We start from the raw sequence: 57,302 nt of genomic DNA on the forward strand, positions 1-57,302 counted from the left end.
TCAAATCCTCCCAGCCCCCCAGACCCGTGTCAAATTGACCCGAACCAGTCTGACCAGCAGAAATCGAACACCACCCCGTTCCCAGGGCAACCCCTCTAACTTACTCCAGCACTCGCCCCGTGTCAACCGGGCTGGTCGCGGACATGATGATCCGCTCACTGGTCAGGCTAGGAAGGTGGCCCTCGGCAGGACCGACGATCACGTCGTCCTCGCGGGCTTGGTGAACTCTATGCAGAGCCTCGGGAACCGTCAAATCAATGGATTGCCCGTTCCAGACAGGTGTTCTCGACCCGGCCAGGGTAGGTAGAGGCCGTGCTCGATCAACCCGTGCCCAGAGCGGTCATCGTCCTGCTGGGGATCGCCGCCGCGGTGATCGTCCTGTTCGGGATGCGCGAGGTGTCGTCCATTCTCGGCCCGATCATCCTGGCTCTCGTGCTGGTCATCGCCGTCGCGCCGGTGCGTGACTGGCTGGGCCGCCTTGGCGCTCCCACCTGGCTCCAGGTGGCGGTGCCGTTCCTGATCGTGTTGCTCGTGCTGCTGGCCATGGTCGCGGTGCTGACGATCTCGGCCGTGCAACTCGCCTCTCTGCTCCCGACGTACACCGATCAGTTTCAGCAGTTGCTGATCGACGCCCGGGACTTCGCCACCAGCCATGGCATCAGCAACGAGCAGATCAACAAGTCCCTGGAGACGCTCGACCCCAGCCGGATCCTGGGGATCGCGCAGACCCTGTTGTCGAGCACGCTGGGCGTGGTGTCCAGTCTCTTCCTGATCGTGGTGCTGCTGCTCGCGATGTGCCTGGACGCGCCCTCGACGTCCAGGATCCTGTCGACCGGCCAAGGCAGGAAGCCGCAGCTGGTGACCGCGCTCGCCACGTTCGCGCACAAGACGCGGCGCTATCTGATCGTCTCCACGATCTTCGGTCTGATCTGCTCAGCGCTGGACGTGGTGGCCCTGTCGTTTCTGAACGTGCCGCTGCCGCTGCTCTGGGGTGTCCTCGCCCTGATCACCAACTACATCCCCAACATCGGCTTCGTTCTCGGACTCATCCCGCCCGCGATGCTCGCCCTGCTCGACCACGGCCCCAAGCAGATGCTGCTGGTGATCGCCGCGTACGTCATCATCAATGTCGTGATCCAGTCGTTCATCCAGCCGAAGTTCCTCGGTGACGCGGTGGGGCTGTCGACCACGATGACGTTCATCTCACTGATCGTCTGGGCGTTCGTCCTCGGCCCGCTCGGCGCTCTGCTGGCGATCCCGCTGAGCCTGCTCACCCGCGCGTTGCTGATCGACAGCGACCCCCGCGCGAAGTGGGCGGCCGCTCTCATATCCGGCGGCCCGCCCGCGGACGCTAGGCCGTCAGACGGCGCGGCGACACCCCACTCAGCCTCCTGACCTCGTGAGACAGGTGCGCCTGATCGGTGTAACCCGAGATCAACGCCACCTCGGTGAGAGGGACCCCGGATCGGGCGAGCCGCAGAGCACGCTGGAACCGGACGATCCGCTGCAACGTCTTCGGTGAGTAGCCGAAGCCGGCCACGCTCCGGCGATGGAGCTGCCGCTCGCTGTAGCCGAGCCGCCGGGCGACCTCGTGGACCGGCGACCCCGAGCGCAGCGCGGCCACGATGGCCGGAGCCGCCGGGTCGGATGGTGAGGTCTGCCGGAGCCGGACGGTGATCGCCGCCCGCATGGCACGCAGACGTTCCTCCGGGATCTCCGCCGCGAGCTCGGGGAACGCGTCGAGGTCGGCCAGGGGGACCCGCTGGTCGCGCAGCCAGTGGACCGGCACACCGAACACCTCGCCGGCGGCGCCCGGCTTGAAGCGGATGCCGCTGAACGTGTCTCCCGCGCGCATCGAGGTGGGCATCGGGCCGGTGTCGGGGCCGGCCACGAAGGGCCCGTCAGGCCCCCAGATGAGGTCGACGCATCCGTCGGGAACCACCAGCTGGGTCATGTCGGTCTCGGCGACCTGGTGCCACTCACAGGCGACGCGCTCGGCGAGCCACGGCGCGGGTGGCCGTTCCTCGTACATGCCTCCACGCTATGCGAGCCCACCGACAGAACCGCGGCGGGCCCGCTCAGCCTGACAGGCGGCCGTAGTCGCGCAAGGTCTTCAGCCGCTCCACCGTCACGTGGCCGCCCCACTCGTGCTCGACCAGCGGGGTCCACATCGGCCAGTTGCCGGTCCAGCCGCCCTCCGGGGACTGGGTGGCCAGGAGCGCGTCCAGGTGCCGGTCCAGGGTCTCGGCCTCGAACAGCGGCAGCCGGAGCGGCGACGGCGCGAAGTCCAGCGGGAAGTGCGCATCGCCGGGGGTGTCGGGGTCGAACGCCACGGTCGCCAGGATGGCGTCGCGGAGCCTGCCGAACTCCGCCTCGGCCCGGCCGCGGTCCGGGACCCGGTCCAGGAACGCGACGATCGCCCGCGCCTCGTACGGGCTGGTCTGGCGCACGTTCGCGATGGCCGTCCAGCAGAACTCGGTCGCGGGGCCGAGCCACGGGTGGACGATGCCGTGCTCGTGCAGCAGCCCCGCGATCGAGGCGGTCGGGATCAGGTTGCCCGGCGGGTCGTCGGCGGTCTCCCACCAGGGGGCTCGGAGGGTGTCGCGCACGCTGGGCAGCACGAACGGCACGCCGCCGTCGTCAGCGGTCACCGACCGCAGGTAGTCGCAGGCCGCCGGCACCATGGGGTCGGAGAAGGCGTCGAGCTCGTCCAGGATCCAGAACGCCATCTCGACCGGCTCGGGCTGGCTGCCGACGCCGCGCAGGTCGGGTTCGAGGGCGTTGCCGAACCCGCCGTCGGAGTTCTGGTAGCAGCGCAGCGCGGCCAGCACCCGCTCCCGTGACCCGCCGGCGAACAGCGCCTCGAATCGGAGCCTGTCGAGCAGCCGCCCGTGCGCCTGCAGGTATCTCTCGGCTCGGTCTCGTGTGTCCATGGCCGCGAAGGTAGCCGACGAGGGGCGGAGATCTCTTGTCGGAATCGGACACGCGGCTCGCCGTCGAGAGGGTCTGTCCGGAGAGTTCGGCGCCGCCTCGTTCGCTGGGCGCCGGTCCAGGCGATGTCGCGAGGGCCGCGGTTTAATGCGTTGCCCGGTGTCCTCGCCGCTGCCTAGCCTGTCCGGCATGTACCACCATCAAATGACCTACTTCATGCGTCTGCGGCACAGCCGGGCTCTGGCCCGCTAGCGGACGCGTTCAAGAGGTAAGGCGTCCGCAGGCGCGCCCAGGGCCCTTCGAGAGCTCCATTCATCTCGAGGACCCGGAAGGGCAGCTGTGGCGCAGAATTTCGCGCACGGAAACTATTCGCACACCCAGGGCAAGGCCGCCAGGAACAGCGGCGCCCGCACATCCCGTGATCAAGCCAGGCGCGTCCTGTCGCAGAACTTCCTGGTCGACGGGCGGGCCCTGGACCTGGTGGTCAAGGCGGCGGCCCCGGACGGGCTGGTGCTCGAGCCAGGTTCGGGTGAGGGCGCGCTGACCAGGGCGCTGGCCGAGGCCGGAGCGCGGGTCGTCGGCTACGAGATCGACCCGAGACTGGCCGGACGGCTCGCCTCACAGACCCGCGACGATCCCCGGATCGACGTGGTCAGGGGCGATTTCGCGGCCGCCCGGCCACCGCGTGAGCCGTTCGCGGTGGTCGGCAACATCCCCTACTCGGCGACGTCGAAGATCGTGCGCTGGTGTCTGCGGGCTCCGGCGCTCACCTCGGCGACGCTGGTGACGCAGGTGGAGTACGCCCGCAAGCGCACCGGCGACTACGGCCGCTGGAGCCTGGTGACGGTGGAGTCGTGGCCGTGGTTCGACTGGCGGCTGGGCGACCGGATCGGCAGGGAGAGCTTCCGGCCGGTGCCGTCGGTCGACTCGGCGATCCTGCGGATCGAGCGCCGCCCGGAGCCGCTGGTCGGCTCGCGCCGTGACTACCAGCGGCTGGTCGAGCTGGGGTTCGGCGGGGTGGGCGGGTCGCTGCGCGCCTCGCTCAGGACCAGGTACGAGGGAGTGGACGCGGCCCTGGCCGCCGCCGGCATCGCTCGCGGGGCCGTGGTGGGCCACGTCCATCCCGACCAGTGGCTCGTCCTGTCGGACCGGCTACTTCGCTGACGGCTCGGGCGTCTGGACGGGCGGGGCGAGGCGTGGGGCCGCCGGATCGCGGCGGCCCCACGGCATGGCCAGCACCAGCAACGGCAGCAGCACGATCGACGCGCGGGACCAGTCGGCGTGCAGCGCCCACCAGGTATCGGTGTCGAACTGCGTCATGTAGATGTAGCCGTACGCCGCCCAGAACGAGACGCCGATGATCGCCGGCCAGGCGAACCTGGTGGGCCGGGCGATCAGGAACGGCATGAACCACAGGAGGTACTGGGCGCCGAGCCGTGGGGTGACGACCATGAAGACCAGCAGGATGGCCGTGGTCATGTCGATCGGGTCGGCGCGCCGCCAGATCAGCACCACGGCTATGACGCAGAGGTAGATGAGGTTGGTGCCGAACGACGCCAGGTCGGCCCGCAAGGCCCAGTCGCCGCCGGTGAAGTGGGGAGTCCAGCCCCATTCGCCGACGATCGGCCGGATGTCGCGGATGGTGTCGATGACGTCGGGGATCTGGTCGATCCGGGTGCCCGCGAAGATCGGCAGCGTGGCCAGGAAGAACAGGGGCACCAGGCCGGTGGTGAAGAGCGCCACGATCCTGGACCGCAGGTGTGGCAGGAGCAGCAGCATGCCGGGGATCAGCCAGATCGGCCAGCTCTTCGCGCACAGGGCCAGGCCCATGAGCAGACCGGCCAGCGCGGCGCGCTTCAGGTCGGCCCGGTCGGTGGGGCCGGGCAGCAGGGCCCGGTGCAGCATGCCGCCGGGGCCGACCACCCGGTGCAGCGCGGTGCGCCAGCCGTAGGCCGCCATGCCCCGCCGCACCTTGGCGACGACGTCGGTCGTGACGCCGACGCGGTCGGGTGAGCCGGGGCCGCGCGCCACCACGAAGGCGGCCACGCCGAAGACCAGCGCGACGGGCTCGACCTGGCCGTGGATGGAGGCGACGAGCAGGGCGAGCGGGTTGAGGGCGTACTGCAGGGCGCGCAGTGACGCCTTGGGGCCGCCGGCCAGTTTGGCCACCAGCGGGATCAGCAGGATGTCGGCGACCACGGTGACCAGCCGGCCGGCGTATTCCCAGGGGATGCCGAACCAGAGCAGGATCCCGTAGACGTAGGGGATCGTCGGCAGGAAGTGCCAGCCGCCCTCGCTGGCCAGCACGGGGTCCTCGCCGTTGAGCACGGCCTCGCCCGCCGGCCGGAAGCTCTCGACGAAGTCGACGGGCTGCCAGGAGTCGTTGGCCGCGGTGAACAGCAACAACACGCGTACGGCCACCCCCACCAGGATGGCGACGAGGAGAGGTGGTCTCCAGTCGCGCCACTGGGCAATCAGGGCGAATACGACTCCGGCAACGAGGACAATCCCCGTGAGAACTGCGTAATCCATGGCGGGACTAGCCTGCCGTACTCCTCTGGATGCTGCGACTTCGCCTGGTGATTCTTATCCCCGACATGGCGGGTCGTACCGCGATAGACCATCACCCTCTGTGCTGAACTTTTCCCATGGGGGGATCGCACGTCAACCAGGCACTGGTCAGGCTCTATTTCGAGGTGAAAGTCGGGCTACGCGACCCGGTCGCCGCCTGGGCGAAACTCACAGGAAACTCGCAGTTGTACCAGCGGGCTCGCGGGGAACGCCGGGTCCCGCTCGACGACGGCACGGCGGCCGAGCTGACCGCCGCCGCGATCGTGCACACGGCCGCCGAGCACGGCGCCGACCGGGTGGCGGCGCTGGCCACGTCGCCGCTGGCCGGGCTGGTCGGTGACCTCGGCGGCGCGGTGCTCACCGAGCAGCCGAGCGCCCCGCTGCAGATGCTGGGGCGGGACTTCAGCGGGCCGAAGGCCGACGACTGGGCGCGCGCCGCGCACGTGATGCTGTGGGGCGAGAACAACCGGCTCTCCCGCACGCCCGACACGCCCTGGGTGATCGCGGGGCGCTACAAGGGCCAGAAGGTGGTCGCGATCGGCCCGCATCCGACGCGGTTGTCCGACGAGACGCTGGTGGTGCGGCCCGGTACGGACGGCGCGCTGGCGATGGCCATGGGCCACGTGCTGCTCAAGGAGTTCTTCCTGGACCGGCCGGCGTTCGCCTCGCACGCGATGCGGCGCACCGACCTGCCGTTGCTGGTGCGGCTGCGCGAGCGCGGCGGCGGCTTCGTGGCCGACGGCGTGGTGGGGCGGCCCGCGGAGCGGCTGAGCGTGTACGGCGGCGACGCGGTCGAGGTGCTGCTGCCCCGCTTCGACGACGGCCCTGGGGTGCTTAACCGGGGCGTGCCGGTGGTGCGCGACGGCGAACACCTGGCCACGACGGTGTACGACCTGCTGCTCGCGGCGTACGGGGTGGTCCGCGACGGGCTTCCCGGCTGCTGGCCCGGCGACTACGACGACCGGCGCGAGCCGTACACGCCGGCCTGGCAGGAGGCGCTGACGGGGGTGCCGGCCGGGCGCACGATCAAGGCGGCGCGGGAGCTGGGGGCCACCGCCGAGCAGACCGGCGGGCGATGCGTGATCGTGCCCGGACGGCTGGAGACGGCGCACGCCGACACCGCCTACCGGGCGATGCTGGCGCTGCTGGTGCTGACCGGCTGCGGGAACGGCTGGGCGCAGCCGGGCGGCGGGACCGGCGTGCCGCTGGTGCCGTACCTGTGCCTGCACGCGGGCGGCGAGGACGAGGCGAACGTGGGCCGGCTGTGCTGGCCGCTGGCCGACGGGGTGCTCAGCGGGCGCACGCCGCGGTCGGTGCTGCTGGAGGCGGTGCGCGACGGGCTGCCGATGGCGCCCTCGCCGCGGGTGCTGGCGATCCCCCGGCCGATCTATCCGATGCCGCCCGAGGTCGAGCTGCTGATCGGCCCGGACGACCTGTGCGATCTGGCCCCGCCGGACGCCCGGCTGGTGGCCGACGCGGTGGCCAAGCTGGCGGTGGACCACGTGGAGTGCGCCCCGGCGGAGACCGGCGGGCCGTCCGCCGAGGCGCTGCCCGCCGAGAGGCGGATGCGGCTGCTGGTGGATCACGCGTGGACGCACGAGTACGGGGAGGCCCTGCCGACGTACCGGCCGCCGGGCCCGGGCCTCCCCGTCAAACCGACTCAGCTGGTCGTGCTGAGGTAGTCCGCGCGGTCATCGTCCGGCTAGAAGCCGGCGGTGATCCTGGTGAACTCCCACTCGCCCTGGGAGATGCCGCTGCAGTTGGAGACCACGCCCCCGCCGGGGCAGGAGCGGTCGCGGTTGACGGACCAGTAGGCGAGCCTGGTCAGGCCTCTGGCCTTGGCCCAGTCCCTGATCTGGGTCCAGGTGGCCGGGGTGGTCAGCTCCTGCTGGTCGGACAGGCCGTTCATGCCGGAGATGCCCATCCGGGCGTACGCCTGGGCGTCCGTCCAGCCGAAGGCGTTCTTCAGGGCGTTCTTCAGGCCCTCCGAGGCGTTGACGGTGTCCTGGTAGATGTTGGAGCTGCCGAAGTCGAACGGCATGATCGTGTAGTTGTCGATCGGCACGCCGAGCGCCTTCGACTGGTTGATCAGCCGGATGCCGTGCGCGTTGGGGCCGCTCGTGGTGGTGCCGAAGGTGACGACGACCTTCACGTTCGGGTTGTTCTGCTTGACGATCTTGAGGCCGTTGAGGATGCGGTCCTGGACGGTGTAGTTCTCGAACTCGTCGGTGTTCTCGATGTCGAAGTCGACCACGGCGGGGCCGACGGCGTTGATGACCTGCTGGACGGCGCCGGCGAAGGCCGCCGGAGTGGCGCAGTTGGGGCCGAGCTTGTTGCCCTGCCAGCCGCCGAACGAGATCTGCACGCTGCCGCCCGCGTTCTTGATCGCGGAGATGGCCTGCGCGTCGGCGCCGCCGGTCAGCGGTCGCTGGCCGTCCCAGGCGGGGGTGCAGCCGCCGCTGGACAGGATGAACGCCATGGTGAACGACTTCACGCCGGTCGCGCTCATCACGCTCGCGGGCGCGGGCGGGTTGCCCCAGCCCATGTAGAGGTAGGGCGCGCCGGGCATCTTGTCGCCTCCGCCGCCCGTGCACCCGCTGGTCGTGCCGGTCACCTGCCCGCTGGCCGCCGACTCGCCCGCCGAGTTGTACGCCCTGACGGTGTAGGTGTGCGTGGTGCAGGTGCCCAGTGAGCCGATCGACGCCGAGGTGCCGGTGACGGTGGCCCGCACGGTGCCGCCCTCGTAGACGCGGTAGCCGGTGACGGTGCCCGACGAGCCGCCCCACGACAGGGAGATCGAGCTGTTGGTGGTGCCCGTCACGGTGGGAGTGCCGGGTGTGGAGGGGACACCGGGGTTCTGGCCGCCGCTGACGACCTTCCACAGGGCGGGCACGTTGGGCGGCTCCCAGCCGGGCTGGGAGGTGTGGCTCTGGACGCACTCGTAGTCGACGCCGTTGTAGGTGACGCGGGTGCCGGCCGTGTAGGAGGTCCAGGCCTGCCACTGGGGCGCGGCGAAGACCACCGCGCTGTGCGCGACCGGTGCGCCGGTGACGAGTCCGGCTCCGATCATGGCCAGGGCGGCGGCCAAGGCGAGGAACATGCGACGAAATCTCATGGCATTCCCTGGGGGGTGCGGGGTCCGGGATGATGGCGTGCCGCACGGCCCGCGCCGGGGGGTGAGAACGCGGGCCGTGCCGGCCCGCTTCCCGGGGAGCGGGCCGTCCGAGGGCAGCCGGTGGGCTTTTCTTTAGGAAAGTTTCCTAAGAGTTGTTGCGATGGTAGCCCTGACAGCGAATCCTGACAAGACCCAAACAGACGCCAGGAGGCCGCCCGCCGGATGCGGCGGACGGCCTCCTTCGTCGTTTCGTCGTGCGGAAGGGATCTACTGGGTGATGCGCACGTCGTCGACGCCCGCCTCCACCAGGGAGGCGCCCGACGCGTCGGCGGCGTCGATCAGGATGCGGATCGTCTGACCCGCGTAGGCGCTCAGGCTCGCCGTGGCCACGCTCCAGGCGCCGTTGCGGTTGGACGCCGCCCCGGCCTGCTGGAACACGGTCGTCGTGGTGTTGCCCACCACCCTGACCCTGAGGTAGTCGGCGCTGGAGGAGTTGGAGCCGTGCGCGAGATACCACGACAGCGACAGGCTCGGCGACCCTCCGGCGGGCAGCGTGATGGGCGGCGACTGGATCGAGGTGACGCCGCCGTCGATGTCGTACGTCCCGGCCGAGGAGCCCGCCAGGCGGCCCGTCACCAGGTCGTTGCTGCCGCTGACCGTGGTGCCGAGCTGCTTGGCCCCGGAAGAGGTGGTCGCCTCGGGGTCACCGCGCTCCCACTGCCCGGAGGTCGCGGTGTCGGTGCCGCTCGGGTTGACGGTCCAGCCTGTGGCGGTCTCGAAGGTGTCGGAGTAGACGGTCACGGGCGGGGTGCCGGTGCCGCAGTACTGCGACTCCTTGCCGATGATCCGGTAGACGCAGTCGGAGTATTCGAGGAAGCGGAGCACGGCCTCCCTGTTGCGCGTGGTCTGCGGGGCGATCTGCTCGTCGGGCGGGTAGAAGCCCGGACTGGCGCCCACCGGGTACATCTCGAACGTGAAGCTGAAGATCTTGTACGCGCCCCACAGCCAGTCGTCGATGGTGCCGTCGGTGATGTAGAGGTCGCTGGCCTGCTCGGGCGTGTAGTTGTTGGTCGACGCCATGTTCTGGCCCAGGGTGGCGTGCGCGTCCCGGTCGTCCTGGGTCAGGCCCGGCGCGGTGTCGTTGAACGTGTAGCCGTACGGCCACAGGATCAGCTCGCTGTAGGTGTGCCAGTCGATGTGCGACTTGAGCTGCTGGACGCCGCCGACCACCCGGCCGCGCACCCAGTTGGCCACGGCCTTGACCTCGGGCGCCGACTCGGCCGACGCGCCGCGGTAGGTCTCGCTCGACGTCGACCCCGAGGAGCCGCCGCAGCAGCCCCAGTTGTAGGCCCAGTTGCGGTTGAGGTCGGTGCCGACCGCGGACGAGCCGCTGTTGGGCTGGCGGTTCTTGCGCCAGGAGCGGTAGCTGCCGGTGGCGATGTCGTACTCGCCGCCGTCGGGGTTGAGGTCCGGCATGATCCAGATCTCCCGGCTGTTGACCAGGTTGGTGATCCGGGTGTCGGTGCCGTAGTTGTCGGCCAGCAGGTGCATGATGTACAGCGCCATCTCGACCGTGAGGTGCTCGCGGGCGTGCTGGTGCGCCGTGAAGAGGACCTCGGGCTCCGCCTCGTCGGTGCCCACGTTGTCGCTGATCTTGACGCCGATCAGCTGCCTGCCCTCGTACGACGTGCCGTACACGAACTTGCTCGCGATGGAGGGACGGGCGGCGACGAGCGCGTTGATGTTCGCCGTCATCTCCGCGTAGTTGTGGTAGGCCGAGTCCGCCGGCGGGAAGTCAAAGGTCCCGACACCGGACGGGGGTAACGGGCGCGGCACCTCCGAGACCCGGTAGCCGAGCTTCTTGATCGCGGAGACCTCGGCTTCCGTGGCGGTGACGAGGACCGAGCCCTGCGCCACCTCGTCGATCGCGGCGCCCGTCGCGGCCACGGCGCTGCGTTGCTGGGCGTTGGCCGGCCCCTCCACCCGATACGACTTGTTCGGCGGTGGTTCGGCAGAGGCTCCCGCCCCGGTGATGCCGGTCAGGCTGATCAGCCCCAGGACGGCCAGCAGGATGACCCATCGATGTCGCACCCTGTCCTCCTCAGGCACGTGGGCTAGATGTTGACACGTGCCTGAACCGAGAGTGAGGACCTTCCTGGTGCCGGGAAAGACCCAATTCTCCCCTCGGTCTTCCTGTCCAGGTCGGGACCTTTCGTCCGATTTAGCCCCAGGCCGGAACCACGGATTTCCGGACGACCAAGGTCGCGGTCATCGGCTCCCGGGAGAGCGGCGGGCAGGCGCTCCCGGCTATCGTGACTTGTCATCACTTCTCCGGGAGCTACCAGCATGTTCTTCGGTATCACCGACGTCTGGACGTACATCGCCGGCGCGTTCTTCATCATCCTGCTGCCGGGCCCGAATTCGGTGTACGTGCTCAGCCTCGCCGCGCAGCAGGGCGTCCGCCAGGGCTACCGGGCCGCCGCGGGCGTGTTCGTCGGTGACACCGTGCTCATGGCGCTCGCCGCGGCGGGGGCGGCCTCGCTGCTGCGGTCGAACCCGGTGCTGTTCACGATCGTGAAGTACGCGGGCGCCGGGTATCTGGCGTGGATCGGCTTCCAGATGATCCGCGGCGCCTGGCGGGCGTGGCGCGCCGAGCCGCCGGCCGGCGAGACCTCCGGGCCGCCGGTCGTCTCCCGGCATCCGCGGCCGTTCCGCAAGGCGCTCACGATCAGTCTGCTCAATCCGAAGGCGATCCTGTTCTTCGTCTCGTTCTTCATCCAGTTCGTCGACCCGGGCTACGCCACGCCGGCGCTGTCGTTCCTCATCCTGGGGGCGATCATCCAGATCTTCAGCGCTCTCTACCTGACGGCTCTGATCTTCGGCGGCACCTTCCTGGCCCGCCAGTTCCGCTCGCGCCGCCGCCTGAGCGCCGGGCTCACCTCGGGGGTGGGCGCGGTGTTCCTCGGCTTCGGGGCCAAGCTCGCCACCACGTCGCTGAGCTGAGCCGGAGCCGCGGGTCGCGGAGGCCAAGGATCGCCCGGTGCGGAAGTCGTACGGGATGTGTGGTGATTTGTCCGGGTATACCGACTCTGTTGGAGCGTGCCGAAAGAGACAGTGGCCCCGCGATCCGTCAGGTACGGTAAGCCAGCGGTGCACCGCCACCCGCGCCGGGGTGACCTTGAGGTAACCCCGAGCGGTCCATCCGGCAAGCCTGGTCCTCCGAAGCCCGGGTAGTCGCCGGTCATCGACCTATCTGCGGAGTAGCCTTGAACCATTCCCCGGTGACCCTGCCACGCCTCAGCACGCTCGCGCGTCAGGCGATCCCTCGGCTGCTCGAAGGAGTGGTGGCGCCGCTCGCCGTCTTCTACGCGGCCCTCGCGGTGCTGGGGCTCACCGGCGCGCTGATCGCGGCCGTCTCCTGGGTCTACCTGGGGGTGGCGTGGCGGCTGATCAGAGGAATCCGGGTGCCGGCCACGATGATCCTGGCCGCGATCGCGATCACCGCCCGGGCGGCCGTGGGGTTCTGGACCGGGAGCTGGGTGGTCTACTTCATCCAGCCCGAGCTCGGCACGATCTGCATCAGCATGGCCTTCCTGGCCTCGGTGCGGCTGAACCGGCCGCTCGTGCAGAAGCTCACGCTCGACTACATCCACCTGCCCTCGGCCGTGCTCCGGCACGAGCGGGTGCGCAGGTTCTTCGCCAGGATCACGCTGCTGTGGGCGTTCGTGCTGCTGGCCAACTCGACGGTGAGCATCTGGCTGGCTCTGCACCAGTCGCTCGGCACCTTCATGCTGCTGCGGACGTCGGCCGTGGCCGTGATCAGCGGGCTGGCGATCACCTTCTCGATCTTCGCCTTCAAGCGGCTGCTGCGCCGCCTGCACGTGGCCCACGCCTGAGCGCTTCACCGGCCGCGCGTCTCCTCCATCACGCGTCTCCTCCGCGCGTCTCCTCTGCCGTCTCCTCTGCGCGGTGGAGGTAGGGCACAATCCCCCGCCACGGTAGGGCCAGCCCCACCGCGAATGCGGATACGTGCACTCCTGTGCTCGGCCTGTCCGTCCGGTTTGATCGAACATGTCACCGGCGGTCGAGGTGCGGACCCTGACGAGGTTCTGGGGGTGCGATCAGCGGGATTCCCCGGGGTCACAGGGTGCGAGCCCTGATCCCTCTCGGGGATGGCTCCGCGTTCGACCGGGGGTGTCCCCGATGTCGTACGGCATCGCGCGCCTACAGGCTGTGCAGTGCGCCCCCAACGATCGGAGTTCCCTCTTATGTCGCACGCCGTCCTGGACCTGGTCCAGCAGGCGATGTCGTCGCCCTGGCTGTACGTGGCGTTGTTCGCGCTGGCCCTGCTCGACGGGTTCTTTCCGATCGTGCCCGCCGAGACGGCCGTGATCACCGCCGGGGTGTTCGCCGCCTCCGGGGAGACGAACCTGGCGCTGGTGATGCTCGTGTCCGCCCTCGGCGCGTTCGCGGGTGACCACGTCTCCTATCTGATCGGCGACAGGTCGGCGGGCAGGCTGCGCGAGCGCGGGCCGTTCGTCTGGGCGCGGAACACGCTGGCCGTACGGGGCGGGCAGATCCTCGTGGTGGCCCGCTACATCCCGGGCGGGCGCACCGCCACCACCATGACCATGGGCGCCGTGCGGTATCCGCTGCGCTCGTTCACCTTCTTCGACGCGATCGCCGCCTCCTCGTGGGCGGTGTACTCCGGCCTGATCGGGTTCTTCGGCGGGATGGCCTTCGAGAACGACCCCCTCAAGGGGCTGCTGCTCGGCCTCGGTGTCGCGCTGTCCGTCACGGGGGTCGTCGAGGCCGTGCGCTGGATCCGGCGGCGACGCGGCGCCACGCAGGCTTCTCCTGAGCGCCTCCCAGCGGACACGTCCATTTGACCCCGCCCGGGCACCATCCAGCTGAGAGGAGTCGGAATGACCGCGCTGGCCGCGCTGATCGCACTGGTCGGATCGCTGTTCTTCGCGCTCGGGGCCGCCCTGCAGCAGCACGAGGCGGCCGGCACCACGGCGGGGCTGCGTGCGCTGCTGCGCAGGCCGCGCTGGCTGGTCGGGGGGGCGTCCATCCTGGCCGGCGGCGGCCTGCACATCGTCGCTCTCGGGCTGGGCCCGCTGACCGTCGTGCAGCCCATGGGCGTGGCCAGCCTCCTCTTCGCGCTGCCCATCGCTGCCGCGCTGCACGACCGCAGGCCCTCGCGCGGTGAGCTGGCCGCGGCCGGCGTGGTGGCGGCCGGGCTGATCGGCCTGGTGCTGCTGGTGCCGGAGTCGGACGGGCCGACCCACCTCGCTCCGGCGGGGGTGGTCACGCTGCTGGCCGTCTCCGGCGCCGCGGCGGTGCTGCTGTGGGCGGGCTCGAAGGTCGCCTCGGCTACCGGCCGGGCCGCGCTGCTCGCCACCGGCTCGGGCGTGCTGTACGGCGCCACCGCCACGCTCGTGCGGGTGCTGGTGGACGGCACCTGGAACTGGTGGTACCTGCTGGCCCTGCCGGTGCCCGCGCTGCTGGCGCTGGCGATGCTGCAGCGGGCCTACGCCGTCGGCCACTTCGGCGTCTCGTTCGCCTCGCTGCAGATCGCCGACCCGCTCACCGCGGTCGCGTTCGGCGCGCTGCTGCTCGGCGAGCCGCTGCCGACGGGGGTCGTCCCGATCGCCGCCGCGGCGCTGGCCGCGGCGGGGACCGTCGCGCTGGCCAGGACCACCCCGCTGGAGGCTCGCCACTGACCTGCCCCGCCCGCCCCCGATCCCCTTCCTGACCGCGTCCCGGCCCTTCGGCCGACGCCCCCGAACTTGGAGTCCTCCCCATGGCCATGCCGCTGCACAGCACCGTCGCCGACGTCCCGGACCTCGCGCCCGTCCCCTCGCGTCCGCGCCGGGTGCTGATCTCCACCGACACCTACCCGCCCGACGTGAACGGCGCCGCCTACTTCACCCACCGCCTGGCCACGGGCCTGGCCGGCCGGGGCAACGAGGTGCACGTCATCTGCCAGTCGGACGAGGGACCCGCTGCCGCCGAGGTGGTCGAAGGCGTGATCGTGCACCGGCTGCGCTCGGCGCCGCTGCTCGTCCACCCCACCATGCGGGTCGCGGTCCCGGCCCGGCTGGACCGCCTGGTCTCGGCCATCGCCCCCGACGTGCTGCACGCCCAGGGCCACTTCGTGGTCGGCCGGGCCGCCATCGCCGCCGCCCGGCGGCGCGGGGTGCCGGTGGTGGCGACCAACCACTTCATGCCGGACAACCTCTTCCAGTTCGGCCACATCCCCGACCGGCTGAGGGCACGGGCCGGCCGGCTGGCCTGGCGCGACTTCAACCGGATCTTCAGCCGCGCGGACCGTGTCACCACGCCCACGCCGCTGGCCGCCGAACTGCTCCGCCACCAGGGCTTCACCCGCGAGGTGGAGCCGGTCTCGTGCGGCATCGACCTGGCCAGGTTCCGCCCGCACGCCGAGCCCAAGGCGTGGGCGCGCAAGCTGTTCGGGCTGCCCGACCGTCCCACCGTGCTGTTCGTCGGCCGCCTCGACGAGGAGAAGCGCCTCACGGAGCTGCTGCGGGCGCTGCCGTACGTGCTCAACGACACCGACGCCCAGGTCGCGATCGTCGGGCAGGGCAGTCAGCGGGCCGAACTGGAACGACTGGCCACGCGGATCGGGATCGGCGAGCGGGTGTCCTTCCTCGGTTTCGTGGCCGACGAGAACATGCCCCAGGCGTTCGCCGCCGCCGACGTCTTCGCCATGCCGGGCGTGGCCGAGCTGCAGAGCATCGCCACCCTGGAGGCGATGGCCAGCGGCCTGCCGGTGGTCGCGGCCGACGCGATGGCGCTGCCGCACCTGGTGGACGGCAACGGCTATCTGTTCGAGCCCGGCGACGTGATGGGGCTGGCCGGCCACCTCACCGCCATCCTGACCGACGACGAGCTGCGCGCCCGTCTCGGCCGGGCCAGCCGCGAGCTCGCCCTGACGCACGACCACCAGACCTCTCTCGCCCGGTTCGAGCGGATCTACGATGAGGTGACGCGATGACCCCCAGAAGCACCGGCTGGGCCACCGTACTCAGCGCCCTGGCCGCCGTGGCCTGCCTCACCTACACGGAGGTGACGCTGCCCGGGCAGACGCTGATCAGCGATTACGCCCTCCTTCCCGGTGGCATGGTCCCCGTGCTGATCGGCATGCTGGCCCTCGCGGCCGCCTGCCTGTTCCTCGCCTACGGCTTGGCGGCCCGTGAGCCCGCCCGCACCGCCGCCACGCGGGTGCTGCTGCTGGCCACCGCCGCGGGTCTGATGCTGAGCGCGCTCTTCCCCACCGACCCCGCCTTCTCGGAGGTCAACTCGCTGGGCGGCGAGATCCACCGGTGGTCGGCCGCCGTCGTCTTCACCGCGCTGCCCGTCGCCGGGTGGACCCTGGCCAGGGCGCGCGAGGTCATGCCGCGCTGGAACCTGGTCAGGGCCGTCAGCCTGACGTCCGCGCTGACGCTGGCCGCCTATCTGGCCGCGCATCCGGCCTCGTTCGTCTCGTCCCTGATCAACGGCGGCGCCTACTACGGGCTGCTCGAACGCGGACTCGTGCTGGCGGAGATCGGGCTGATCGTGGTCATGGCGCTGACCTCCGCGCGGGCCCGCCCGGCCGCCCCCGTCGCCGCCGCGCCCGAGCGCCGGACCGAGCGGTCTGAACGTTCTCTCGCCGCCTGACATGCTTCGACGGGGGACGAAGGGATTCCGTCCTAGCGTGGGCCACATGGTCATCACACGTCACGACGAGGCCGTCGCGGTCCTCTCCGACCCCCGTTACGTGCCGCCGCCCGTGCGGCGGGGGGCGGCGCCGTACACGCTGGGCTGGCTGCGGGAGCGGGTCTCCAGGTTCAGCAGCGGGCAGGTGCACGCGGAACGGCGGCGGACGCTGGCCGAACGGCTGGCCGCGATCGACCCGGCCGCGCTGCGACGGGCCGCCCGTGACGCGACCGTGGCGCGCGGCGGATCCTGGGAGGGGGTTCCCACGGCCGTGCTCGGCGCGGCGCTCGGGGCTTCCGTCCCCGTGCCGCTGGTCGAGGCGGTGGCGGCCGGCTACCTGTCCGGCGAGGAGAGCCCTGACGCGGACGCCGCGGTCACCTCGCTGCTCTCCCTCCTGACCGGCGACCGCCTCAGCGCCGGCCACCACACCACCGACCACCCCGTCACCTGCGTCCTCGGCGCAGGCCGCCTCAGCGCCGAGGACGCAGGTCAGGACCACGGCGGTGGGGACGGCGACGTTGGGAACGGGGACGTTGGGAACGGGGACTTTGGGGACGCGGTTGCCGTGCTGACGCTCCTGCTCCAGGCGCACGCCGCCACGGAGGGCCTGATCCGCAACGCCCTGGCCCACGCCTCCGCCGGAAACCGCGCGACCGGTCACCCTGGTGGAGATCACCGGCACCAGGAGTCCGCTTCCGGGCCGACGGACCGGGGCGTCGATGGGCTGCTGCACGAGACGTTGCGGCACGATCCTCCGCTCCAGGTCACGCGCAGGATCGACCGGGTGACCGGGGACGAGGTGGTGATCGACCTGGTGGCCGCGAACCGGGATCCCGGGGTGTTCGCCGATCCCGGGCGGTTCGACGGCTCGCGGGGGCCGACGCCGCATCTGACGTTCGGCGCCGGGGTGCGGCCCTGCCCTGGCTCGGCGCACGCCTTCGCACTGGCGGCCGGGGTGCTCGACGCCCGACTGGGGGCCGGGGCTGATACAGCCGGGTTGGATGCGGCGGGGATCGATGCGACCAGGATCGATGCGGCCGGGATCGATGCGACCGGGATCGGTGGATCGGAATCAATGCGGCCGGGATCGGTGCGGTCGGGTTCGAGGGATCGGTGATGGTGTGAGATTTCGTGATCTGCATCGGCCAGGCGACCCGTTGCTGCTGCCCAACGCCTGGGACTACGGCTCGGCGGCGATGCTGGCGGCCCACGGGTTCGCGGCGATCGGGACCACGAGTCTCGGCGTGGCCGCCGCGCACGGCAAGCCCGACGCGGCGGGCGCCACGAAGGCCGAGACGATCGAGCTGGCCGGAAAACTCACGGGCCTCGGCGTGCCGATCACCGTGGACGTCGAGGGCGGCTTCAGCGACGACCCGGCCGAGGTGTCCGATCTGGTCGCGGCGCTGGCCGCGCTGGGTGTGGCGGGCGTCAACCTGGAGGACGGCCGTCCCGACGGGACGTTGCGCCCGATCGAGACGCAGCGCGAGATCATCGAGGCCGCGCTGGGCCACGGCGTGTTCGTCAACGCCCGCACGGACACGTGCTGGCTGGGGACCGGCGACACGCGGGAGCGGGTGAGCGCGTACGGGCACGCCGACGGCGTCTTCGTGCCCGGTCTGACCGAGCTGAAGGAGATCGCCGGGGTGGTGGAGAGCACGTCGCTGCCGGTCAACGTGCTGTACCAGCCGGATGGGCCGACGCTGGCGGAGCTGGCCGGGGCCGGGGTGGCCAGGGTGAGCACCGGGTCGCTGTTGTACCGGGCCTCGCTGCGGGGCGCGCTGACCGCCGTGCTCGCCGTACGGGGTGGGGATGCGCCACCGATACCGACCTATGGCGAGATCGCCGCGATCCTGCCTCAGCCACGATAATCGGGGCATGCGCTTCGAAATCCTTGGCCCGGCCAAGGTCGTGGGCGACGACGGAGCGCCGGTCTCGCTCGGCGGCCCTCGGGTGCGCGGACTGCTCACCCTGCTGGCGCTCGACGCGGGGCGCGTCGTCGGCGCCGAGCACCTCGTCGACCACCTGTACGGCGAGCGGCCGCCCGAGGGCGTGGCCAACGCGCTGCAGTCGCAGGTGTCGCGGCTGCGCCGGGCACTGGGCCGGGACCGGATCGAGTTCCACCCGGCGGGCTACCGGCTGGCGGCCGACCCGGAGGACGTCGACGCGCGGCGGTTCGAACGGCTGGCCGGCGAGGGCCGGCGAGCGCTGGCCGCGGGCGACGCCCGGCAGGCGGCCAGGCTGCTGCGCGAAGCGCTGGAGCTGTGGCGCGGCCGTCCGCTGGCCGACGTCCCGCGTGCCGAGGCGGCCGCGGCGGGGCTGGCGGAGCTGCGGCTGGCGGCCGTCGAGGACCGCGTCCAGGCCGAGCTGGAGCTGGGGCGCCATCGCGAGCTGGCTGCCGAGCTGCGGCAGCTGACCGCCGCCCACCCGCTGCGCGAGCGGCTGCACGCTCAGTTGATGCGCGCCCTCTACGGCAGCGGCCGCCAGGCCGAGGCGCTGGCCGTCTACCAGGAGGCCAGGCGTCTGCTGGGCGAGGAGCTGGGCGTCGAGCCGGGCGCCGAGCTGTCGGCCGCCCAGCTGGCGGTGCTCAGGGCCGAACCGGCGCTGGGCCCCGCGGCCGGCGTGTCCAGACAGGGCGTGCGCGCGCAGCTCACCAGCTTCGTGGGTCGCTCCGAGGAGCTGAGCCAGGTCGGCACCCGCCTGCGCGCGAACAGGCTGGTCACGCTGATCGGCACGGGCGGCGCCGGCAAGACGCGGCTGGCCATGGAGACGGCCGAGCGGGCCGGCGGCGACGTGTGCGTGGTGGAGCTGGCGCCGGTGACCGACGGGGCGGACGTGCCGAAGGCGGCGCTGGCCGCGCTCGACCTGCACGACGCGCTGCTCTCGGGACCGGAGCGGCCGATGGTCGATCCGGTCGCGCGCCTGACGGCCGCGCTCGCCGGCCGGGAGCTGCTGCTGGTCCTGGACAACTGCGAGCACCTCGTCGCCGCCGTCGCCGAGCTGGCCGACCGGTTGCTGGCCGCCTGCCCGGGGCTGCGGGTGCTGGCCACCAGCCGCGAGGCGCTCGGCATCACCGGCGAGTCGATCCTGCCGGTGGCGCCGCTGCGGTTGCCGCCGTCCGGCGCCCCGAACCCGCTCGACTACCCGGCCGTGCGGTTGTTCGCCGATCGGGCCGCCGCGGTGCGTCCGGGGTTCGTGGTCGGCGAGGACGACTTGGCGCGGGTGGTGAGCGTCTGCCGGGCGCTCGACGGGCTGCCGCTGGCCATCGAGCTGGCCGCGGCCCGGCTGCGCACGCTGTCCGTGGCCGACGTGGCCGACCGGCTGGACGACAGGTTCCGGCTGCTGGCCCGTGGCAGCCGCACCGCGCTCCCCCGTCACCAGACGCTGCGGGCGGTCGTGGCGTGGAGCTGGGACCTGCTCGACGAGAGCGAGCAGCTGCTGGCCGCCCGGCTGACCGTGTTCGTCAACGGCGCGACGCCCGCCGCGGCGGAGCGGGTCTGCGGGCTGCCGGAGGAGACCCTGTTCGCGCTGGCGGAGAAGTCGCTGGTCGAGGTGGTCGACGGCCGCTACCGGATGCTGGAGACGATCCGCGCCTACTGCGCCGAACGGCTGGCCGAGGCGGGCGAGACCGAGGCGATGCGCGAGGCTCACGCCGTCCACTACGCGGAGCTGGTGGCCGAGGCCGATCCTCACCTGCGCCGGAGCGAGCAGCTGGAGTGGCTGGCCCTGCTCGACGACGAGAGCGACGACATGATCGCGGCCGTGCGGTGGGCGGCGCAGTCGGGCCGCGGCGAGCTCGGCCTGCGGCTGCTGGCCAACGCCGCCTGCTACTGGTGGATGCGGGGACACCGGCAGGCCAGTGCCCGTCTGGCCCACGAGCTGCTGGCCACGATGCCGCTCGGCGCCCCCGACGGTCTGGAGGAGGAGTACACGCTGTCCGTGCTGGTCGCCGCCTGGAGCGGCGAGCCGGACGACGCGCTGCGCGGCCCGCTGGACGGCCTGCGGCATTCCTTTGTCTCGGACTACATGCCCGCGAAGTTGGAGTTTCTGACGATGATGCGGTCGATGTTCACCGGGCCGCCCGGTGACGTCGATGTCGTGCTGGCGCTGCTCAAGAGCTCGAGCGGGTCCCTGCCACCGTGGCAGCGGGCGCTGACCACGTGCGGAGTGGCCTTCATGCTGCAGGATGCCGGCGAGCCCGAGGAGGCCAGAGCCGAGTTCGAGCGGGCGCTGGCCATCTTCAGGGAGCTCGGCGAGCGGTGGGGCATCACGCTGGTGCTGGCGGGGCTCGGTGACCTGGCCTTCGAGCAGGGCGATCACGCCACCGCGCACGCTCTGGCCGAGCAGACGCTGCAGGTGTCGCGGGAGCTCGGCTCGCTGCCGGACATGGCGGAGAGCCTGTGCCGTGGCGCCGACGCGGTGAGCCGCATGGGTGACCTGGCGGCCGCGCGGGCCGGCTACCTGCGGGCCGCGGAGCTGTCGCGACGGGCAGGCTCGGGCGACACGATGGCGTGGGCGCAGCTGGGGTTAGGAGAGGTGGCGATGCTCCACGGTGAGGTCGACCAGGCGCGTGCCTGCCTGGCGCAGGCCGAGGACGCCTGTCCCGACGGCTGGTACAGCATGCACACCATCCGCGAGCGCATCCGCGACGGGCGGGAGGCGCTCGCCCGGCTCGTCAGCGAACGGTAGGCGATCGGTCAGCGGCCTCGCCGATGGTGGCGGCATGAAGAACAAATGGGCCAGCCTGGTCATCGTCTGCCTGGCCACGCTGCTGCTCTCCCTCGATCTGACCGTCCTGCACCTCGCGCTGCCGATGCTGGTGGGCGACCTCGGCGCCAGCGCCACGCAGCTGCTCTGGATCGGCGACGTGTACGGCTTCGCGGTCGCGGGCCTGCTCATCACGATGGGCAACCTCGGCGACCGGATCGGCCGCAAGCGCCTGCTGCTCATCGGCGCGGCCGCGTTCAGCGCCGCCTCGGTGGTGACCGCGTACGCCCCGAGCCCCGAGCTGCTCATCGCCGCCCGGGTGCTGCTGGGCGTCGCCGGCGCGATGATCATGCCGTCGACCCTGTCGATCCTGCGCAACGTCTTCACCGATCCCGGCGAACGGACGGCCGCGATCGGCATCTGGAGCGGGATGAACGCCGCCGGGTTCGCCATGGGCCCGGTCGTCGGCGGCCTGTTGCTCGACCGCTTCTGGTGGGGTTCGGTCTTCCTGATCAACCTGCCGATCATGGCTCTGGTCCTGGTCGGCGGCATCCTGGTGCTGCCGGAGTCGCGCAACCCCGACGCGGGCCGCATCGACCTGCCGAGCGTGGCGCTCTCCTTCACCGGCGTCGTGGCGGTCATCTACGCGATCAAGGAGGCCGCGCACGACGGGCTGGGGCGGGGCGACGTGCAGGTGGCGGGCGTGCTGGGCGTGGCCTGCCTGGCGTACTTCCTGTGGCGGCAGACCCGGCTCGCCGATCCGCTCATCGACGTGCGGCTCTTCCGGCGCAGGGCGTTCAGCGCGTCGATCGGCACCAACCTGCTGGCGATCTTCACGATGATGGCCATGTCGCTGATCTTCGCGTGGTACTTCCAGCTGGTGCTCGGCTGGTCGCCGCTGCAGGCCGGGCTCGCGGGCCTGCCGGGCGGCCTCAGCGGGGCGGTCGGCGGGTTCGTGGCGGCCAAGCTGATCCACTTTCTCGGCCGGAACGGCGTCGTGGCGCTCGGCCTGACCATGAACGCCGGCTCGTTCCTCTGGTACAGCACCCTCGGGCTGGAGGTCGACTATCTCGTCCTGCTCATCCCCATGATCATCGGCGGTATGGGGATCGGCTTCGCCTTCACCGTCAACAACGACAACGTCCTCGCCACGGTGCCGAAGGAGCGCGCGGGCGCGGCCGCCGCGGTGTCGGAGACCTCGTTCGAGCTGGGCGGCTCGCTCGGCATCGCGATCCTGGGCACGGTGCTGAACAGCACCTACAGCGCCGGTCTGCGGCTGCCGGCCGATGTCCCCGGCGAGGCGGCGCGGGAGTCCATCGCCGGGGCGATGCACGTGGCCGCGAGTCTGCCTCCCGAGCAGGGCGCGCGGCTCATCCACGCGGCACGGGTGGCGTTCGTCGAGGGAGTGCACGTCACCGGGCTCAGCGCGGCGGCGATGCTGGTCGTGGTGGCGGTGCTCGCGTTCGTCGGGCTGCGCGGCGTGCCCAAGGTCATCCCGGAAGAGGTGCCGGCTCGGGCGCGTTCGTGACGGCGCGCGGCGCGGCCCGCAGGCTGCGCCGCCGGGCCAGCACCAGCAGCGCCGCCAGGCCGGTGAGCAGGGGCGGCACCACGAAGGCCAGGGACGGCCCGAACCGGTCGACCAGTTGCCCGGCGACCGAGGCGCCGGTGGCGATGCCCAGGCCGATGGCGCCGCCCAGCCAGGTGAACGACTCGGTGCGGACCTCGTCGGGGACGAGGCCGTCGATGATGGTGTAGCCGGTGATCACCACGGGCGCGATGATCAGGCCGGCCAGCGCGGCCGTGCCGTACAGGAGGGGGATGGTCCCGGCGACGGTGAGGGTGCTGGTGGCCGCCGCGAGCAGGGCGAGGCCCGCCGCGAGCCTGGCCGTGGCGGAGACGCGCCAGCGGATGGCGCCGTACAGCAGGCCGCCGAGCACGCTGGCGCCCGAGAAGGTGCCGTAGATCGCGCCCGCCGAGGCGGGCGCGCCGAGCCCGGCGGTCAGCGAGGTGACGCCCACCTGGAGGCTGCCGAAGACCGAGCCCATCGCCAGGAAGGCGGTCGCCAGCGGCGTCACGCCGGGCAGCCGCAGCACTCCCCCCGCCGAGCCGGCGCGGACCGGCATCGGCTCGGGCCTGCCGGTCCGGACGCCCGCGAAGACGGCGGTGCCCACGACGACCAGCACCAGGGCCACGAGCAGGGCGACGACCGGCGAGTATCCGGTGGACAGCAGCACCAGCAGCACCGGGGCCAGGGTGAACATCAGCTCATCGGTGATGGACTCGACCGCGAAGGCGGTGTTCAGCCGGGCCGTGCCGCCCAGCCGGTGCGCCCAGCGGGCTCTGACCATCGCCCCCACCTGCGGTACCGAGGCTCCGGCCAGGGCGGCGGTGACCACGAGCAGCGGGGTGGGCGCCTGGGCCGTGGCGAGCGCCAGCAGGGCGCCGAGGGCGAGGCCGTGCAGCACGAGTTGCGGCACCAGCAGTCTGGCCTGGCCGTGCCGGTCGGCCAGGCGTCCGGTGCGCGGGCCGACGATCGCCTGCGACACCGCGGCCGCCGCGGAGGCCACGCCGGCCGCGCCGTAGGAGCCGGTGGCCCACTCCACCAGCAGCAGGATGCCGAGCTGCAGCATCGCGAACGGCAGTCGCGCCACGAGCGCGGGCAGCAGGAAGCGCCACGCGCCGGGGGTGGCCAGCACGTTCAGGTAGGACTTCAAGGGTCTCCGTCCAGGTCAAGACGGAGCCTTCCCGGAGGAGCGCACCCGTCAGGTGGGCTTCGACCGGGGTGATACCGACACAGGTCGGCCGCCGAGCGGTCTATCAATGCGTTCAAGCCATCAAACGCGACAAACACCGATCTTATTGCAGAAAACGACCAGCCAGATCAAGGCCGGCCGTCGCACCCCCCGGCGCGGTCAGAGGTGCTCGCGCAGGAAGCCGGCGGTCGCCTCGACCGCCTGGGTGACGTACGGCTCCGCGTCGTAGAGGTCGATGTGCCGCTTGGCGTCGATCCAGACGATCCGCTTCGGCTCGTCCAGCCGCCGGTACGCCTCCTCGGCGCCCTCCGGGGAGCAGAACCGGTCGATCACGCCGTGCACGATCAGCGCCGGTCTGGGTGACAGGAAGTCGGCGCCCATCATGTTGTCCACGGTGATCAGCTCGCGCAGGCTGGCGCGGGTGACCTCGTTCGCCCAGTGCGGGGAGGCGCCGCGCTCGGTGCCGTAGTAGGAGTACGGCTCGTCGCCCGGCATGGCGGCCTCCCCCTCCGCGGCCACGGCGGGGAGGTACTCGACCGGGCCGCCCCGGTCCTGGCGCTCCAGCACCTCGCCAAGATCGGCCAGCGCGGCCTGGTAGTCCATGCCGGACCGCATCGTGTAGGGGTTGTTGTAGGCGCCGGCGATGCCGGCGAACACCTTCACCCGAGGCTCGAAAGCCGCGAACTTCAGGGCGTATCCGCCGCCCAGGCAGATCCCGACGACCCCGATCCGCTCCCCGTCGGCCTCCGGCCGCGACCGCAGGAACGACACCGCGGCCCGCAGGTCGTGCAGCTTGCCCTGCGGATCCTCGTGCCGCCGCGGCTCGCCGCCCGACTCGCCCCAGTTGCGATGGTCGAAGGCCAGCGTGACGTAACCCTCCCTGGTCAGCCGCTCGGCGTACAGCCCGCAGACCTGGTCACGCACTCCCGTGAACGGCCCGGTGAAGACCAGCGCCGGGTGCGGCCCCGCGCCCTGGGGCAGGCGCAGGTCGCCGGCCAGCGTGACCCCGCCGGCCTCGAAGTCGATTCTCATGCCATCAGTCTGAGGGGCGCGGCGGCCGGGCGTGCCCCGGCCGCCGTGCCCGTCAGGAGTCGAACCCCAGCCCCATCCGGTCGAGCGTGCGCAGCCAGAGGTTGCGCCGGCCCTGGTGCCGATCGGCCTGCGCGATCGACCAGCGGGTGAACTGGATCACCCCGGACCGCACCGGCTCCGGCGGGAACGGGACCGGCTTCTCCTTCACCATGCGCAGCTCGGTGCGCTCCGTGCGCTCACCCGCGAGCAGGTCGAGCATCACGTTGGCGCCGAACCGGGTGGCGCCCACCCCCATGCCGGTGTAGCCGACCGCGTAGGCGAGGCGCCCACCGTGCGCCTGGCCGTAGAAGGCGCTGAACCGGCTGCAGGTGTCGATCACACCGCCCCAGCGGTGCGTGAAACGCACCTCCGCCAGCTGCGGGAACGTGGTGGCGAAGTGCTCGGCCAGCTTGACGAAGGTCTCGTCGCGCTGGTCGTACTCGGGCTTGACCAGGCCGCCGTTGTAGTAGACGGCGTCGTAGCCGCCCCACAGCACGCGGTTGTCGTCGGTCAGCCGGTAGTAGTGGAACTGGTTGGCCGCGTCGCCGACGCCCTGCCGGTTGCGCCAGCCCACCTCGTCGAGCTGCCCCTGCGACAGCGGCTCCGTCATCAGGGCGTAGTCGTACACCGGCACCACGAAGTGCTTGAGCCGGCGCAGCAGCGGCGGGAACACGCCGGTGGCCAGGGCGACCCGGCGGCCGGTGGTCACGCCGTGCGGGGTGCGCAGGCTGATCGTCGTGCCGTCGTCGGTCATCGAGCGGACCGGGCTGCGCTCGTAGACCCGGACGCCGAGCCGCAGGCACACCTCGCGCAGCCCCCACGCCAGGCGGGCCGGGTCGACCATGGCGCAGCCGTCGCGATCCCAGAACCCGCCGAGGTAGGTCGGCGAGTCGATCTCGGCCCGGATCTGGTCGCGGTCCAGCGGCACGTGGCCAAGACCCAGCTCGGAGGCGACGTCGAGGTGCTCGCGCTGCGCCTCCAGCTGCCAGGGCTCGGTGGCGACGTTGAGCTCGCCGGTGCGCTCGAACGAGCAGTCGACGCCGTAGCGCTGGAGGGTCCGCTCGATCTCGTCGAGGTTCTCGACACCCATGCGTTCGAGCCGGTCGATCTCGTCCGGCCAGCGCTCCAGCCCGTTCGGCAGGCCGTGCGTGAGGGTCGCCATGCAGAACCCGCCGTTGCGGCCGGAGGCCGCCCAGCCGATGCGGCGTCCTTCGAGCAGGACGACGTCCTGCGAGGGGTCACGTTCCTTGGCCATCAGGGCGGTCCACAGCCCCGAGAAGCCTCCGCCGACGACGACCAGGTCGGCGTCGGTGTCGCCGTCGAGCCGCGGTCGCGGCTCGGGCCTGGCCGGACTGTCCAGCCAGTACGGCTTGCGCTCCGCGTCAGCAAGAGCCTTCAGCGGATCCACAAATCCCACTTCCCTACGAAATATATGATCTTAAAATTGCGGGATCTTCTCAGAATGGTGATCACGCGCGGGTTCCCCCCGCCGAGCTCCGATCTCGCCTCCCTGTTCTTTGCCGGAGAATCCGTCCGTGCCGGAAAGCTGTTTCCGTGCCGGAGAACGCCGATCCCCCCGCCATCGCGAGGGGATCACGACGCATGGTCTCAGGTGCGGCGGCGCGCCGCGACCGCGTTGCCGATCGCGATGAGCACGCCCAAGCCGAAGATCAGCGTGCCCATGACGTTGACCTGTGGCGGGATGCCCGTCTTCACCGACCCGACGATCCACAGCGGGAAGGTGAGGGTCGAGCCGTTGACGAAGCTGGTGACCACGTAGTCGTCGATCGACAGCGCAAACGCCAGCATCGCGCCGGCGAGCACGCCGGGCAGGATGGCCGGCAGCGTGACCTGCCTGAACGTCCCCCACGTGGTCGCCCCGAGGTCCCGGGCCGCCTCCTCCATCGACGGGTCGAGCGTGACGACCCGCGCCCGCACGGTGACCGTGACGAAGGAGAGCGAGAACAGCACGTGCGCGATCGTGATGGTGATGGCGTCACGCGGCAGGTTGGCCGAGACGAACAGCGACAGCAGCGACGCGCCCATGACCAGTTCGGGCGTGGAGATGGCGGCGAAGACCAGGAAGTTGGTCGCCCCCTGCCCCCGGAAGCGGTGCCTGCCGAGCGCCAGCCCCAGCATGGTGCCGATCACGACGGTGATGACGGTGCTGATCAGCGCGATGTAGATCGAGTTGCGCAGCGCCGTGGTCAGGTCGGAGATCTCGAAGAGCTGCTGGTACCACTTGAGGGTGAACCCGTGCCAGCTGGTGTTGGACTTGCTCGGCGTGTCGTTGAAGCCGAACATGATCATGACCGCGATCGGCGACGACAGCCAGAGGATCACCAGCCAGGTGTAGACGTGCAGCAACCGGTCGCCGAGCCTGCCGCCCCTGCTCCTCATCGGGCCGCCGCCTCAAGGACGTTCTCGGTGCCGAGCGCCTTGGCGTAGACGAAGATGCCCACCAGCAGCATGGCCATGAGAGTGAACGACAGCGCCGAGGCCGTCGGGTAGTCGAGGTTGGTCAGGTACTCGGTCTGGATGATGTTGCCGATCATGGTGTTGCCCGTGCCGCCGAGCACCTGGGCGTTGACCGGGTCGGCCGTGGCGGGCACGAACGTCATCAGCACTCCGGCGAACACCCCCGGCAACGACAGCGGGAGCACCACCCGGCGGAAGGCCGCCGCCCGTGAGGCGTACAGGTCCTGGGCGGCCTCCACGGTCCGCGGATCGACCCGCTCCAGCGAGACGTAGATCGGCAGGATCATGAACGGCAGCCAGTTGTAGGTCAGCCCGGCGACCACGGCGAACGTGGTGGCCAGCACGTGGAAGCCGGCGGGCAGCAGGCCCCAGCTCTTCAGCGTGCCGAGCAGGATCCCGTCGTCGGACAGCAGGAAGCCCCACGAGATGGTCCGCAGCACGAACGACACGAAGAACGGCAGCAGCAGCAGGAACAGGTAGACCGACTTGCGGCGGCCGCCCTTGAAGGCGATCCAGTAGGCCACCGGATAGCCGATCAGCAGCATCGCCACCGTCGCGAGCGCGCCGTACCCGAGCGAGCGGAAGAGCTGCGGGCTGTACGTGCTCAGCGCGTCGGCGTAGTTGGAGAAGCTGAACGTCATCGCGAAGCCGTCGATGGCGTTGCCGGTCTGCAGCGACACCGAGGCCATCGCGGCCAGCGGCACCACCAGGAAGATCGACAGCCACATCCAGCTCGGCAGTGCCAGGAGGTAGGGGGTCAGGCGCCGCATCGGCTAGGCCTGCGTGATCGACTGGAAGATCGGGTTGAAGATCTGCTCCTGCGCCGTGGTGAGCGTGGTGTAGCTGCGCAGCTTGGCGTAGTCGGCCTCGGTCGGGAACACCAGGGGGCTGGCGACCAGGGCCTCCAGATCCTTCTTGTCCTTGCCCTCGGCCGTCGCGGCCTTCTCCTTGAGCAGGTCCTGCACCGCCGGGACCGGAGAGACGAACTGGACGTACTCATCGAGTTCGGCGGCGACGGCCGGCTGGTAGAGGTAGTCCATGAGGATGAGCGCGTCGAGGGGGTTGGCGGCGCCCTTGGGGATGAGCATGTTGTCGGTCCAGATCGTGCCGCCCTCCTGGGGCACCACGAACCTGACCGGCTCACCGGCGAGCTGGCGCTGGAAGACGTCGCCCGACCAGGCCATGGTCAGCCAGACGTCGCCCTTGGAAACGGCATCAATGTACGATTGATCGTAATATTTCCGCACGATTCCGTTGTCGCGCTGGGCCTTGAGCTTCTCCCCGGCCTTCCGCCAGTCGGCCTCGGTGGACTTCTCCGGGTCGATGCCGAGGGCGAACATCCCGAAGTTGGCGATCTCCTGGGCATCGGCCATCATGCCGACCCGGCCCTTGTACTTCGGATCGAAGAGGGCCTCGATGCTGGTGATGTCGTCCTTGACGTACTTGGTGTTGTACGCGATGCCGGTTATGCCGGACATGTAGGGAAGCGTGTAGGTGTTGCCCGGGTCGTACGACCGCTCCTTGTACTTGGCGCCCGCGTGGGCCGCGAAGTTGGGCAGCTGCGAGTGGTCGAGCGCCGTGGCGTAGCCCAGCTCGAACATGTGCTGGAGCTGGACGCCGTTGGTCATCACGACGATGTCGTAGCCCAGCGACTGCCCGGCCCGGAGCACCGGGTCGACCTTGCCGAAGAACTCCGCGTTCTCGTTGACGACCTCCTTGTACTCGTAGGAGATCCCGGTGGCCTTGGCGAAGGCCTCCAGCGGAGCCTTGTCCCCGGGCATGTACTCCGGCCAGTTGGCGAAAACCACCTTGCCGTGCTTGGTCTGCTTCGACCAGAAGTCCTTGACCGCGTCGGCCTTGGGCGGCGCCGCCTTCTGGCCCTGGACGCCACAGGCGGCCAGGGCGAGGGCCGCGGCCGACAGGCCGGCGATCCGGAACGCCTCACGACGAGTACGGGGCTGGGTGACGCCCCTGAGCAGGGCGGGGTTGTGCAGAGGGTCCATGAGGTGCTGTCAACTTCCTATCGCGTATGAGTGCCGCGCCTGCCACGACAGCCAGACGGAGTCGCCTCGCTCCGCGGTGGTCGTCGAGTCGTGCGCGTTCTGCTGGAACACCGTGACCTCGGCCCCGTCGGCGAGACTCACGGCGTAGCTGTTGTAGGTCCCCAGGTAGACCACCTCGGCCACGGTCCCCGGCACGGCGCTCACGTCGCCGCCGGGCTTGTCGGTGGAGATGGTGATCTTCTCCGGCCGTACGGTCACCGTGACCGGGCCGTCCCGGTCCGGCACCAGGACCTTGCCCCCGCCGAGCTCCAGCGTGCCGCCGGACGCGGTGCCGGCCAGCAGGTTGGAGGTACCGATGAAACCCGCGACGAACGCCGTGGCCGGGCGCTCGTAGATCTCGCGGGGTCCGGCGAGCTGCTCGACCAGACCGTCGTTCATGACGGCGATCCGGTCGCTCATCGTCAGCGCCTCGCTCTGGTCGTGCGTGACGTACACGAAGGTGATGCCGACCTCGCGCTGGATCCGCTTCAGCTCGATCTGCATCGCCTGGCGGAGCTTGAGGTCGAGCGCGCCGAGCGGCTCGTCGAGCAGGAGCGCCCGCGGCCGGTTGACCAGGGCGCGGGCCAGCGCGACCCGCTGCTGCTGGCCGCCCGACATCTCGCGGGGCCGGCGCTTCTCCCGGCCGGCCAGGTCGACGATCTCCAGCATCTCGCCGACCCGCTGCTTGATCTCGGCCTGCGGCGTCTTGCGCTGCTTGAGGCCGAACGCCACGTTGTCCCAGACGCTCATGTGCGGGAACAGCGCATAGGACTGGAAGACCATGTTGACGTCGCGCTTGTTCGGCGGCACGTTCGTGACGTCCTGGCCGTGCAGCCGCACCACGCCCTTCGAGGGCTCCTCGAAGCCCGCGATCATCCGCATGGTCGTGGTCTTGCCGCACCCGGACGGGCCGAGGAGGGAGAAGAACTCCCCCTCGGCGATGTCCAGCGTGATGCCCTTCACCGCCTGGACGACCTCACCGTGCGAGAGGTACTCCTTGACGACGCCCTCGAGCGCGATCGCATTCAGTTCGGTCATCCCAGGAACTGTCCTTCGCTATTCGCCGATGTAGTGCATGACGTGCTTGACCCGGGTGTAGTCATGCAGACCGAACACCGAGAGGTCCTTGCCGTAGCCCGAGTGCTTGAATCCGCCGTGCGGCATCTCCGAGACGAACGGGATGTGCGTGTTGACCCAGACGACGCCGAAGTCGAGCCGGTTGGACATCCGCATGGCCCGGCCGTGGTCGGCGGTCCAGACCGAGCCGCTCAGGCCGTACTTGACGTCGTTGGCCTTGGCCAGCGCGTCGGCCTCGTCGGTGAACGTCTGGACGGTGATGACGGGGCCGAAGACCTCGTTCTGCACCATCTCGTCGTCCTGCCTGAGGCCGTCGACGACGGTGGGGGCGAAGAAGTAGCCCTTGTCGCCGACCCGGTGACCGCCGGTGAGCACCTTGGCGTGCGCCGGGGCCCGGTCGATGAAGCCCTGGACCCTGGTCAGCTGGTGCTCGTTGTTGAGCGGGCCGTACAGGGCGTCCTCGTTGGACAGGTCGCCGGTGACGGTGCCGGCGGCGGCCTCGGTGAGCGCGGCGACGAACTCGTCGTGGACGCTCTCCTGCACCAGCACGCGGCAGGCGGCGGTGCAGTCCTGGCCGGCGTTGTAGAGACCGGCCGTGGCGATGTCCGCCGCGGCCTTGCCCAGGTCCTTGACGTCCTCGAAGACCACGACGGGCGCCTTGCCGCCGAGCTCCAGGTGGACCCGCTTGAGGTCGTCGGCGGCGCTCTTGGCGACCGACATGCCCGCGCCGACCGAGCCGGTGATCGCCACCATCGCGGCCGTCGGGTGGCTCACGACCAGCGCGCCGGTCTCGCGGTCGCCGGTGACGACGTTGAAGACGCCCGCCGGCAGCACGCTGCCGACGATCTCGGCCAGCTTGAGCGTGGACGCCGGGGTGGTGTCGGACGGCTTGAGCACGATCGTGTTGCCCGCGGCCAGGGCCGGGGCGATCTTCCAGACCGCCATCATCATCGGGTAGTTCCACGGCGTGACCTGGCCGATCACGCCGACCGGCTCGTGCCGGATGACGCTGGTGTGCTCGGCGAGGAACTCACCGGCCGTCGGTCCCTCCAGCGTGCGCGCGGCGCCGGCGAAGAAGCGGAAGTGGTCGGCGGCGACGGGGGTCTCGTCCTCGGCCATCCGGGCGCGCGGCTTGCCGGTGTTGAGGCACTCGGCCTCGTTGATCTCGTCGGCCCGCGCGTCGATCGCGTCGGCGACCTTGAGCAGCAGGCCGGCTCGCTCACCCGGGGTGGTCCGTCCCCATGACTCGAACGCGGCGGCCGCGGCGGCGTAGGCGGCGTCGATGTCCTCGGCGCCCGAGATCGGGGCCTGGAGGTAGGCCTCGCCGGTGCAGGGATCGACGATGTCGGAGTATCGGCCGCTCTTGGCGTCCACGAACCCACCGTTGACGAAGTTCTGCAGACGGGTGGTCATGCGCCCTCCTTCATCGGTCGCATGACCGAGGTGCTGTATCTATCGATGACCTCGGCAAGCTCGGTCATGGATGACCTCCTCGTGAGGTGGCTGAGTTGTGGCGACTCTGACAGAGTGTTTGCATCTAGACAAGGGATTTCGTGGTGAATATACCAAATTGCTACGAAATCGCTTGACAGACTGTTGAGAGCTGACAGCATGTCGCACCAGGACGGCAATGCAGCGGGAACCTTCCCGTAATGCGGGACCGCTAGGAGGAGCCACGATGTCGACGCCGCCGCGCGTACGCCGAAAGAGCGATGCGGTCCCCGGACCGGCGTTCGTGCTCGACGAGCTGTCCAAGGCGATCATCGAGCAACTCCAGATCGACGGGCGCATGCCGTACGCGGCGATCGGCAAGGCCGTCGGCCTCTCCGAAGCGGCGGTCCGGCAGCGGGTCCAGCGGTTACAGGACGCCGGCGTCATGCAGATCGTCGCCGTCACCGACCCGCTCACCCTCGGCTTCCCCCGCCAGGCGATGATCGGCGTCACCTGCGAGGGCAACCTGGAGACGGTGGCCGACGAGCTGGCCGCCATCGACGAGATCGACTACGTCGTGCTCACGGCCGGCTCCTTCGACCTGATCGTCGAGGTGGTCTGCGAGGGTGACCGGCATCTGCTGGAGATCCTCAGCAAGATCCGCGACATTCCCGCCGTACGGGCGACCGAGTCGTTCGTCTACCTGAAGCTGCGCAAGCAGACCTATTCCTGGGGCACCCGCTGAGCCTGGCCCGTCACCCGGGCCACCGCGCGCACGGGCGCGCCGTCGGCGCCGCCGAGCCTGATCGGCAGCATCGACACCTCCACCGACAGGCCGTCCGCCCGCGCGCGGAGCAGCCGGTCGAGGCCGGTCAGGTTCTCGGCGATGACGGCGTGGGCGCCGCACAGCACGCGGTGCGCCGGAAAGTCCGCCGCCGGCGTGGGATCGACGCTCAGCGCGTCGATCCCCACGGTCCGCACCCCCCTCTCCACCAGGAGCGCGGCCGCCTCCTCGGTCAGGTACGGGTGCGCCAGGTAGGCGTCGGTGCCCCAGTGCGCCGACCAGCCGGTGGCCACCAGCACGATCGAGGCGGTCAGGCCGCGCCAGTTCCAGCCGTGCGTGAACCAGTAGCGCCCGCCCCGCTGGCGGCGGTTGAACACCTGCAGCGCGTCGGGGTCGTACCAGCCCCTGCGGGTCACGTAGCCGAGCATCATGATCACCATCCAGGGGGCGGTGCAGGTGATGATCAGCGTCGCGAACGTCGAGATGCTCTGCGTGAGGTTGGCGGCGAAGCGGCCGACGAAGATGAACACGATCGACAGCGTGCCGACGAACACCGTGGCCCGCACCCGGGTGAAGCTCGCGAAGACACTGGAGAAGTCGAGGCCGGTGCCGTACAGGGAGGTGGTGCCGGTCGACATGCCGCCGATCAGCGCGATCAGGCAGACGGGCACGAAATACCAGGTCGGAGCGATGGCCAGCAGGCCGCCGACGTAGTTGGGGGCGGCCGGGTCCATGTGCTCGGCGGACTTGGCGACGATGATCGAGGCGGTGGACAGGCCGAAGAGGAACGGCAGGAAGGTGGCGATCTGCGACAGGAACGCCGCCGCCACCGACGAGGCCGCCGCCGCGCTCCACATCCACCCCAACACGCTGGCCTACCGGCTGCGCCGCTTCAGCATCCTGACGGGCCGCGACCTGACCTCCAGCGCCGCCTTCGCCGAGGTCTGGCTGGCCATCCAGGCCGCCCGCCAACTCGGCCTGCACGACCAGTGACCACGGGTCCTCACGCTCAGTCCGAGAGCTGGACGGTGGCGATCTCCCAGGGGCGCAGGGGCAGGCGGAGGACGCCGTCCGTGACCGGGATCGGGTCGCCGGGGCGGCCGCGGAGGTCGGCGTGGCGGGCCTGGGCGAAAACGCCCTCGACGACCGCCTCGGTGCCGGAGCCGGTCAGGGCCACGACCCGGAGCTCCTGCCACCCGTCGCGGTTCCGGAGCGAGGTCATGACGACTCCGTCGCCCGTCACCGACAGGCCCGCCGCCGCCGGGGGCAGGCCGAGTGACGGCGCGCCCAGGCCGGGGACCGGCAGCAGGTCGTGCCGGAAGGTCTCCGCCGCCGGCGGCACGGCCTCCCAGCTCCCGTCGTACGGCATGAGCGCCAGGGTGACCGAGCGCGGGCCCCGGGACTGCGCGGCCGGGGTCGGCAGCTGGGGGCCGGCCGGTTCGGGACGCAGGGCGTGGCGGTTGCGCGACAGGTAGCCGACCGAGCGCAGCAGGGTGAGGGCCAGCTCGCCGCCCTCGTCCACCAGCTCGTACTCGGTGACGTGCTCCAGCAGGGCGGCCACTCCCCCGGCGGCCACCCACGAGGAGGCCGGGAAGGTGGGCAGCGGCTCCTCGCCGCACCCGCCCTCGGCGGTCAGGCCGCGGGTGACGACGGCGAACTGTCCCTCGGCGTGCGAGGCGGTCGCCGGGGAGGGCAACGGCACGTGCAGCCGGACCCGGTGGTCGGAGCAGCGGTTGTCGAACTCGACGCGCAGCCGCACGTACGGCTCGCCCGCCCGCAGCTCGATCCGGGTGTCGACGACGGTCCGCTCGGTCTCCTCGGTCCGCGAGGGAGCGGGGATCTCGGGGGTGCCCTCGATCCCGGCGCCGGCGGCCGGCCAGTGGTAGACCCGCCGGACGTCGAGCGCGGCCAGCAGCGGGCCGGAGCAGACCGTGGTGACCTCGACCGACTCGGGGTCCGAGACGATCAGGTCCTCGGCCGGGGGCGCGTGGTTGTAGCTGTCGCCGACGTCGCCGCCGTCGACGATCCGGCCGGCGCCGGTGAGGGTCACGCCGCCGGTTCCGGTCAGCGCGAGGGTGCCGTCGGCGGCCACCTCGACCCGGAGCAGCCCGTTGTCGAGCACCCGTCCCTCGGCGCGGACCCCGGCCATGGTCGCCGCCGTGCCGGAGGCGCTCTGTCCGTGCACCGTCTCGTACGGCGCCGGGCGGACGCTCGTGTGGCCGAGGGGAGGCACCTCGACGAGGGCCGCCACCGTGCGGCGCGGCTCGGCGAGGATGCGCACGCGGGTCACCCCGTCGAGCGCGCCCCGGAGCTGGGCCACGTTGAACGGGACGGACGACTCGCGCGCGACCGTGAAGGTCAGCACTCCGTCGTCGACCGCCCAGCCGGTGATGTGCCGGCCGTACAGTTCGGTGCCGTGGACGAAGGTGAGCGCCGTCGCCGGGTCCATCTCCTCGTCCAGCAGCAGGGTCGGCGCGTACTCCAGCGGCTGGACGGGCACGGCCGCGCCCGACGGGTCCACCAGCGGGTCGTCGCCCGCCACGTCCACGCACACGACCCCGCGCCGGGTGGCGGGCGTGGGGTTGACGATCAGCACGCCGTCCGACGGCACGGCGGCGGCCAGTCTGGCGGTCACCATGTCGCGCACGGCCTGTCCGAGGTGTTCGGCCTCGGCGATGCGGGCGGCCACCTGCTGGGCGGTCTCGTCCACGCCGCAGCCGGTGACGGAGTCGTGGCCGCTGGCGTCGACCAGGCGCCACCAGGCCATGTCGAGGAAGCGTCCCGGCCAGTCGCCGCCCCAGAGCGTGGCCAGCGGCTCGGCGTAGCGCTCGACCATCCGCTCGGCCCGGCCCATGGCCTGCTTGACGTGGGCGCGCACGGAGATGACACCGGGCAGGATGTTGGCCCGGGCGTGGGAGCGCAGCTCGCCCGTCACCCGCGGCAGCCCGTCCACGTCGTCCGAATATGAGCCGATATATCCGGCCAAGGTGTCCATCCGGGCGCCCATCGCGGCCACCATGGCGGGCAGTCCGCGCACCGGCGCCGAGTGGTCGGTGCCGTACATCGCCAGCAGCGGCCCGTCCGGCCCGTGCCATTCGCGCATCCGGTGGGTGAACTCGGCGGCCCGCTCGGCCAGGTGCGCGGGGTCCTCGAACAGGTGGGCCCCGTTGCCGTAGCCGCCGAGCGGCAGATAGCGCGTCCGCAGGGCCGTGCCGTCGGGCGCGACCCAGGCGAAGACGTCGGTCACCACGGACGACGGCACTCCCCGGTAGACGCAGGCGTGCGGCAGCCCGGCCCGCCGCAGGATCTGCGGCATCTGCGCCGTGTGGCCGAACATATCCGGCAGGTAGCCCACCGGCATGGCCCCGCCGAGCTTGTCGGCCCGGTCCATGCCGAGCTCCAGGTTGCGCACGATGTTCTCGCCGGAGCAGAGGAACTCATCGAGCAGGATCTGCCACGGCCCGACGGCGAGCCGCCCCGACTCGACCAGCGCGGCGACGCGGTCGCGGTGCTCCGGCCGCACCTCCAGGTAGTCGTCGACGCAGGCGAGCTGCCCGTCGAGGGTGAAGTGGTAGTCGGGCTCGTGCTCCATCGTGTCGAGCACCTCGTCCATCAGCGCGACCAGCCGCAGCCGGAAGCGCTGGAACGGCTCGTACCACTCACGGTCCCAGTGGGTGTGCGGGACGACGACGATCTCGGCGGCGCGCTCCATGCTCACGCTGCCTCCCCTCCGATCGGCAGACCATGGTGTACGGCGTAGCGGGCGGCGACGCGCTGGGCCGTGACGATGTCCTCCAGCCCGCCGGCCGCGCCGGTGAGCGGCGGCTTGCCGTCGTTGACGTACGCGTGGAAGGCGGCCAGCTGCACCTCGAACGCCTCGGTGACGTCGCGCCACTCGGTACGGCTCTCCCCCTGGGACACCATGGTCAGCGTGGTGGGCGCGTTCATCAGGTAGGGCGTGGGGAAGACGAGCTCCAGCGAGCCGCGGTCGTGGTGGACGGTCACGGTCTCGCGGTAGGCGGGGTAGTCCTCCAGGTAGTGCCACCGGATCGCGAACCTGCCGGCCACGGGCAGCGGGCCGGAGATCTCGATGGAGCCGGGGGCGGGGCCCCACGTCTCGACGTGGGAGATCTCCTCCGGTGACCCGGTGAATCGCCGCAGGAGCGACAGGTCGTGGCAGATCGAGCCGAGCGCCACCCCGTACAGGGCGCGCACGGAGTCCGGGGCCTGCTCGCCGAGAGCCCGCGACACCAGGTCGTCCTCGGCGGCGCGCAACGAGGCCAGCAGCTCGGGATCCACGTCGCGGGCCCGGGTCAGGTTGGCGAACGCCAGTTGCGACTCGCCGCTCGGGTGCAGCACGCTCACCTCGACCGACCTGATCACGGCCGCGCCGCCCAGCTCGGCCAGCAGCTCCTCGGCCCGGCGGACGGCCGGGTCGTACTGCTTCATGTAGCCGACCATCAGCCGCCCCTCGGGCAGCGCCGCCACCTCGGCCCGGGTCAGCGCCAGCGGCTTCTCGCACAGCACGGCGTAGCCGGCGGTCAGCGCCTGCCGCACCGCCTCACCGTGCGAGCCGGACGCGAGCATGACCACGGCCTCGAACCCGCCGTCGGCCAGCATCCGGTCGAGAGCGGTGTAGCGGCCGGGAGCGCCCAGGCGGTCTCCGACGGCGCCGGCGAGCGTCGCCGACAGGTCGCAGACGGCCGTCACCTCGAACAGGTCGCGTCGCCTCGACAGCAGGGGCACGTAGACCGCCTGCGCGACGGCGCCGCATCCGACCAGCGCGATCTTCACAGCCCGCTCCTCCAGCGTGGTGTCATAGTCCCAGCTCTCTCAGCTTCTCGCGGTTGGCGACCTGGTCGGCGATGTTCTGTTCGACCGAGCGGCGGCCGGGCAGCGTGTCCTGCTCGACGATGACCCAGCCCTGGTAGCCGATCTCGTCCAGCGCGCGGACCACGCCCGGCAGGTCCAGCTCGCCCTCGCCGAGGGAGGCGAAGCCGCCGCGTCCCATCAGCTCGCGCAGGTCCACTCCGTCGGCGAGCGCCTGGGCGAGGATGCTCCGGTCGCCGTCCTTGATGTGCACGTGGCCGATCCGGCTCGCCCAGTCGCGCAGCGCGGTCACCGGGTCGCCGCCGGCGACCAGCAGGTGACCGGTGTCGAGGCAGAGCGGCACGTCGGTCAGCTCCAGCAGCCGTTCGACCTCGTCCGGCGTCTCGACGTAGGTGCCGAGATGGTGGTGGAAGGCGGGCTCGAAGCCGCGCTCGCGGCAGCGGTCGGCCGCCTCCTGGACGCGGGCGGCGTAACCCGCCCACTCGCCGGCCTCCAGCCCGGGAGCGTTCCCGCCGGGCCGGGCGAACCGCGCGGGCGAGCCCGAGCAGCCGAGCGTCGGCCGCGGCGCCAGGTGCTCGGGGGCGGCGGGGGCCGCGGCGAAGACGTCGAGCGTCGCGTCGAGCGTGGGCAGCCTCTCCCTGAACGCGCCGGGGTCGTGGTAGGGCAGGTCGGCCCAGCCGCCGGCCAGCAGCAGCCCGTCGAGCCGCTCGACCAGCGCGTCACCGGTGCCCAGGTAGCCGACGGGGCCCAGGTCGATGCCCGCGTAGCCGGCGTCGGCGATGGCGCGCACCATCTCGTCGGCGGTCAGCGGCGGCGGCCCGTCGCTCAGCTCGAACACCCCGAAACTCACCGGAGCGTTGGCGACACTCGTCACGCGCACAGCGCCATCACCTCGTTCTCGTAGGTTTCCAGACGGTGCCGGCCCGGCCCGGCGGGCACCAGCACCCGGTCTCCCCGGATCACCTGGCGGGCGCCGCCGGGGCGGACCAGGACCAGGCCGTCGGCGTCCAGGGCGAGCAGTTCGTCGCCCAGCCGGAGCAGCAGCGGCTCACCGGGGCCCGCCGAGATCGCGGTGCGTCCGGCGGAGACGGCGTCGAAGACCAGACCGGGGTCGGCGGCCAGCACCCAGGTGGTGGGCGAGCCGGGCAGGCCGTCGGAGCCCGGCCGGTGAAAGTCGCTGGCGCCGATCGCCACCAGGTCGTCGTGCCAGGCGTCGGCCCAGGCCAGCGGCGCGCCCCAGCGCCGGTCCCACCAGCCGGAGTGCCAGACCTCGGCGATGCGGGGACGTTCGGTCACCGGCTGCAGCCAGGCGCAGTCGGCGCCCAGCGGGTGGTTGATGGAGACGAGACCGCCCGCGCGAGCCGCGTGCCGCACCCACGAGTCGGCGGGCTGCCGGAAGTCGACCCAGCCGACGTCGCCGAACACGTTGGCGTGGCCGCGGTCGGTGGTGACCTCCTGGCCGGGCAGCAGCGTGATGCCCCGGTCGATCTCGGTCAGTTCGGGGTGGTGGCTGACGGTGTTGTGGTCGGTGACGGCCAGGAAGTCCAGGCCGCGGCCCCTGGCCAGCGCGGCGAGCTCGGAGACGGTCAGTGAGCCGTCGCTGTGCAGGGTGTGCGCGTGGAAGTCGCCGGCGTACCAGCGCAGGCCGTCGAGGTCGGGGATGTCGCGGCGCGGCGGGCGCTCCCCGGCCGGCGGCTCCTCGGTGGCCGGGCGCGGCGGTGGGGCGGAGGCGGTGACGATCTCCAGCGTGTAGTCGAGCCCCTGCGGCGGCACCCGGTGCAGCCGCAGCCAGACCTGCCAGGTGCCCTCCCGCACCGGCCCCGGCAGGTAGCCCGGCGTGGCCCAGTCGGCGGTGATCGTGTATGCGTCGCGGGCGCCGCCCGACCAGCCGCGGAACCCCTCGGGGTCGCCGCATCCGAGGTCGAGCACGCCCGCCGACCGGTCGTAGCGCAGCCGTACGGTGACGGCCTCGGCGCCGGCGGGCACCTCGAAGGGCACCTCCCGCAGGATCCGCTCCAGCCGGTCGTCCAGGCTCCAGGTCCCCCGGATCACGTTCACGCCGACACCAGCTCACCGTCGCGGTAGACGAGGGCGCGGTCGCGCCGGGGCGCGGCGAAGCCCTCGTCGCCGACCGCCGGCTCGTCGCCCTCGGGCACGACGGCCTGCACGGCCACGTCGTTGACCTCCAGCGTCACCAAGTGGGACGCGCCCAGGTTCTCCACGATCGACACCCTCCCTCCCAGGGAGCCTTCGGCGGGCTCGGCCGAGTAGGTGGTGTACTCGGGCCGCACGCCGTACACCAGGCGCTCGCCCTCGGTCAGCAGCCCCTCGGCCGACACCGGGACGGGCACCTTGCACCCGGCCACTTCCAGAGTGTCACCGCGGACGGCGGCGTCCAGCAGGTTCATGGGCGTGGATCCGATGAAGGCGGCGACGAACGTGTTGGCGGGCCGCTGGAACACCTCGGCGGGCGTGCCGATCTGCCGGATGTGACCGGCCTCCATGATGGCCATCCGGTCGGCCATGGCCAGCGCCTCGGCCTGGTCGTGCGTGACGAACACGGTGGTGACGCCCAGCTCGCGCTGGAGCTTCTTCAGGAACGTACGGGCCTCCAGCCGGAGCCGGGCGTCGAGGTTGGACAGCGGCTCGTCGAACAGGAAAGCCTGCGCCTGCGTCGCCATGACGCGGGCGAGCGCGACCCGCTGCTGCTGACCGCCGGAGAGCTGGCCGGGACGCCGGTCCATCAGCTGGTCGAGGCCGAGCCGGGCCCCGACCTCGGCGGCCTTCCGCTGCCGCTCGGCCTTGCCGACCTTCTTGATGCGCAGCGGGTAGGCGATGTTGTCGGTGACGTTCATGTGCGGGAACAGCGCGTAGTCCTGGAAGACCATCGCGACGTCCCGCGCCCCCGGCTGGATCCCGGTGACATCGCGCTCGCCGATGACGACCGAGCCGCCGGTGGCGGTCTCCAGCCCGGCGAGCGTGCGCAGCAGGGTCGTCTTGCCGCACCCGGAGGGGCCGAGCAGGGCGAAGAACTCCCCGTCGGGGATGACCAGGTCGAGCGAGTCGAGCGCTTTCACGCCACCGGGGTAGACCTTGGTCAGGCCTCGCAGTTCGATTGCCGCCATTACCGCTTGATCCCTCCGTGGAACCGGAAGCCGTACTTCTTGCTGACGAACAGGTACATGAGCACCACGGGGACCGAGTACAGCAGGCCGAAGGTGGACAACACCTTGAGGTTGGCCTGACCGCCCTCGGTGTAGAGGGTGTACATGATCACCGCGGCGGGCTGCTTCTCGACGTCGCTGAGCAGCAGGAAGGGCATCAGGAAGTTGCCCCACACGTTGGCGATGGTCCAGACCGCGATCGTCGCCAGGCCGGGCCGCACCAGGGGGACGACCACGTGGCGAACGATCTGCAGCGGTGAGGCGCCGAAGACCCGGGCCGACTCCTCGTACGACTTCGGCGTGGAGTCCATGAAGTCCTTGATCATGAAGATCGCGGCAGGCAGCAGGCCGCCGCTCAGGATCAGGATCAGCCCGGTCTGCGAGTCGATCAGGCCCAGCTCGATGGCGAGCTGGAAGAGCGGCACCATCGCGGCCGTGCCGGTGATGATCGAGGAGAGCAGCAGCAGCGCGTAGAGCAGGGCGTCGCGCCCCGGCAGCCGTACCCGGCTGAGCGCGTACGCGGCCAGCGCCGACAGCACCACGACGAGCACGGCGGTCCCGACCGCCAGCACCAGCGAGTTGACCAGCGACCAGAGCGCGTACGGATGGTCGATGATCATCTGGAAGTTCTCGGAGGTGAAGTCCGGCATCCGGACCTCGTACGTCGGGTCCGAGGTGAACGGCGCGGTGGCCAGCCACAGCAGCGGGATCGTGAAGAAGGCCAGCAGCACCGCGATCAGGGTGTAGAAGCCGATCCGGCCCGCGACGAACCGTGTCATTTCTTGCTCCTGAGCAGCCGCAGGTAGAACACCGCCACGACCAGGTTGATCAGCAGGATGATCGTGGAGATCGCGGCGCCGTAGCCGAGGTCGCCGCCCTGGAGCGCGACCTTGTAGACGTGCACGGCCAGCACCTCGGACTTGCCGTCGGGGCCGCCCGCGGTCAGCAGGAAGGGGCTGAAGTCGTTGAACGTCCACAGGCTGATCAGCAGCAGATTGGTCAGGATGTGCCCTCTGATGTGCGGGAACACCACGTCACGGAGTTGCTGCCAGCCGGAGGCCCCGGCCAGGCGGGCGCTCTCCAGGTGCGAGGGCGGCACGTTCCCGAGCGCGGCGCCGTACAACATCATCGAGAACGCGGTGCCGCGCCAGGTGTTGAAGATGATGATCGACAGCATCGGGTGGTCGAGCAGCCACGGGAAGCCCGGGATGCCGAGCAGCGCGTTGAGCGTGCCGCTGTCGCGGTCGAGCAGGGCCACCCACAGGAACGCCACGACGGCGCCGGGCAGGATCCAGGCCAGGATGACCAGGCCCTCGACCACGCTCTTCAGCGTCCCGCGCCGGTCGCGCAGCATCCAGGCGATCGAGAAGCCGAGCACGACCTGCCCGATGACCGCCGAGCCCAGCACGAACTGGAAGGTCAGCCAGGTGGAGTCCCAGAAGGCGGGGTCGCTGATCGCCTTGATGAAGTTGTCCGCCCCGACGATCTTCGGGTTGACCGCCTCGACGCCGGTGAGCCGGTAGTTCATCAGCCCCAGGTAGATGACCCAGAGGGCGGGGAACACGAGGAACACCGTGATGAGCGCCAGCGCGGGCGCCACGAAGGCGCCCGCCCGCAGGCGGCCCAGGCCCGCCGCGTCCACGCTGTAGCGGCGGGCAGGGGCGTCGTCGCGCGCCTCAGGAGGCGATGTTGCCTGCGCCACCGACGATTCCTTCGAGCTTCCGCTGGTAGTCGGCGGCGGCCTCGTCCGGCGTCTTTCCGCTGACCACGGCGGCCGTCGCCTCCTGGAGGGCCGCCGACACCTGCGGGTAGACGGCCACCGGCGGACGGAAGGCCGTCAGCGGCAGCACCTCGTCCGAGATGTACGTCAGCAGCGGCTGACCGGCCAGGATCTCCTTGTTGACGTCGGTGCGCGGGGTGATGCGCACGTTGCCGTCCTTGGTCTCCTCCTTCAGCGCCTCCGGCGAGAGGGTGAAGGCGAGCAGTTCGAAGGCTTCCTTCGGATGCTTGCTGTTGGGGTTGACGGTGCGCAGCGCGCCGCCCGACATGCTGACGAAGTCCTGGCCGCGCACTCCCTTGCCGGGCTCCATGGCCGGGATCTTGGTGTAACCGACGACCTCGTCGCGGTCGGCCATCTTGGCCACGCCGTCGGTGGGGTTGACGACGCCACGCCAGAAGTAGTCGCCCTCCATCAGGATGCCGATCTTGCCCTCGGCGAACTGCTGGAACGACTTGTCGCGGCCCTTGGCCTCCTGCTGGAGCTTGGGGTCGCCGAGGCCGCCCCCGTAGATCTTCTGGTAGAGGCCGAGCGCGTCCTTGAGCGGCTGCGCGGCCCCGATCCACTTGCTGTCGCGCTGGAGCTCGCCGCCCGCGCCCGCGAGCAGCGGCAGCACGCCCTGCATCGAGGTGGCCTCGCCCATCGCGGTGCCCGCGTTGATCTGGATCGGCACCGGAACGCCGGACGACTTGAGCTTGGCGCCCGCGTCGAGCACCTCCTGCCAGCTCTTCGGCTGCCAGTCGGCCGGCAGCCCGGCCTTGCCGAACAGGGTCTTGTTGAAGTAGAGGACCCGGCCGTCCGTGCCGACCGGCAGGGCGTACTTCTTGTCGTTGTAGGTGGCGAGCCCCTGGACTGCCTCGGGGATCTGCGCCCAGCCGTCCCAGCTCTCGGCCTCGGGGCCGACCACGTCGGCCAGCGGCTTGATGTAGCCCGCCTCGGCGAACTCACCGGCCCAGATGCCGTCGATGTCGATCACGTCCGCGCCCTTGCCTGACTTCAGGTCCAGGGAGAGCTTGGTCTTGTACTGCTCGTCGTCGACGCCGCTGGGAACGAACTTGACCGTGACGTCCTTGCCCTTGGCCTTCTGGGCCTCCACGAACTTGGGGATCACCCAGTCGGCGAGATGGCCGGCCGACCTGGCGTTCTTGCCGCCCGCGATGGCGTTCTGGGCGATCGTCAGCTCGATCGTGTCGCCGCTGCCGGACGACTCGCCGCAGGCGACGAGCCCTAACCCCGATATGGCCAGCGCGGCGACGACAGCCACCGGCCTTTTATGCAATCCCATTCAAACCCTCCGAGACGTCCGAAAAGGCAGGAGTTCAGCCAATATGTCATGACATGCGGATGACGTAAAGGTCTGGCTAAATATCGGGAGTGTTATTCCATGCTGTGACTCGGCGACCGGCGGTCGCGGACGGTCCGGACACCATGCGAAATGTACGGACCCGACCTGCAGCTTTGCTTGCCGTCGGTTCCGGGACGCTTCGTAACATAGCGGACATCCGTATGTCATGACAATATGCCATAGTGTGCACGAAGGCTCCGTCCCTGGAGGTGCGTTGTTCGACTTGATCACGATCGGCCGCTGCGGCGTCGACATCTACCCGTTGCAGACGGGAGTAGGCCTGGCCCATGTCGAGACCTTCGGCAAGTTCCTCGGCGGCAGCCCGACGAACGTCGCGGTGGCGGCCGCACGGCACGGGGCGCGTGCCGCGGTGATCACCGCCGTGGGAGCCGATCCCTTCGGTGAGTGGATACGGCAGGCGATCCGGGGATTCGGCGTGGACGACTCCTTCGTGGCCACGATCGAGGGACCGCCGACTCCGGTGACCTTCTGTGAGATCTTCCCGCCCGACCACTTCCCGATCTACTTCTACCGCGGCGAGCATCCCCCCGACCTGCGCGTCACCGCCGGCTCCCTCGATCTCGGCGCGATCAGCGAGGCCCGGGTGTTCTGGTTCACCGGCACCGGCCTGAGCCAGGAGCCCAGCCGCTCGGCCCACACCGCCGCCCTGGAGGCCCGCGCCTCGGGCTGGACGGTGTTCGACCTCGACTACCGGCCGATGCTCTGGGAGTCGCCCGAGGCCGCCCGCCAGGCCGTGCGCCACGCCCTGCCCTACGCCAACGTGGCCGTCGGCAACCTCGACGAGGTGGAGATCGCCGTGGGCGTCCGAGAGCCGGAGGCCGCCGCCCAGGCGCTGCTCGACGCCGGCATGGAGGTGGCCGTCGTCAAGATGGGCCCCGACGGCGTGCTGGCCCGCGGCAAGGACGAGCACGTCGTGGTGGAGCCCGTCGCCGTGGAGGTGGTCAACGGGCTGGGCGCGGGCGACGCGTTCGGCGGCGCGCTCTGCCACGGGCTGCTCAGCGGATGGCCGCTGGAGCGGGTCGTACGGTTCGCCAACGCGGCGGGCGCGCACGTCGCCGCCCGCCTGGCCTGCGCCGAGGCCATGCCGACCACGGACGAGGTGCTGGCCCTGCTATGAGTGACATCACGCTGCCCAGAACGTCCCCGTACGAGCGGCTCACCGACATCCGCGCGACGCGACCGGAGGAGATCGCGCTCGCCGCCGCCAGGAGGCCGCGGCGCGGCCTGCCGGGCGCGGGCGAGCGGTTGCTGATCATCGCGGCCGACCATCCCGCGCGGGCCGCGCTCGGCGTGCGCGACCGGCCGCTCGCCATGGCCAGCCGCACCGATCTGCTGGACCGGCTGCGGCTGGCGCTGTCGCGGCCGGGCGTCGACGGGATCCTCGCCTCACCCGACGTGATGGAGGACCTGCTGCTGCTCGGCGCGCTCGACGGCAAGCTGGCCTTCGGCTCGATGAACCGCGGCGGCCTGATGGGCTCCGTCTTCGAGCTGGACGACCGGTTCACCGGCTTCGACGCGGCCTCGATCGACGCGATGGGCCTCGACGGCGGCAAGATGCTCTGCCGTATCGACCCGGGCGACCCGGCCACCGTCGCGACGCTCGAATCGTGCGCCCACGCGGTGACGAGTCTGGCCCGCAGGCGGCTCACGGCCATGGTGGAGCCGTTCTGGTCGCTGCGTTCCGACACCGGCGTCCTGCGCAACGACCTGTCGCCCGAGGCGGTCATCAAGTCGATCAGCGTCGCGCAGGCGCTCGGCGTCACCTCGGCCTACACCTGGCTCAAGATCCCGGCCGTCGCGGAGATGGAGCGCGTCATGGCCGCGACCACGCTGCCCGCGCTGCTGCTCGGCGGCGACCCGCCTGACATCGACGCCGCCTACGCCGACTGGGGCCGCGCGCTGCGCCTGCCCGGCGTGCGCGGGCTCGTGGTCGGCCGCGCCCTGCTCTACCCTGCGGACGACGACGTCGCGGCGGTGGTGGACGGCGCCGCCGCCCTGGTGCGGGAGGCGCGCTCGTGACCATAGTGGAGATGCCATGACCTACCTTCAGTACGGCGAGACCGCCCGCGGACCGTGGTCGGTGGAGATCACCCCGGCCGTGGCGGGCTGGACCTATGCGGGGCTCCGGGTCGCCGACCTCGACGGCGATCCGGTGTCGTTCGACACCGGCGAGGAGGAGACGCTGGTCCTCCCGCTGTCCGGCTCGTGCACGGTGACCTGCTCGGCGGCGGGCGAACCGGACGTGAGCTGGGAGCTGGCCGGGCGGGCGTCGGTGTTCGACGGCCCCTCAGATTTCGCCTATATCCCGATTTCTACGCAGGTGACGGTGACCGGCCGGGGACGGATCGCCTTCCCGTCGGCCCGGGCCACCCGCCGGTCGGCACCCCGCCACGTGCCCGCCTCCGAGGTGCCCGTGGAGATCCGGGGCGCCGGCCAGGCCACCCGCCAGGTGAACAACTTCTGCGCCCCCGGCGTCTTCGCGTGCGACAAGCTCATGGCCGTCGAGGTGCTCACCCCCGGCGGCAACTGGTCCTCCTATCCCCCGCACAAGCACGACACCCCGCACGACGGCGAGGCCGTGCTGGAGGAGATCTACTACTTCGAGGTCGACCGCCAGGGCCAGGGCTACCAACGCGTCTACACCTCCGAGCGGGGCCACATCGACACCCTCGCCGAGGTCTCCTCCGGTGACGTGGTGCTGGTGCCGTACGGCTATCACGGCCCCTCGATGGCCGCGCCCGGCTACGACCTCTACTACCTGAACGTCCTGGCCGGCCCCGCCGAGGAGCGGTCGATGGCGTTCTGCGACGACCCCCGCCACACCTGGATCCGTTCCTCGTGGGAGGGCCAGGAGATCGACCCCAGAGTTCCGTTCGGGAGGGCCCGATGACCCGGTTGACCGTCGCCCAGGCCGTGGTGCGCTTCCTGGCCGAGCAGTGGACCGAGCGCGACGGCGCCGAGCGCCGGTTCTTCGGCGGCTGTTTCGGCATCTTCGGCCACGGCAACGTGGCCGGGCTCGGCCAGGCACTCGCCACCTCGACCGCCGACCTGCCCTACCACCTGAGCCGCAACGAGCAGGCCATGGTGCACAGCGCCGCCGGCTACGCGCGGGCCGCCAACCGGCTGTCCACCCTGGCCTGCACCACCTCGATCGGCCCCGGCGCGACCAACATGGTGACCGGCGCGGCCGGCGCGACGATCAACCGGCTGCCGGTGCTGCTGCTGCCCGGCGACATCTTCGCCACCCGCGTGGCCAACCCCGTGCTCCAGGAGCTGGAGGACCCCCGCTCCTACGACGTCTCGGTCAACGACTGCCTCAAGCCGGTCTCCCGCTACTGGGACCGGATCAACCGGCCTGAGCAACTGCCGTCCGCGCTGCTGGCCGCCATGCGGGTGCTCACCGACCCGGCCGAGACGGGCGCGGTGACGCTGGCGCTGCCCCAGGACGTCCAGGCCGAGGCGTACGACTGGCCGGAGGAGCTGTTCGCGCGACGCGTGTGGCACATCCCCCGCCCCGGCCCCGAGCGGGCCGCGCTGGCGCGGGCGGCCGAGCTGGTCAGATCGGCCGCCCGGCCGCTCGTCGTGGCCGGCGGCGGCGTGATCTACAGCGAGGCCGCCGAGCAGCTGCGGATCTTCGCCGAGACCCACGGCGTGCCCGTGGCCGAGACCCAGGCGGGCAAGGGCGCGCTCCCCCACGGGCACCCGCTCGCCATGGGGGCCGTGGGCGCCACCGGCACCACCGCCGCCAACGCGCTCGCCCGCCAGGCCGACCTGGTCATCGGAGTCGGCACCCGCTACAGCGACTTCACCACCGCCTCCCATTCGCTGTTCGCGCCCGGCGCCCGCTTCGTCAACCTCAACATCACCGGCTTCGACGCGGCCAAGCTGTCGGGCCTGCAGCTCGTGGCCGACGCCAGGGAGGGCCTGGCCGAGCTGTCCGGGGCGTGCGCGGGCTGGGCCACCTCCGGCGCCTACCGGTCCGAGGCCGCCGAGCTGAGCCGCGCCTGGGACACCACGGTCGACGCCGCCTACGCCCTGGACGGCTCGCCGCTGCCGCAGTCGGCCGTGATCGGCGCCGTCAACGCGGCCGCCGGCGACGACGGGGTGGTAGTCTGCGCCGCCGGCTCCATGCCGGGCGACCTGCACAAACTCTGGCGGCCGAGCGGTCCGGGCGCCTACCACGTCGAGTACGGCTACTCGTGCATGGGCTACGAGATCGCCGGCGGGCTCGGGGTCAAGCTGGCGGCGCCCGAGCGCGAGGTGTTCGTCATGGTGGGCGACGGCTCCTACCTGATGATGGCCCAGGAGCTCGTCACCGCCGTCTCCGAGGGCGTCAAGCTGGTCGTGGTCCTCGTCGACAACTCCGGCTTCGCCTCGATCGGCCGCCTGTCCGAGAGCGTCGGCGCCGAACGCCTGGGCACGTCCTACGGTTTCCGCGGCACCGGCCGCTACGACGGCGGGCCGCTGCCGGTGGACCTGGCGGCCAACGCCGCGAGCCTCGGCGCGACCGTGCTGCGTCCCGACTCGCTGGCCGAGCTCCGCAAGGCGCTCGACACGGCGCGCGCGGCCAGGGAGACCACGGTGGTCTACGTCCGGGCCGATCCCACCCTCGACACCCCGTCGTCGGAGGCATGGTGGGACGTCCCCGTGGCGGAGGTCTCCACCACACCGGCCGGCCAGGACGCCCGCACGGCGTACGAGTCGGCCAAGCAAGGACAGCACCGCCGCCTCACACCGCCCTGACCTAGGGCTTTCCAGCGGCTCGGTGGTTGCCGGAGATCGTCAAGGGGAACGCCTCCCTCCGGGCTCAGGGGGGAGGCGGCGATGAAGCCGTGGCGCGCGCTCGGCTGGATCGCGATCATCGCGGTGGCGATCTACTGCGTGGTCCATCTGCAGACCGTGATCATGTCGATCATCATCGGGGTGTTCTTCACCGCTCTGCTGCTGCCCCCCGCGCGGTGGCTGCGCAGGCGCGGCCTGGGTAGGGGGCTGGCCACCACGGCGGTCTTCGTCGGCGGGCTGCTGCTCGCCGCGGCGCTGATCGCGCTGCTCGTCCCGCCCACCGTCAGCGGGATCAGCGAGATGAGCGACAGCCTCGGCAAGGCGCTGCGGGAGTTGCGGGGCATCGGCGCCCGGCTCGGCATCGACACCGAGCACCTGGCCGCGCAGGCCGGCGACTATGTGTCCAAGCGAGGGCAGCAGATCACCACCACCGCGCTGACCGGCGCGCGGACCGTAGGCGAGATCGTCATCGGCAGCGTGCTGGCCCTCATCCTGGCGATCTACTTCGTGCACGGCGGCGACCGGCTCTTCCAGTGGCTGCTGGAGCTGATGCCGGTCTCGTCCCGGGGACGGATCCGGGCCACCGGTGAGCTGATCTTCGACGTGGTCGGCCGCTACATCCGCGGCGTGGCCCTGGTGGGCCTGGTCGACGGGTTCTTCATCGGGCTGGCCCTGTGGATCCTGGGCGTGCCGATCGCGCTGCCGCTCGCGGTGCTGACGTTCGTGGGCGCGTTCCTGCCGGTCGTGGGCGCGTTCCTGGCGGGGTTGCTGGCCGCGGTGGTGGCCTTCGTGGCCAAAGGCTGGCTGATCGCGCTGATCGTCGTCGCGGTGACCCTGCTGGTGCAGCAGATCGAGGGGCACGTGCTGGCGCCCCAGATCTACGGGCGGGCCCTCGACCTGCCCGGTGCGGTGATCCTCGTGGCCATCGCCGTGGGCAGCCTCCTCGCCGGGATCACCGGGGCGTTCCTGGCCGCGCCCGTCGCCTCGGTGATCGTCGCCCTGCTCAGGAACCGCGACATCCTGGGAGGCGGAGCTCTCGCGCCGGCTCGTGCCTGATCGGCATGCGGTCCAGCTCGGCCGGAACGCACCGCCGGGCCCCCAGCAGGTGGTCAGGATCGGGTCACCTCGGGAAGATCAGCGGGTCCGACGGGTCGCACGGAGATCGCCACAGGTCCAGTATGGACATCATGCGATGGGTGACTTTCGACTGTTTCGGCACGCTGGTCGACTGGCGGCACGGCATCTGGACCAGCGCCGACCTGATCGCGCCCGGCCATGGGCGCCGGCTGCTCGACGCCTACGGCAGGCACGAGCGCGAGGTGCAGGCCGAGTCACCCGGGCTGCGCTACCGCGAGGTGCTGGCCGAGTCGCTGCGCCGGGCCTGCGCCGAGGAGCAGGTGCCGCTCGCCCCCGACGACGCCTCGGTGCTGGCCGCCACGCTCCCCTACTGGCCGGTCTTCCCGGACGTCGGCGACGAGCTCACCGCGCTGCGCGAGGCCGGCTGGCGGCTGGCCCTGCTCACCAACTGCGACCGCGACCTGATCGGCGAGACGCAGCGGCGGCTGCCGGTGCGGTTCGACGCGGTGGTGACCGCCGAGGACGCCGGCGCCTACAAGCCGTCGCACGCCCACTTCGACACCTTCAGCCGCTCGTACGAGCCCGAACGGTGGGTGCACGTGGCCCAGAGCTTCACCCATGACCTGGTGCCCGCCCACCGGCTGGGCATCGACCGCGTCTGGATCAACCGCCTCGGCGAGCACCCCGAGGACCCGTCGATCCTCCAGGAGGTCCGCCCCGACCTGCGCGGCCTCGCGGAGCTCGTGGAGGTCATCGCCGCCTCAGCCTGACACGCGGACGTCATCGCCGCGTCCGGCCAGACACGGACGTCATCGTCGCAGCCTCAGCCTGAGCCTGACACGCGGACGCCGTCGTCGCGTCCGGCCTGACCCGTCGGGCGAAGCGGGTCAGCCGCGCTGCTCGAGGACGTCGGCGATGCCGGCCAGGAACGTGTCCACGTCGGCGATCAGGTAGCCCGACCTCAGCAGCACCGTCGAGAACTTCGCCTCACGCACCTCCTTGGCCGTCACCGGGTAGTCGGTGGTGCCGCGCAGCGTGGCCACGATCCGGTCAAGGAAGGCGTCGACCTCGTCCTCGTTGTAGCCGGTGCCCATCCGGCCGGGCCGAAATCCCACTCGTTCGACCCGCGCCGCCTGGGTCTCGAACCACTGCTCGCGCAGCATCTCACCGGTCGGCTCGGTCATGGCCAGCCGTACGGGGCTCCTGGCCTTCGTCTCCAAGGCCACCACGAACGCCTCCAGCGCGAAGTCGACCGCGGTCTCCTGGTAGCCGCCGCGCTTCGCGCGGAACGTCGCATGGCGCACGTCGTCGGCGGTCACGGGTTCGACGTCGCGTGATCCCCTGCCCAGAGTCGCCTCGATCCGCTCGATGAGGGCATCGACGTCGACCGGGTCATAGCCTGAACGCATACCCATGACGCGCGGAAAGCGATTCAAGCCCACTCCTCCTGAGTTGTGCGGGGGTCCGTCTCTATTGTGGGGCTCTTTTATCACGACAAACCGAGTCGCCTTATACCGTTACAGCACCACGCGGCCGTCCAAGGTGTCATTTCGCTACCAAAGACGTGAACGTTACGTCATCTAAGGCGTCCACGCCCGTCTCCCACCGGGTGAGCCGGTCGAGCCGGTCGGCGTCAACGGCGTGGGCAAGTCCACCTCTGTCGGGGTCACCAGGCCCCACCTCGGGCACGGTCACAGATCGGCCGCCCGTGGTGGCGTCGCGCCTGACCGCCGCCCGGCGTGCCGGCCATGGCCTCGTACGGGCTCGCGGTGCTGGCCGGCCTTGCTTGGTACGGCCTTGCTTGGTACGGCCTCCCGCGTCGTACCCGGCCCTTACCTCAGGCGCCGTCGATCACTCGGCCGCGGCGAGCTGACCTCAGCCGCCGTCGATCACTCGGCCGCGGCGAGCTGGCCGCAGGCACCGTCGATCACTCGGCCGCGGCGAGCTGGCCGCAGGCACCGTCGATCACTCGGCCGCGGCGAGCTGGCCGCAGGCGCCGTCGATCTCGCGGCCCCGGGTGTCGCGGACCGTGACGGGGACGCCGTGGAACTGCAGCCGGCGCACGAACGCGCGCTCGTCCTCCGGCCGGGAGGCGGTCCACTTGGAGCCCGGAGTGGGGTTGAGGGGGATCAGGTTGACGTGCACCAGTTTGTTCTTGACCAGCTTGCCGAGCAGGTCGGCCCGCCATTCCTGGTCGTTGATGTCCTTGATCAGGGCGTACTCGATCGAGACCCGCCGCTTGGTCCTGGCCGCGTAGTCCCAGGCCGCGCCGAGGACCTCGGACACCTTCCAGCGCGTGTTGACGGGCACCAGCGTGTCGCGCAGCTCGTCGTCGGGCGCGTGCAGCGACAGCGCGAGCGTCACCGGCAGGCCCTCGTCGGCGAGCTTGCCGATCGCCGGGACCAGGCCGACCGTGGAGACCGTGACGCCGCGGGCGGAGATGCCGAGCCCGTCGGGGGCCGGCTCCACCAGACGGCGCACCGCGCCGATCACCTGCTTGTAGTTGGCCAGCGGCTCGCCCATGCCCATGAAGACCACGTTGTTGACCCGGCCCGGCCCGCCGGGCACCTCGCCGGCCGCCAGCGCGCGGGCGCCCGAGACCACCTGCTCGACGATCTCGGCGGTGGACATGTTGCGGGTCAGCCCGGCCTGGCCGGTGGCGCAGAAGGGGCAGTTCATGCCGCAGCCCGCCTGCGACGACACGCACATCGTGGCCCGGTCGGGGTAGCGCATGAGCACCGACTCGACCAACGCTCCGTCGAACAGCCGCCACAGCGTCTTGCGGGTGGTGCCGCCGTCGGTGGTGAGCTCCTTGACCGGCGTGAGCAGCTCGGGAAGCAACGCGGCGAGCTTGTCACGGGAGGCGGCCGGCAGGTCGGTCATCGCCCCCACGTCGGTGGTCAGACGCTCGAAGTAGTGGCGGGACAGCTGGTCGGCGCGGAACGCCTTCTCGCCCAGCTCCGTGACCGCGACGCGGCGGTCGGCCATGGACAGGTCGGCCAGGTGCCGGGCCGGCTTGGCCCTGCGCGGCGCGACGAAGGTGAGCTGGCCTGGCTGCTGGGACACGGGACTGCCTTCTGCTCGGGGTTACGCACCAGCGTAGTGAACGCTGGGGCCGGAAGTGTCATCGGGAACCTCCGAGGAGACCCGCGCGTTCAGGCGGGGGAGGGGTCGGACCCTGCGGAGCAGGGCAGGGCCAAGCGATGCGCCGCCGGGCGGATCGCCGTCGAAACGCCGCGCGACACCGCGCGGTTCGGTACCGTCTTCGACGGTGGCGACACCCAAGCCACCGGACGAACGATCGGAATCACCCTCGCCGCAGGGCTTGCGGAGAGGTGAAACGCCTGTGGAGCCGGTGTAAGACCTCAACGAGAGTCCTCTCTCGGGCGGGCGACCGGCGGTGAAGCAGGAAGCCCGACCGGCGACGGTCGGAATCCCGGTTCTTCCGAGCCGGGAGGATGTCAATCCATCACGGAGCTCCCGGTGACGATCTGGCTCGCACGAGGGTCGCCCACGGCTCTACAGTCAACGTGTATGGCGATTTTCCGGTCCGCGTCTGGCGAGGGGCAGACCGAGGTCGTCCTCACCGCCGGCAACCCCTACGGTAGCCGGATGCTCGTGGTCGAGCGCGACGAGGACGCCTCGGTGGCCTACCTGTGCGCGCCCGACGGCACCGTGCACGGGGCCGTGTGGCTGGCCAACCACCGCCCCGCTCCCCCGGTCATCGATCTGGCCAGGATCAATTCGGGCCGTCCGCCGCTCATGCCGAGGACCGGCACCACGCACCCCGAGGGCCGCCGCCCGCTCGGCCGGCTGGCCGCGCTCTGGTTCGAGGAAGGCGACGGCGTCGCCGTCTACGAGGAAGACGAACTGCTGGCGGTGATCCCGGGCTGGGCCGACATGAGCAGGGGCATGCCCGGCTACGCGCGCGACGCCGTGGGCGAGTCGCCGTTCGCGTGGGCGCTGTCCGAGGCGCTCGAAGGGCTCGCGCCGCGCATCTCCAACGCCCGGTCCTACTGGCGCTGGCGGCACGGCGACGGCGCGTGGCCGTCGTTCCAGCAGTTCGTCATGGGACACCTCGACCGGGTGCTCGGGCCGGCGGACCGCTACTGGGACGCGAGCGGCGAGCGGCTGCCGACCGTCGGCATCACCGAACGCCCACCGCGTGAGGGCCGCGACTTCACCGTGCTGTCCACGGTCGGCATGAGCTGCCAGCGGATGCCCACGGTCGAGCAGTGGCTCGACAAGCCCGGCGCGTACGCCCGGATCGAGCTGGCCGTGGCCACCCGTCAAGACCCGCGCGACGCGGCGCTGCTGCTGGTGTGGTTGTCGCAGTATCCCTGGCACTCGGTCACCTGGCTCGGCCACGGGCACACCGCGAAGTGGTATCACGAGCCGTCCACGTTCCCGTTGGGGCCGGGATACTCGGGGGTGCTCATGCTGGCTGACCCCTCCGACATGCCGGACATGTCAGGGTTCGGGTTCGGGGGTGAGGCCGTACGGTGGCTGTGGCTCTCGCCCGTCACGGCCGAGGAGCTAGAAGAACAACGCCATTAGCAGCCAGACCGGCACGAGCGTGGTCACCAGCGAGTCGAGCCGGTCCATCAGCCCGCCGTGGCCGGGCAGGATCGAGCCCAGATCCTTGATGTCGAGATCGCGCTTGATCATCGACTCGATCAGGTCGCCCACGGTCGCCAGCAGCGCGGCGAGCGCGCCGATCAGCGCACCCTGCCAGATCTCGCCGCCCATCAGCCACACGACCAGCCAGGCGCCGACGGCCGTGCTCGCGACGACCGAACCGGCGAGCCCCTCCCAGGTCTTCTTCGGGCTGATCACCGAAAGCTTGTGCCTGCCGAACAGCACACCCGCGATGTAACCGCCGATGTCGCTGGCGACGGTGACCGCGATGAAGACGATGACCCGGTCACGGCCGTCGTCGGGTGCCAGCAGCAACCCCACGAACCCCGCCAGCAACGCCGGATACACCAGGATGAACACCGACGCCGAAGCGTCACGAACGTAACCGCTGGTGCCGTCACCGAACATCCGCCAGATCAGCGTCACGAACACGAACACCACGAACGTGCCGAGCAGCCAGACCGGGCCACCCCAGTAGGCGCCGGCCTCCATGGCCGCCAGCCCGGCCAGCACGGCCGGCGCCGGCACCCGGATGCCACGGGTGGCGAACGCCCGGGTCAGCTCCAGCACCCCGATGCCCACGGCCACCACGACCACCAGGAGAAACAACTCCTTGATCGTGTAGAGCGGGCCGATGACCAGTGCGCCCAGCACCACGCCCACCGCGATCGCGGCGGGCAGGTTGCGCCCGGCGCGGCTGCCGCCGTCAGGGCTGCCGCCGGCCGTACGTTCTTCCACAGTCTCTCCATATGCCACGGCCCCCGCCATCAGGCGAGGGCCGTGCGGCGGGCCGCTCAGACCTCGAGCAGCTCGGCTTCCTTGTGCTTCAGCAGCTCGTCGATCTTGGCGACGTGCTTCTGGGTGATGTCGTCGAGCTCCTTCTCCGCGCGCCGGATCTCGTCCTCGCCCGCGTCGCCATCCTTGATCATCTTGTCGAGGATCTCCTTGGCGGTGCGGCGGATGTTGCGCACGGACACCTTCGCGTGCTCGCCCTTGTTCCTGGCGACCTTGATGTACTCCTTGCGCCGCTCCTCCGAGAGCTCGGGGAACGACACCCGGATCACCGCGCCGTCGTTGCCCGGGTTGACGCCCAGGTCGGAGTCGCGGATCGCCTTCTCGATCGCGGCCATCGAGCTCTTGTCGTAAGGCTGGATGATGACCATGCGGGCCTCGGGCACGTGGAACGAGGCCAACTGCTGGATCGGGGTCGGCGAACCGTAGTAGTCGGCATTGATCTTGTTGAACATGGAGGGGGTGACTCGGCCCGTGCGAATGGCCGCGAAGTCCTCCTTCGCGACCGACACGGCCTTGTCCATCTTGTCCTCGGCTTCGAGGAGGGTTTCGTCGATCACAGCGGCTCCCTGTCTACTGGCTGGCGATCGGGCTCGCTCCCTATTTGCCTGCGGGGCTCACCAGCGTGCCGATTTTCTCACCGCGCACCGCACGCAGGATGTTGCCCTCACCCATCAGGTCGAATACGACGATCGGCAGGTCGTTGTCCTTGCACAGGCTGATCGCGGTGGCGTCCATGACCTGCAGGTCGCGGATCAGCACCTCGCCGTAGTCGAGGTGGTCGAACCGCACCGCGTCGGGATTCTTGCGCGGATCGGAGTCGTACACGCCGTCCACCTGGGTGCCCTTGAGCAGCGCCTCGGCACCGATCTCCAGGGCCCGCTGGGACGCGGCCGTGTCGGTGGAGAAGAACGGCGAACCGAGCCCCGCGCCGAAGATGACCACACGGCCCTTCTCCAGGTGCCTGATCGCCCGGCGAGGCAGGAACGGCTCAGCCACCTGCTGCATCGTGATGGCGGTCTGGACCCTGGTCTCGACGCCACGCCTCTCCAGAAAGTCCTGCAAGGCCAGGCAGTTGATGACCGTGCCCAGCATGCCCATGTAGTCGGCACGGGCCCGGTCGATGCCCTGTTCTGACAACGCGGCGCCGCGGAACATGTTGCCCCCGCCGACCACGACGGCGACCTGCACGCCCTCACGCACCGCCTCGGCGATCGAGTCGGCCAGATGATCGACCACCAACGGGTCGATCCCCAGCGGCTCGCCACCGGCGAATGCCTCACCCGACAGCTTCAGCATCACTCTTTTCCACCGCAGGGGACTCTGCGGTGGGTTCGAGTGTGAAGAAGCCGCCGACGTGGCCGGCTCCTGATTCTCCTGCACGGCAGCGGCCTCCTTCTTAGGCGGTGTGTTGGGCTGGAAGCTTGCTCAAGCCTAAGCCTGACCGACCTTGAAGCGGACGAAGGCCTGGACCTCGACGCCGTTCTCGGCGGCGTACTTGCCCACGGTCTTCTTGTTGTCCTTGACGAAAGCCTGCTGGACCAGGGTGAAGTCCTTGTACCAGCCGTTGACCCGGCCCTCGACGATCTTGCCGATGGCGGCCTCGGGCTTGCCTTCCTCGCGGGTCATCTCCTCGAAGAGCTTGCGCTCCTTCTCGACGACGTCGGCGGGGACGGCCTCGGGCTTGAGGTACTGCGGGGCCATCGCCGCGGCGTGCTGCGCGATGTCCTTGGCCACCTCGGCGTTGGGCTTGTCGAGCTGCACGAGCACGCCGACGGCCGGCGGCAGCGCCGGGTCGGTGCGGTGCATGTAGGCGCCGACGTAGCCGCCCTCGAGCACCGCGAAGCGGCGGATCTCGATCTTCTCGCCCAGCGCGGCGTTGGCGATGTCGAGGTGCTCCTTGACGGTCTTGCCGTCGAAGGAGGAGTCGAGCAGCGTCGGCACGTCGGCCGGCTTGGTGGCCAGCACGTGCGCGACGACCTGCCCGGCCAGCTCCTGGAAACGCTCGCCCTTCGCCACGAAGTCGGTCTCGCAGTTGAGCTCGAGCAGCGCCGCGGCGGAGTCACCGTCCTGCTTGAGCGCGACCAGGCCGTTGGAGGCCGTGCGCGCCTCGCGCTTGCCCACGTCCTTGGCGCCCTTGAGACGCAGCAGCTCGATGGCGCGGTCGAAGTCGCCGCTGGACTCCTCGAGTGCC

Annotated in this window: 50 protein-coding genes (1 of these 50 running past the window's edge); 22 read left to right on the forward strand and 28 right to left on the reverse strand. The window is 71.0% G+C overall.

What is annotated here, in order from left to right; all coding sequences use genetic code 11:
* The first annotated feature begins 312 nt into the window (after nt 1-312).
* The gene (locus IEY82_RS16785; protein WP_225264243.1) at nt 313-1,395 is read left to right on the forward strand and encodes an AI-2E family transporter; all 1,083 of its coding nucleotides are present in this window, start codon (nt 313-315) and stop codon (nt 1,393-1,395) included.
* Here the strand turns inward: IEY82_RS16785 and IEY82_RS16790 are convergent.
* Nucleotides 1,352-2,032 carry a helix-turn-helix domain-containing protein gene (locus IEY82_RS16790; protein WP_189125071.1) on the reverse strand — a complete coding sequence of 227 codons (681 nt, stop codon included), beginning with the start codon at nt 2,030-2,032 and terminating at the stop codon, nt 1,352-1,354. The genes IEY82_RS16785 and IEY82_RS16790 overlap by 44 nt on opposite strands.
* 46 nt (nt 2,033-2,078) lie before the next feature.
* Entirely contained in the window at nt 2,079-2,933 is an 855-nt protein-coding gene (locus IEY82_RS16795; protein WP_189125072.1) for a hypothetical protein, read from the reverse strand.
* A 436-nt stretch (nt 2,934-3,369) separates the two neighbouring features.
* On the opposite strand from IEY82_RS16795, the gene erm reads away from it, so the two are divergent.
* Nucleotides 3,370-4,095, forward strand: a complete 726-nt coding sequence (erm, locus tag IEY82_RS16800) for an ErmE/ErmH/ErmO/ErmR family 23S rRNA (adenine(2058)-N(6))-methyltransferase (protein WP_372459760.1) — start codon at nt 3,370-3,372, stop codon at nt 4,093-4,095.
* Here the strand turns inward: erm and IEY82_RS16805 are convergent.
* The gene (locus tag IEY82_RS16805) at nt 4,084-5,352 is read right to left on the reverse strand and encodes a putative hexosyltransferase (protein WP_225264242.1); all 1,269 of its coding nucleotides are present in this window, start codon (nt 5,350-5,352) and stop codon (nt 4,084-4,086) included. The genes erm and IEY82_RS16805 overlap by 12 nt on opposite strands.
* A gap of 227 nt (nt 5,353-5,579) precedes the next feature.
* Between IEY82_RS16805 and IEY82_RS16810 the strand changes: the two genes are divergently transcribed.
* Nucleotides 5,580-7,184 carry a molybdopterin-dependent oxidoreductase gene (locus IEY82_RS16810; protein ID WP_189125075.1) on the forward strand — a complete coding sequence of 535 codons (1,605 nt, stop codon included), beginning with the start codon at nt 5,580-5,582 and terminating at the stop codon, nt 7,182-7,184.
* Between the two features lie 20 nt (nt 7,185-7,204).
* Here the strand turns inward: IEY82_RS16810 and IEY82_RS16815 are convergent, their stop codons facing one another.
* The gene (locus IEY82_RS16815; RefSeq protein WP_225264241.1) at nt 7,205-8,602 is read right to left on the reverse strand and encodes a carbohydrate-binding protein; all 1,398 of its coding nucleotides are present in this window, start codon (nt 8,600-8,602) and stop codon (nt 7,205-7,207) included.
* Between the two features lie 282 nt (nt 8,603-8,884).
* Nucleotides 8,885-10,708, reverse strand: a complete 1,824-nt coding sequence (locus IEY82_RS16820; RefSeq protein ID WP_189125077.1) for a M14 family metallopeptidase — start codon at nt 10,706-10,708, stop codon at nt 8,885-8,887.
* 255 nt (nt 10,709-10,963) lie between these two features.
* Between IEY82_RS16820 and leuE the strand changes: the two genes are divergently transcribed.
* From leuE to IEY82_RS16870, 10 genes are all read left to right on the forward strand, one after another.
* Nucleotides 10,964-11,620: a leucine efflux protein LeuE gene (gene leuE, locus IEY82_RS16825; protein WP_189125078.1), complete on the forward strand. Its 657-nt coding sequence runs from the start codon at nt 10,964-10,966 to the stop codon at nt 11,618-11,620.
* A 278-nt stretch (nt 11,621-11,898) separates the two neighbouring features.
* Complete coding sequence (locus tag IEY82_RS16830) at nt 11,899-12,513, forward strand: VC0807 family protein (protein WP_225264240.1); 615 nt, start codon at nt 11,899-11,901, stop codon at nt 12,511-12,513.
* A gap of 372 nt (nt 12,514-12,885) precedes the next feature.
* On the forward strand, nt 12,886-13,506 hold the full coding sequence (locus IEY82_RS16835) for a DedA family protein (protein WP_189125080.1): 621 nt from the start codon (nt 12,886-12,888) through the stop codon (nt 13,504-13,506).
* Between the two features lie 36 nt (nt 13,507-13,542).
* The gene (locus tag IEY82_RS16840) at nt 13,543-14,343 is read left to right on the forward strand and encodes a DMT family transporter (protein WP_189125081.1); all 801 of its coding nucleotides are present in this window, start codon (nt 13,543-13,545) and stop codon (nt 14,341-14,343) included.
* A gap of 80 nt (nt 14,344-14,423) precedes the next feature.
* Complete coding sequence (locus tag IEY82_RS16845) at nt 14,424-15,638, forward strand: glycosyltransferase (RefSeq protein ID WP_189125082.1); 1,215 nt, start codon at nt 14,424-14,426, stop codon at nt 15,636-15,638.
* Complete coding sequence (locus IEY82_RS16850; RefSeq protein WP_189125083.1) at nt 15,635-16,303, forward strand: DUF998 domain-containing protein; 669 nt, start codon at nt 15,635-15,637, stop codon at nt 16,301-16,303. The genes IEY82_RS16845 and IEY82_RS16850 overlap by 4 nt, the downstream gene beginning before the upstream one ends.
* A 46-nt stretch (nt 16,304-16,349) precedes the next feature.
* The gene (locus tag IEY82_RS16855; protein ID WP_189125084.1) at nt 16,350-17,459 is read left to right on the forward strand and encodes a cytochrome P450 family protein; all 1,110 of its coding nucleotides are present in this window, start codon (nt 16,350-16,352) and stop codon (nt 17,457-17,459) included.
* Between the two features lie 4 nt (nt 17,460-17,463).
* Complete coding sequence (locus IEY82_RS16860; RefSeq protein WP_189125085.1) at nt 17,464-18,210, forward strand: isocitrate lyase/PEP mutase family protein; 747 nt, start codon at nt 17,464-17,466, stop codon at nt 18,208-18,210.
* Between the two features lie 7 nt (nt 18,211-18,217).
* Nucleotides 18,218-21,028 (forward strand): AfsR/SARP family transcriptional regulator, encoded by a 2,811-nt coding sequence (locus IEY82_RS16865; RefSeq protein WP_189125086.1) that lies wholly within the window; start codon nt 18,218-18,220, stop codon nt 21,026-21,028.
* Nucleotides 21,029-21,062: 34 nt separating this feature from the next.
* Complete coding sequence (locus IEY82_RS16870) at nt 21,063-22,574, forward strand: MFS transporter (RefSeq protein WP_189125087.1); 1,512 nt, start codon at nt 21,063-21,065, stop codon at nt 22,572-22,574.
* Here the strand turns inward: IEY82_RS16870 and IEY82_RS16875 are convergent.
* The 8 genes from IEY82_RS16875 to IEY82_RS16910 all read right to left on the reverse strand — a co-directional run bounded on the left by IEY82_RS16875 (nt 22,537) and on the right by IEY82_RS16910 (nt 31,880).
* Nucleotides 22,537-23,760, reverse strand: a complete 1,224-nt coding sequence (locus IEY82_RS16875; RefSeq protein WP_189125088.1) for an MFS transporter — start codon at nt 23,758-23,760, stop codon at nt 22,537-22,539. The two genes, IEY82_RS16870 and IEY82_RS16875, sit on opposite strands and share 38 nt — an antisense overlap.
* A 198-nt stretch (nt 23,761-23,958) precedes the next feature.
* On the reverse strand, nt 23,959-24,831 hold the full coding sequence (locus IEY82_RS16880) for an alpha/beta hydrolase (protein WP_189125089.1): 873 nt from the start codon (nt 24,829-24,831) through the stop codon (nt 23,959-23,961).
* Between the two features lie 52 nt (nt 24,832-24,883).
* Nucleotides 24,884-26,278, reverse strand: a complete 1,395-nt coding sequence (locus tag IEY82_RS16885; protein WP_189125253.1) for an NAD(P)/FAD-dependent oxidoreductase — start codon at nt 26,276-26,278, stop codon at nt 24,884-24,886.
* A gap of 200 nt (nt 26,279-26,478) precedes the next feature.
* The gene (locus IEY82_RS16890) at nt 26,479-27,270 is read right to left on the reverse strand and encodes an ABC transporter permease (RefSeq protein ID WP_189125090.1); all 792 of its coding nucleotides are present in this window, start codon (nt 27,268-27,270) and stop codon (nt 26,479-26,481) included.
* Complete coding sequence (locus IEY82_RS16895) at nt 27,267-28,118, reverse strand: ABC transporter permease (RefSeq protein ID WP_189125091.1); 852 nt, start codon at nt 28,116-28,118, stop codon at nt 27,267-27,269. The genes IEY82_RS16890 and IEY82_RS16895 overlap by 4 nt, the downstream gene beginning before the upstream one ends.
* A gap of 3 nt (nt 28,119-28,121) precedes the next feature.
* Nucleotides 28,122-29,351, reverse strand: coding sequence for a polyamine ABC transporter substrate-binding protein (locus IEY82_RS16900; protein WP_189125092.1), 1,230 nt, complete (start codon nt 29,349-29,351; stop codon nt 28,122-28,124).
* Nucleotides 29,352-29,360: 9 nt separating this feature from the next.
* On the reverse strand, nt 29,361-30,428 hold the full coding sequence (locus IEY82_RS16905) for an ABC transporter ATP-binding protein (RefSeq protein ID WP_189125093.1): 1,068 nt from the start codon (nt 30,426-30,428) through the stop codon (nt 29,361-29,363).
* A gap of 18 nt (nt 30,429-30,446) precedes the next feature.
* On the reverse strand, nt 30,447-31,880 hold the full coding sequence (locus IEY82_RS16910; RefSeq protein ID WP_189125094.1) for a gamma-aminobutyraldehyde dehydrogenase: 1,434 nt from the start codon (nt 31,878-31,880) through the stop codon (nt 30,447-30,449).
* A gap of 265 nt (nt 31,881-32,145) precedes the next feature.
* Here IEY82_RS16910 and IEY82_RS16915 point away from each other — a divergent pair, with 265 nt between their 5' ends.
* On the forward strand, nt 32,146-32,643 hold the full coding sequence (locus tag IEY82_RS16915) for an Lrp/AsnC family transcriptional regulator (RefSeq protein ID WP_189125095.1): 498 nt from the start codon (nt 32,146-32,148) through the stop codon (nt 32,641-32,643).
* On the opposite strand, the gene IEY82_RS16920 is transcribed toward IEY82_RS16915, so the two are convergent.
* Complete coding sequence (locus IEY82_RS16920; RefSeq protein WP_189125096.1) at nt 32,622-33,512, reverse strand: cytosine permease; 891 nt, start codon at nt 33,510-33,512, stop codon at nt 32,622-32,624. The genes IEY82_RS16915 and IEY82_RS16920 overlap by 22 nt on opposite strands.
* Between IEY82_RS16920 and IEY82_RS16925 the strand changes: the two genes are divergently transcribed.
* A complete protein-coding gene (locus IEY82_RS16925) occupies nt 33,481-33,675 on the forward strand; it encodes a helix-turn-helix domain-containing protein (RefSeq protein ID WP_225264239.1) in 195 nt (64 codons plus the stop codon). The two genes, IEY82_RS16920 and IEY82_RS16925, sit on opposite strands and share 32 nt — an antisense overlap.
* A gap of 16 nt (nt 33,676-33,691) precedes the next feature.
* Here IEY82_RS16925 and IEY82_RS16930 read toward each other — a convergent pair whose 3' ends face one another.
* The 8 genes from IEY82_RS16930 to IEY82_RS16965 are packed head-to-tail and all read right to left on the reverse strand — an operon-like array spanning nt 33,692 to nt 43,717.
* Nucleotides 33,692-36,394, reverse strand: a complete 2,703-nt coding sequence (locus IEY82_RS16930; protein WP_189125254.1) for a glycoside hydrolase family 38 N-terminal domain-containing protein — start codon at nt 36,392-36,394, stop codon at nt 33,692-33,694.
* Nucleotides 36,395-36,396: 2 nt separating this feature from the next.
* Nucleotides 36,397-37,476, reverse strand: coding sequence for a Gfo/Idh/MocA family protein (locus IEY82_RS16935; protein WP_189125097.1), 1,080 nt, complete (start codon nt 37,474-37,476; stop codon nt 36,397-36,399).
* Nucleotides 37,477-37,498: 22 nt separating this feature from the next.
* The gene (locus tag IEY82_RS16940) at nt 37,499-38,392 is read right to left on the reverse strand and encodes a TIM barrel protein (RefSeq protein WP_225264238.1); all 894 of its coding nucleotides are present in this window, start codon (nt 38,390-38,392) and stop codon (nt 37,499-37,501) included.
* The gene (locus IEY82_RS16945) at nt 38,383-39,570 is read right to left on the reverse strand and encodes a CehA/McbA family metallohydrolase (protein ID WP_225264237.1); all 1,188 of its coding nucleotides are present in this window, start codon (nt 39,568-39,570) and stop codon (nt 38,383-38,385) included. Before IEY82_RS16945 ends, IEY82_RS16940 begins: the two co-directional genes overlap by 10 nt.
* Nucleotides 39,567-40,637: an ABC transporter ATP-binding protein gene (locus IEY82_RS16950; protein ID WP_189125098.1), complete on the reverse strand. Its 1,071-nt coding sequence runs from the start codon at nt 40,635-40,637 to the stop codon at nt 39,567-39,569. Before IEY82_RS16950 ends, IEY82_RS16945 begins: the two co-directional genes overlap by 4 nt.
* Nucleotides 40,637-41,455, reverse strand: coding sequence for a carbohydrate ABC transporter permease (locus IEY82_RS16955; RefSeq protein WP_189125099.1), 819 nt, complete (start codon nt 41,453-41,455; stop codon nt 40,637-40,639). The genes IEY82_RS16950 and IEY82_RS16955 overlap by 1 nt, the downstream gene beginning before the upstream one ends.
* Complete coding sequence (locus IEY82_RS16960) at nt 41,452-42,378, reverse strand: carbohydrate ABC transporter permease (protein WP_189125100.1); 927 nt, start codon at nt 42,376-42,378, stop codon at nt 41,452-41,454. Before IEY82_RS16960 ends, IEY82_RS16955 begins: the two co-directional genes overlap by 4 nt.
* Nucleotides 42,353-43,717, reverse strand: coding sequence for an extracellular solute-binding protein (locus IEY82_RS16965; RefSeq protein WP_225264236.1), 1,365 nt, complete (start codon nt 43,715-43,717; stop codon nt 42,353-42,355). Before IEY82_RS16965 ends, IEY82_RS16960 begins: the two co-directional genes overlap by 26 nt.
* A gap of 295 nt (nt 43,718-44,012) precedes the next feature.
* On the opposite strand from IEY82_RS16965, the gene iolC reads away from it, so the two are divergent.
* From iolC to IEY82_RS16995, 6 genes are all read left to right on the forward strand, one after another.
* Nucleotides 44,013-44,936 (forward strand): 5-dehydro-2-deoxygluconokinase, encoded by a 924-nt coding sequence (gene iolC, locus IEY82_RS16970; RefSeq protein ID WP_225264235.1) that lies wholly within the window; start codon nt 44,013-44,015, stop codon nt 44,934-44,936.
* Nucleotides 44,933-45,838 (forward strand): Cgl0159 family (beta/alpha)8-fold protein, encoded by a 906-nt coding sequence (locus IEY82_RS16975; RefSeq protein ID WP_189125103.1) that lies wholly within the window; start codon nt 44,933-44,935, stop codon nt 45,836-45,838. The genes iolC and IEY82_RS16975 overlap by 4 nt, the downstream gene beginning before the upstream one ends.
* A 16-nt stretch (nt 45,839-45,854) precedes the next feature.
* Nucleotides 45,855-46,709, forward strand: coding sequence for a 5-deoxy-glucuronate isomerase (gene iolB / locus IEY82_RS16980; RefSeq protein WP_189125104.1), 855 nt, complete (start codon nt 45,855-45,857; stop codon nt 46,707-46,709).
* Complete coding sequence (gene iolD / locus IEY82_RS16985) at nt 46,706-48,562, forward strand: 3D-(3,5/4)-trihydroxycyclohexane-1,2-dione acylhydrolase (decyclizing) (protein ID WP_189125105.1); 1,857 nt, start codon at nt 46,706-46,708, stop codon at nt 48,560-48,562. Before iolB ends, iolD begins: the two co-directional genes overlap by 4 nt.
* An 81-nt stretch (nt 48,563-48,643) precedes the next feature.
* Complete coding sequence (locus tag IEY82_RS16990; protein WP_189125106.1) at nt 48,644-49,657, forward strand: AI-2E family transporter; 1,014 nt, start codon at nt 48,644-48,646, stop codon at nt 49,655-49,657.
* Between the two features lie 131 nt (nt 49,658-49,788).
* Nucleotides 49,789-50,448: an HAD-IA family hydrolase gene (locus tag IEY82_RS16995; protein ID WP_225264234.1), complete on the forward strand. Its 660-nt coding sequence runs from the start codon at nt 49,789-49,791 to the stop codon at nt 50,446-50,448.
* A 117-nt stretch (nt 50,449-50,565) separates the two neighbouring features.
* Here IEY82_RS16995 and IEY82_RS17000 read toward each other — a convergent pair whose 3' ends face one another.
* Together IEY82_RS17000 and rlmN are read right to left on the reverse strand one after the other, a co-directional pair.
* Nucleotides 50,566-51,087, reverse strand: coding sequence for a DivIVA domain-containing protein (locus IEY82_RS17000; protein ID WP_189125108.1), 522 nt, complete (start codon nt 51,085-51,087; stop codon nt 50,566-50,568).
* A 556-nt stretch (nt 51,088-51,643) separates the two neighbouring features.
* On the reverse strand, nt 51,644-52,744 hold the full coding sequence (rlmN, locus tag IEY82_RS17005; protein WP_189125109.1) for a dual-specificity RNA methyltransferase RlmN: 1,101 nt from the start codon (nt 52,742-52,744) through the stop codon (nt 51,644-51,646).
* 468 nt (nt 52,745-53,212) lie between these two features.
* Here rlmN and IEY82_RS17010 point away from each other — a divergent pair, with 468 nt between their 5' ends.
* A complete protein-coding gene (locus IEY82_RS17010; RefSeq protein WP_189125110.1) occupies nt 53,213-54,235 on the forward strand; it encodes a suppressor of fused domain protein in 1,023 nt (340 codons plus the stop codon).
* Here the strand turns inward: IEY82_RS17010 and IEY82_RS17015 are convergent.
* From IEY82_RS17015 to tsf, 4 genes are all read right to left on the reverse strand, one after another.
* On the reverse strand, nt 54,215-55,054 hold the full coding sequence (locus IEY82_RS17015; protein ID WP_225264233.1) for a phosphatidate cytidylyltransferase: 840 nt from the start codon (nt 55,052-55,054) through the stop codon (nt 54,215-54,217). The genes IEY82_RS17010 and IEY82_RS17015 overlap by 21 nt on opposite strands.
* 56 nt (nt 55,055-55,110) lie before the next feature.
* On the reverse strand, nt 55,111-55,668 hold the full coding sequence (gene frr / locus IEY82_RS17020; protein WP_189125112.1) for a ribosome recycling factor: 558 nt from the start codon (nt 55,666-55,668) through the stop codon (nt 55,111-55,113).
* 40 nt (nt 55,669-55,708) lie between these two features.
* The gene (pyrH, locus tag IEY82_RS17025) at nt 55,709-56,407 is read right to left on the reverse strand and encodes a UMP kinase (protein ID WP_225264232.1); all 699 of its coding nucleotides are present in this window, start codon (nt 56,405-56,407) and stop codon (nt 55,709-55,711) included.
* Nucleotides 56,408-56,542: 135 nt separating this feature from the next.
* Nucleotides 56,543-57,302, reverse strand: the 3' portion of a protein-coding gene (gene tsf / locus IEY82_RS17030) for a translation elongation factor Ts (protein WP_189125114.1). The gene runs 74 nt beyond the window's last position; only the last 760 of its 834 coding nucleotides appear in the window; its start codon lies beyond the right edge, outside the window; its stop codon occupies nt 56,543-56,545.

Origin of the sequence: Nonomuraea cavernae (assembly GCF_014646355.1) — a bacterium.
Classification (GTDB): domain Bacteria; phylum Actinomycetota; class Actinomycetes; order Streptosporangiales; family Streptosporangiaceae; genus Nonomuraea; species Nonomuraea cavernae.

What these genes read in the sequence shown, in the direction of transcription:
- IEY82_RS16915 (WP_189125095.1), top strand. Translation starts at nt 32,146, where the DNA reads ATGTCGACGCCGCCGCGCGTACGCCGAAAGAGCGATGCGGTCCCCGGA.
- IEY82_RS17010 (WP_189125110.1), top strand. Translation starts at nt 53,213, where the DNA reads ATGGCGATTTTCCGGTCCGCGTCTGGCGAGGGGCAGACCGAGGTCGTC.
- IEY82_RS16880 (WP_189125089.1), bottom strand. Translation starts at nt 24,831, where the DNA reads ATGAGAATCGACTTCGAGGCCGGCGGGGTCACGCTGGCCGGCGACCTG.
- iolB (WP_189125104.1), top strand. Translation starts at nt 45,855, where the DNA reads ATGACCTACCTTCAGTACGGCGAGACCGCCCGCGGACCGTGGTCGGTG.
- IEY82_RS16845 (WP_189125082.1), top strand. Translation starts at nt 14,424, where the DNA reads ATGGCCATGCCGCTGCACAGCACCGTCGCCGACGTCCCGGACCTCGCG.
- leuE (WP_189125078.1), top strand. Translation starts at nt 10,964, where the DNA reads ATGTTCTTCGGTATCACCGACGTCTGGACGTACATCGCCGGCGCGTTC.
- pyrH (WP_225264232.1), bottom strand. Translation starts at nt 56,407, where the DNA reads ATGCTGAAGCTGTCGGGTGAGGCATTCGCCGGTGGCGAGCCGCTGGGG.
- IEY82_RS16870 (WP_189125087.1), top strand. Translation starts at nt 21,063, where the DNA reads ATGAAGAACAAATGGGCCAGCCTGGTCATCGTCTGCCTGGCCACGCTG.
- IEY82_RS16790 (WP_189125071.1), bottom strand. Translation starts at nt 2,032, where the DNA reads ATGTACGAGGAACGGCCACCCGCGCCGTGGCTCGCCGAGCGCGTCGCC.
- IEY82_RS16795 (WP_189125072.1), bottom strand. Translation starts at nt 2,933, where the DNA reads ATGGACACACGAGACCGAGCCGAGAGATACCTGCAGGCGCACGGGCGG.
- IEY82_RS16900 (WP_189125092.1), bottom strand. Translation starts at nt 29,351, where the DNA reads ATGGACCCTCTGCACAACCCCGCCCTGCTCAGGGGCGTCACCCAGCCC.
- IEY82_RS16990 (WP_189125106.1), top strand. Translation starts at nt 48,644, where the DNA reads ATGAAGCCGTGGCGCGCGCTCGGCTGGATCGCGATCATCGCGGTGGCG.
- IEY82_RS16975 (WP_189125103.1), top strand. Translation starts at nt 44,933, where the DNA reads ATGAGTGACATCACGCTGCCCAGAACGTCCCCGTACGAGCGGCTCACC.
- IEY82_RS16840 (WP_189125081.1), top strand. Translation starts at nt 13,543, where the DNA reads ATGACCGCGCTGGCCGCGCTGATCGCACTGGTCGGATCGCTGTTCTTC.
- IEY82_RS16810 (WP_189125075.1), top strand. Translation starts at nt 5,580, where the DNA reads ATGGGGGGATCGCACGTCAACCAGGCACTGGTCAGGCTCTATTTCGAG.
- IEY82_RS16835 (WP_189125080.1), top strand. Translation starts at nt 12,886, where the DNA reads ATGTCGCACGCCGTCCTGGACCTGGTCCAGCAGGCGATGTCGTCGCCC.
- IEY82_RS16850 (WP_189125083.1), top strand. Translation starts at nt 15,635, where the DNA reads ATGACCCCCAGAAGCACCGGCTGGGCCACCGTACTCAGCGCCCTGGCC.
- IEY82_RS16855 (WP_189125084.1), top strand. Translation starts at nt 16,350, where the DNA reads ATGGTCATCACACGTCACGACGAGGCCGTCGCGGTCCTCTCCGACCCC.
- iolD (WP_189125105.1), top strand. Translation starts at nt 46,706, where the DNA reads ATGACCCGGTTGACCGTCGCCCAGGCCGTGGTGCGCTTCCTGGCCGAG.
- IEY82_RS16905 (WP_189125093.1), bottom strand. Translation starts at nt 30,428, where the DNA reads ATGACCGAACTGAATGCGATCGCGCTCGAGGGCGTCGTCAAGGAGTAC.
- IEY82_RS16930 (WP_189125254.1), bottom strand. Translation starts at nt 36,394, where the DNA reads ATGGAGCGCGCCGCCGAGATCGTCGTCGTCCCGCACACCCACTGGGAC.
- IEY82_RS17000 (WP_189125108.1), bottom strand. Translation starts at nt 51,087, where the DNA reads ATGCGTTCAGGCTATGACCCGGTCGACGTCGATGCCCTCATCGAGCGG.
- IEY82_RS16950 (WP_189125098.1), bottom strand. Translation starts at nt 40,637, where the DNA reads ATGGCGGCAATCGAACTGCGAGGCCTGACCAAGGTCTACCCCGGTGGC.
- IEY82_RS16865 (WP_189125086.1), top strand. Translation starts at nt 18,218, where the DNA reads ATGCGCTTCGAAATCCTTGGCCCGGCCAAGGTCGTGGGCGACGACGGA.
- IEY82_RS16910 (WP_189125094.1), bottom strand. Translation starts at nt 31,880, where the DNA reads ATGACCACCCGTCTGCAGAACTTCGTCAACGGTGGGTTCGTGGACGCC.
- IEY82_RS16955 (WP_189125099.1), bottom strand. Translation starts at nt 41,455, where the DNA reads ATGACACGGTTCGTCGCGGGCCGGATCGGCTTCTACACCCTGATCGCG.
- IEY82_RS16895 (WP_189125091.1), bottom strand. Translation starts at nt 28,118, where the DNA reads ATGCGGCGCCTGACCCCCTACCTCCTGGCACTGCCGAGCTGGATGTGG.
- IEY82_RS16890 (WP_189125090.1), bottom strand. Translation starts at nt 27,270, where the DNA reads ATGAGGAGCAGGGGCGGCAGGCTCGGCGACCGGTTGCTGCACGTCTAC.
- IEY82_RS16995 (WP_225264234.1), top strand. Translation starts at nt 49,789, where the DNA reads ATGCGATGGGTGACTTTCGACTGTTTCGGCACGCTGGTCGACTGGCGG.
- IEY82_RS16815 (WP_225264241.1), bottom strand. Translation starts at nt 8,602, where the DNA reads ATGTTCCTCGCCTTGGCCGCCGCCCTGGCCATGATCGGAGCCGGACTC.